The sequence below is a fragment of the Holdemanella porci genome, from assembly GCF_019052655.1.
GTDB classification, from domain to species: Bacteria; Bacillota_I; Bacilli_A; order Erysipelotrichales; family Erysipelotrichaceae; genus Holdemanella; species Holdemanella hominis.
This window is the reverse complement of record NZ_JAHQVB010000011.1, coordinates 1-45,170: the sequence shown is the minus strand read 5'-3', so window position 1 is coordinate 45,170 and position 45,170 is coordinate 1. Positions and strand designations below refer to the sequence as shown.

Annotated in this window: 51 protein-coding genes and 2 other annotated features; of the genes, 43 read left to right on the top strand and 8 right to left on the bottom strand. The window is 34.3% G+C overall.

Annotated elements, in window-relative coordinates:
- Nucleotides 1-39: 39 nt before the first annotated feature.
- Nucleotides 40-270, bottom strand: coding sequence for a hypothetical protein (locus KTQ83_RS03750; RefSeq protein ID WP_244975758.1), 231 nt, complete (start codon nucleotides 268-270; stop codon nucleotides 40-42).
- Between the two features lie 306 nt (nucleotides 271-576).
- Between KTQ83_RS03750 and KTQ83_RS03745 the strand changes: the two genes are divergently transcribed.
- The 8 genes from KTQ83_RS03745 to KTQ83_RS03710 all read left to right on the top strand — a co-directional run bounded on the left by KTQ83_RS03745 (nucleotide 577) and on the right by KTQ83_RS03710 (nucleotide 7,190).
- Complete coding sequence (locus KTQ83_RS03745; RefSeq protein WP_117925977.1) at nucleotides 577-1,755, top strand: SIS domain-containing protein; 1,179 nt, start codon at nucleotides 577-579, stop codon at nucleotides 1,753-1,755.
- Nucleotides 1,756-1,791: 36 nt separating this feature from the next.
- Nucleotides 1,792-2,223 (top strand): PTS galactosamine/N-acetylgalactosamine transporter subunit IIA, encoded by a 432-nt coding sequence (agaF, locus tag KTQ83_RS03740; RefSeq protein WP_217256054.1) that lies wholly within the window; start codon nucleotides 1,792-1,794, stop codon nucleotides 2,221-2,223.
- A gap of 121 nt (nucleotides 2,224-2,344) precedes the next feature.
- Nucleotides 2,345-3,511, top strand: a complete 1,167-nt coding sequence (locus tag KTQ83_RS03735) for a M20 family metallopeptidase (protein WP_117925981.1) — start codon at nucleotides 2,345-2,347, stop codon at nucleotides 3,509-3,511.
- Between the two features lie 239 nt (nucleotides 3,512-3,750).
- Nucleotides 3,751-4,227: a PTS galactosamine transporter subunit IIB gene (agaB, locus tag KTQ83_RS03730; protein WP_003863846.1), complete on the top strand. Its 477-nt coding sequence runs from the start codon at nucleotides 3,751-3,753 to the stop codon at nucleotides 4,225-4,227.
- 24 nt (nucleotides 4,228-4,251) lie between these two features.
- Nucleotides 4,252-5,043, top strand: a complete 792-nt coding sequence (locus KTQ83_RS03725; RefSeq protein ID WP_117925986.1) for a PTS mannose/fructose/sorbose/N-acetylgalactosamine transporter subunit IIC — start codon at nucleotides 4,252-4,254, stop codon at nucleotides 5,041-5,043.
- Entirely contained in the window at nucleotides 5,033-5,911 is an 879-nt protein-coding gene (locus KTQ83_RS03720) for a PTS system mannose/fructose/sorbose family transporter subunit IID (RefSeq protein WP_117925988.1), read from the top strand. Before KTQ83_RS03725 ends, KTQ83_RS03720 begins: the two co-directional genes overlap by 11 nt.
- A 138-nt stretch (nucleotides 5,912-6,049) precedes the next feature.
- Nucleotides 6,050-6,631 carry a hypothetical protein gene (locus tag KTQ83_RS03715; protein ID WP_217256053.1) on the top strand — a complete coding sequence of 194 codons (582 nt, stop codon included), beginning with the start codon at nucleotides 6,050-6,052 and terminating at the stop codon, nucleotides 6,629-6,631.
- Nucleotides 6,632-6,641: 10 nt separating this feature from the next.
- Complete coding sequence (locus KTQ83_RS03710) at nucleotides 6,642-7,190, top strand: hypothetical protein (RefSeq protein WP_217256052.1); 549 nt, start codon at nucleotides 6,642-6,644, stop codon at nucleotides 7,188-7,190.
- A 64-nt stretch (nucleotides 7,191-7,254) separates the two neighbouring features.
- Here KTQ83_RS03710 and KTQ83_RS03705 read toward each other — a convergent pair whose 3' ends face one another.
- Nucleotides 7,255-8,580, bottom strand: a complete 1,326-nt coding sequence (locus tag KTQ83_RS03705) for a class II D-tagatose-bisphosphate aldolase, non-catalytic subunit (protein ID WP_217256051.1) — start codon at nucleotides 8,578-8,580, stop codon at nucleotides 7,255-7,257.
- Nucleotides 8,581-8,767: 187 nt separating this feature from the next.
- On the opposite strand from KTQ83_RS03705, the gene nagB reads away from it, so the two are divergent.
- From nagB to KTQ83_RS03670, 7 genes are all read left to right on the top strand, one after another.
- Entirely contained in the window at nucleotides 8,768-9,487 is a 720-nt protein-coding gene (gene nagB / locus KTQ83_RS03700; RefSeq protein WP_117926542.1) for a glucosamine-6-phosphate deaminase, read from the top strand.
- Nucleotides 9,488-9,556: 69 nt separating this feature from the next.
- Entirely contained in the window at nucleotides 9,557-10,312 is a 756-nt protein-coding gene (gene srtB / locus KTQ83_RS03695) for a class B sortase (RefSeq protein ID WP_117926549.1), read from the top strand.
- Between the two features lie 29 nt (nucleotides 10,313-10,341).
- Nucleotides 10,342-11,424 (top strand): undecaprenyldiphospho-muramoylpentapeptide beta-N-acetylglucosaminyltransferase, encoded by a 1,083-nt coding sequence (murG, locus tag KTQ83_RS03690; protein WP_186998635.1) that lies wholly within the window; start codon nucleotides 10,342-10,344, stop codon nucleotides 11,422-11,424.
- Between the two features lies 1 nt (nucleotide 11,425).
- The gene (gene murB, locus KTQ83_RS03685) at nucleotides 11,426-12,325 is read left to right on the top strand and encodes a UDP-N-acetylmuramate dehydrogenase (RefSeq protein ID WP_186998634.1); all 900 of its coding nucleotides are present in this window, start codon (nucleotides 11,426-11,428) and stop codon (nucleotides 12,323-12,325) included.
- Entirely contained in the window at nucleotides 12,319-13,326 is a 1,008-nt protein-coding gene (locus tag KTQ83_RS03680) for an OCRE domain-containing protein (protein WP_186998633.1), read from the top strand. The genes murB and KTQ83_RS03680 overlap by 7 nt, the downstream gene beginning before the upstream one ends.
- A 55-nt stretch (nucleotides 13,327-13,381) precedes the next feature.
- Nucleotides 13,382-13,741 carry an Asp23/Gls24 family envelope stress response protein gene (locus tag KTQ83_RS03675; RefSeq protein ID WP_117570682.1) on the top strand — a complete coding sequence of 120 codons (360 nt, stop codon included), beginning with the start codon at nucleotides 13,382-13,384 and terminating at the stop codon, nucleotides 13,739-13,741.
- 10 nt (nucleotides 13,742-13,751) lie between these two features.
- Nucleotides 13,752-15,377, top strand: coding sequence for a DAK2 domain-containing protein (locus KTQ83_RS03670; protein ID WP_217256050.1), 1,626 nt, complete (start codon nucleotides 13,752-13,754; stop codon nucleotides 15,375-15,377).
- Between the two features lie 242 nt (nucleotides 15,378-15,619).
- Here KTQ83_RS03670 and KTQ83_RS03665 read toward each other — a convergent pair whose 3' ends face one another.
- Nucleotides 15,620-17,356, bottom strand: coding sequence for a carbon starvation CstA family protein (locus tag KTQ83_RS03665; RefSeq protein ID WP_217256049.1), 1,737 nt, complete (start codon nucleotides 17,354-17,356; stop codon nucleotides 15,620-15,622).
- A gap of 64 nt (nucleotides 17,357-17,420) precedes the next feature.
- Nucleotides 17,421-17,641 (bottom strand) — a binding site (T-box leader).
- Nucleotides 17,642-17,804: 163 nt separating this feature from the next.
- Here KTQ83_RS03665 and KTQ83_RS03660 point away from each other — a divergent pair.
- Nucleotides 17,805-18,551, top strand: coding sequence for a metallophosphoesterase family protein (locus KTQ83_RS03660; protein WP_117926548.1), 747 nt, complete (start codon nucleotides 17,805-17,807; stop codon nucleotides 18,549-18,551).
- Nucleotides 18,552-18,564: 13 nt separating this feature from the next.
- Here KTQ83_RS03660 and KTQ83_RS03655 read toward each other — a convergent pair whose 3' ends face one another.
- Nucleotides 18,565-19,524 (bottom strand): L-lactate dehydrogenase, encoded by a 960-nt coding sequence (locus KTQ83_RS03655; protein ID WP_117926862.1) that lies wholly within the window; start codon nucleotides 19,522-19,524, stop codon nucleotides 18,565-18,567.
- Nucleotides 19,525-19,599: 75 nt separating this feature from the next.
- The gene (locus KTQ83_RS03650) at nucleotides 19,600-20,724 is read right to left on the bottom strand and encodes a S1C family serine protease (protein ID WP_217256048.1); all 1,125 of its coding nucleotides are present in this window, start codon (nucleotides 20,722-20,724) and stop codon (nucleotides 19,600-19,602) included.
- 158 nt (nucleotides 20,725-20,882) lie between these two features.
- On the opposite strand from KTQ83_RS03650, the gene KTQ83_RS03645 reads away from it, so the two are divergent.
- Together KTQ83_RS03645 and KTQ83_RS03640 are read left to right on the top strand one after the other, a co-directional pair.
- Nucleotides 20,883-22,184, top strand: coding sequence for a neurofilament protein (locus KTQ83_RS03645; protein ID WP_217285021.1), 1,302 nt, complete (start codon nucleotides 20,883-20,885; stop codon nucleotides 22,182-22,184).
- A gap of 76 nt (nucleotides 22,185-22,260) precedes the next feature.
- Nucleotides 22,261-22,518, top strand: coding sequence for a hypothetical protein (locus KTQ83_RS03640; protein WP_117924004.1), 258 nt, complete (start codon nucleotides 22,261-22,263; stop codon nucleotides 22,516-22,518).
- A gap of 17 nt (nucleotides 22,519-22,535) precedes the next feature.
- Here KTQ83_RS03640 and KTQ83_RS03635 read toward each other — a convergent pair whose 3' ends face one another.
- The 3 genes from KTQ83_RS03635 to KTQ83_RS12250 are packed head-to-tail and all read right to left on the bottom strand — an operon-like array spanning nucleotide 22,536 to nucleotide 24,818.
- Nucleotides 22,536-23,531: an isocitrate/isopropylmalate dehydrogenase family protein gene (locus KTQ83_RS03635; RefSeq protein ID WP_217256046.1), complete on the bottom strand. Its 996-nt coding sequence runs from the start codon at nucleotides 23,529-23,531 to the stop codon at nucleotides 22,536-22,538.
- The gene (locus tag KTQ83_RS03630; RefSeq protein ID WP_244975757.1) at nucleotides 23,528-24,676 is read right to left on the bottom strand and encodes a citrate/2-methylcitrate synthase; all 1,149 of its coding nucleotides are present in this window, start codon (nucleotides 24,674-24,676) and stop codon (nucleotides 23,528-23,530) included. Before KTQ83_RS03630 ends, KTQ83_RS03635 begins: the two co-directional genes overlap by 4 nt.
- The gene (locus KTQ83_RS12250) at nucleotides 24,669-24,818 is read right to left on the bottom strand and encodes a hypothetical protein (RefSeq protein ID WP_244975756.1); all 150 of its coding nucleotides are present in this window, start codon (nucleotides 24,816-24,818) and stop codon (nucleotides 24,669-24,671) included. The genes KTQ83_RS03630 and KTQ83_RS12250 overlap by 8 nt, the downstream gene beginning before the upstream one ends.
- Nucleotides 24,819-24,911: 93 nt before the next feature.
- Here KTQ83_RS12250 and KTQ83_RS03625 point away from each other — a divergent pair, with 93 nt between their 5' ends.
- The 25 genes from KTQ83_RS03625 (at nucleotide 24,912) to KTQ83_RS03510 (ending at nucleotide 45,118) form a co-directional block, all read left to right on the top strand.
- Nucleotides 24,912-26,828 (top strand): aconitate hydratase, encoded by a 1,917-nt coding sequence (locus KTQ83_RS03625; protein WP_217256045.1) that lies wholly within the window; start codon nucleotides 24,912-24,914, stop codon nucleotides 26,826-26,828.
- Nucleotides 26,829-26,889: 61 nt separating this feature from the next.
- A complete protein-coding gene (locus KTQ83_RS03620) occupies nucleotides 26,890-27,792 on the top strand; it encodes a cation efflux transmembrane domain-containing protein (protein ID WP_186998625.1) in 903 nt (300 codons plus the stop codon).
- A 6-nt stretch (nucleotides 27,793-27,798) separates the two neighbouring features.
- The gene (locus KTQ83_RS03615) at nucleotides 27,799-28,410 is read left to right on the top strand and encodes a CpXC domain-containing protein (RefSeq protein ID WP_117924014.1); all 612 of its coding nucleotides are present in this window, start codon (nucleotides 27,799-27,801) and stop codon (nucleotides 28,408-28,410) included.
- Between the two features lie 8 nt (nucleotides 28,411-28,418).
- Nucleotides 28,419-29,147: a hypothetical protein gene (locus KTQ83_RS03610; RefSeq protein WP_117924016.1), complete on the top strand. Its 729-nt coding sequence runs from the start codon at nucleotides 28,419-28,421 to the stop codon at nucleotides 29,145-29,147.
- 53 nt (nucleotides 29,148-29,200) lie between these two features.
- Nucleotides 29,201-29,409: a binding site (T-box leader), on the top strand.
- A 36-nt stretch (nucleotides 29,410-29,445) separates the two neighbouring features.
- Nucleotides 29,446-30,555, top strand: coding sequence for an ATP phosphoribosyltransferase regulatory subunit (gene hisZ, locus KTQ83_RS03605; protein ID WP_117924017.1), 1,110 nt, complete (start codon nucleotides 29,446-29,448; stop codon nucleotides 30,553-30,555).
- A complete protein-coding gene (gene hisG / locus KTQ83_RS03600) occupies nucleotides 30,552-31,190 on the top strand; it encodes an ATP phosphoribosyltransferase (protein ID WP_117924019.1) in 639 nt (212 codons plus the stop codon). Before hisZ ends, hisG begins: the two co-directional genes overlap by 4 nt.
- Nucleotides 31,180-32,460 carry a histidinol dehydrogenase gene (hisD, locus tag KTQ83_RS03595; protein ID WP_217256044.1) on the top strand — a complete coding sequence of 427 codons (1,281 nt, stop codon included), beginning with the start codon at nucleotides 31,180-31,182 and terminating at the stop codon, nucleotides 32,458-32,460. The genes hisG and hisD overlap by 11 nt, the downstream gene beginning before the upstream one ends.
- A complete protein-coding gene (locus tag KTQ83_RS03590; protein WP_217256043.1) occupies nucleotides 32,460-33,470 on the top strand; it encodes a pyridoxal phosphate-dependent aminotransferase in 1,011 nt (336 codons plus the stop codon). The genes hisD and KTQ83_RS03590 overlap by 1 nt, the downstream gene beginning before the upstream one ends.
- On the top strand, nucleotides 33,457-34,038 hold the full coding sequence (hisB, locus tag KTQ83_RS03585) for an imidazoleglycerol-phosphate dehydratase HisB (RefSeq protein ID WP_217256042.1): 582 nt from the start codon (nucleotides 33,457-33,459) through the stop codon (nucleotides 34,036-34,038). The genes KTQ83_RS03590 and hisB overlap by 14 nt, the downstream gene beginning before the upstream one ends.
- Entirely contained in the window at nucleotides 34,035-34,634 is a 600-nt protein-coding gene (gene hisH / locus KTQ83_RS03580) for an imidazole glycerol phosphate synthase subunit HisH (protein ID WP_117924025.1), read from the top strand. The genes hisB and hisH overlap by 4 nt, the downstream gene beginning before the upstream one ends.
- Complete coding sequence (gene hisA, locus KTQ83_RS03575) at nucleotides 34,635-35,345, top strand: 1-(5-phosphoribosyl)-5-[(5-phosphoribosylamino)methylideneamino]imidazole-4-carboxamide isomerase (RefSeq protein ID WP_217256041.1); 711 nt, start codon at nucleotides 34,635-34,637, stop codon at nucleotides 35,343-35,345.
- The gene (hisF, locus tag KTQ83_RS03570; protein ID WP_186998618.1) at nucleotides 35,339-36,094 is read left to right on the top strand and encodes an imidazole glycerol phosphate synthase subunit HisF; all 756 of its coding nucleotides are present in this window, start codon (nucleotides 35,339-35,341) and stop codon (nucleotides 36,092-36,094) included. The genes hisA and hisF overlap by 7 nt, the downstream gene beginning before the upstream one ends.
- Entirely contained in the window at nucleotides 36,091-36,423 is a 333-nt protein-coding gene (gene hisI, locus KTQ83_RS03565; RefSeq protein WP_117571854.1) for a phosphoribosyl-AMP cyclohydrolase, read from the top strand. The genes hisF and hisI overlap by 4 nt, the downstream gene beginning before the upstream one ends.
- Nucleotides 36,416-36,922 (top strand): NUDIX hydrolase, encoded by a 507-nt coding sequence (locus tag KTQ83_RS03560; protein ID WP_217256040.1) that lies wholly within the window; start codon nucleotides 36,416-36,418, stop codon nucleotides 36,920-36,922. Before hisI ends, KTQ83_RS03560 begins: the two co-directional genes overlap by 8 nt.
- A gap of 364 nt (nucleotides 36,923-37,286) precedes the next feature.
- Nucleotides 37,287-37,670: a hypothetical protein gene (locus KTQ83_RS03555; protein WP_217256039.1), complete on the top strand. Its 384-nt coding sequence runs from the start codon at nucleotides 37,287-37,289 to the stop codon at nucleotides 37,668-37,670.
- 75 nt (nucleotides 37,671-37,745) lie between these two features.
- On the top strand, nucleotides 37,746-38,522 hold the full coding sequence (murI, locus tag KTQ83_RS03550; protein WP_117924044.1) for a glutamate racemase: 777 nt from the start codon (nucleotides 37,746-37,748) through the stop codon (nucleotides 38,520-38,522).
- A complete protein-coding gene (locus KTQ83_RS03545; protein ID WP_217256038.1) occupies nucleotides 38,519-39,898 on the top strand; it encodes an aminopeptidase in 1,380 nt (459 codons plus the stop codon). The genes murI and KTQ83_RS03545 overlap by 4 nt, the downstream gene beginning before the upstream one ends.
- Before the next feature lie 3 nt (nucleotides 39,899-39,901).
- Complete coding sequence (locus KTQ83_RS03540) at nucleotides 39,902-40,735, top strand: Cof-type HAD-IIB family hydrolase (protein WP_117924049.1); 834 nt, start codon at nucleotides 39,902-39,904, stop codon at nucleotides 40,733-40,735.
- Complete coding sequence (gene thyA, locus KTQ83_RS03535) at nucleotides 40,722-41,585, top strand: thymidylate synthase (protein ID WP_117924051.1); 864 nt, start codon at nucleotides 40,722-40,724, stop codon at nucleotides 41,583-41,585. The genes KTQ83_RS03540 and thyA overlap by 14 nt, the downstream gene beginning before the upstream one ends.
- A 7-nt stretch (nucleotides 41,586-41,592) precedes the next feature.
- Nucleotides 41,593-42,072, top strand: coding sequence for a dihydrofolate reductase (locus KTQ83_RS03530; protein ID WP_117924054.1), 480 nt, complete (start codon nucleotides 41,593-41,595; stop codon nucleotides 42,070-42,072).
- Nucleotides 42,073-42,178: 106 nt separating this feature from the next.
- Entirely contained in the window at nucleotides 42,179-42,388 is a 210-nt protein-coding gene (locus tag KTQ83_RS03525; RefSeq protein ID WP_117924056.1) for a hypothetical protein, read from the top strand.
- A 206-nt stretch (nucleotides 42,389-42,594) separates the two neighbouring features.
- Nucleotides 42,595-43,305 carry a BTAD domain-containing putative transcriptional regulator gene (locus KTQ83_RS03520; protein WP_342367245.1) on the top strand — a complete coding sequence of 237 codons (711 nt, stop codon included), beginning with the start codon at nucleotides 42,595-42,597 and terminating at the stop codon, nucleotides 43,303-43,305.
- 69 nt (nucleotides 43,306-43,374) lie between these two features.
- Nucleotides 43,375-43,689, top strand: coding sequence for an ATPase, T2SS/T4P/T4SS family (locus KTQ83_RS12245; RefSeq protein ID WP_244975755.1), 315 nt, complete (start codon nucleotides 43,375-43,377; stop codon nucleotides 43,687-43,689).
- A 107-nt stretch (nucleotides 43,690-43,796) separates the two neighbouring features.
- Nucleotides 43,797-43,934, top strand: coding sequence for a hypothetical protein (locus KTQ83_RS12240; protein ID WP_244975754.1), 138 nt, complete (start codon nucleotides 43,797-43,799; stop codon nucleotides 43,932-43,934).
- Nucleotides 43,935-44,536: 602 nt separating this feature from the next.
- On the top strand, nucleotides 44,537-45,118 hold the full coding sequence (locus tag KTQ83_RS03510; protein ID WP_217256036.1) for a reverse transcriptase domain-containing protein: 582 nt from the start codon (nucleotides 44,537-44,539) through the stop codon (nucleotides 45,116-45,118).
- Nucleotides 45,119-45,170: the final 52 nt, after the last annotated feature.

Sequence of the window (45,170 nt, the reverse complement as noted above, 5' to 3'; positions counted from 1 at the left end):
TACCACTGGTGTAAATTTTCTCTTTTTGACTAGTCCTATTTATATGCTAACATCAGTAGGCGTATCAAGCTTATATCCAAACAATTTGAACATTTCATCTTTTAAAGATCCAGACTCTAATAAAAGCACATTGAAAAGTGTACTTCCAAAAAGATGTTTTCTATTCCGTGTAAAATCCTTATTTGAATCAACAACAAATAGTGAAGAAGAATCATTCATGGTTTTGATGCAGAATTTTAACTGCTTTTTTAACGATTTATAATTGTTCATAAGTACCTCCAAAAACATATACCTATAAACAATTGGCCTATTATCAGAAATGATAATAGGCCACACATTTCTACCTGTATGTCAACAAAAAATTCAAATTTTCCAAAAAAAAGAGGAGCACATTTTTTGTGTTCCCCTCAAAACCGTCATTTCTTAACTTAATGACATTGGGAGAAATCCTTCTTTTTTAATAAGAATTTGTATTTTTAAAGAACAAATTTGCACTTTTTAGTTTACTTTCACCTAAAATCTTTTATTTTGGTTAAAAACGGTTATAATGAAATTAGTTCAGAAGGAGAAAGAAAAATGTTCGGAAAAGAAAAATCAACTTGGGAAGAATTAAGTGGTATTTTTACTGCACAGGAAATCTACCAACAACCTGCCACTTGGGCAAAAACAATTGCTCAAATTAAAAATGAAAAGGAAGCTTTAAAGAAATTCATGGAACCTGTATTAAGTGATCCAGATTGTGATATCGTGTTTACAGGTGCTGGAACAAGTGAATATGTAGGTAATGCATTATATTCATATGTTAACCGTTATACTGGTTACCATGCAAAATCATATGCTTCTACTGATTTAGTAGAAACTCCAGAAAACTATTTATCAAGAAATAAAAAGACTTTATTAGTGAACTTTGGTCGTTCAGGAAACTCTCCTGAAAGTGTTGGCTCAGTACAAGTTGCTGATGAAGTATGTAAGGAAAATGTGTATCATTTATTCATTACATGTAACAAAGATGGGGCTTTAGCAAAAGCGGCAGCTACTCGTGACAATGCTTATGATATTAACTTAACACCAGAAACTCATGATCAGTCTTTCGCAATGACTTCAAGTTTCTCTAACATGATGTTGGCTGCATTATTATGTTTCCGTTTAGATGATATTGATGAAGTTGCAAAAGAAATGGAGAGTGTTATCGCTCAAGGACAAAAATTTGTTGATGAAGGATACAAAGTATGTGAAAATTTAGTTGCTGACTTTGCGGAATTTAACCGTATTGTATACTTAGGTGCAAATACATTGAAGGGTATTGCTCAAGAAAGTCAATTAAAAATTTGTGAATTAACTGCTGGTACAGTTACAACTACATTTGATAGTCCAATGGGATTCCGTCACGGACCTAAATCAGTTATCAACGATGAATGTTTAACAGTTGTTTATTTATCAGATGATGAATATCAAAGACAATATGAATATGACATTATTAAAGAAATGAGTGGACAACGCAAAAAGAACCGTTTAGTTGCAGTTTCTAGTCATGCAGATGCTGAAATCGAAGGATTAGTAGATACATTCATTAACTTTGATTTAGATGCGCCAAAAGATAATATTTTCTTAGGATTTGACTATATTTTAGTTGCTCAGGTTATTGCGTTATTTAAATCATTGAGCTACAAGATTACACCAGACAATCCATGTCCAACAGGTGAAGTAAACCGTGTTGTTAAGGGTGTTACTATTTACCCATATACTGCAAAGTAAGAATTTAGAGGAGAAAATTAGAGGAGAAAAAAGAAGATGATAGGATTAATTGTTACTGGTCATGGCCACTTTGCGACAGGTTTAACTACAAGCTTAAACTTGATTGCTGGAGATGCAAAAGAATATGTTGCTGTAGATTTTGAATCCACAGATTCAACGGATGATTTAGCAAAAAAATTAACAGATGCTATGGATTCATTAAAAGACTGCGAAGGAATCATTGTATTAAGTGATTTAGCTGGTGGTTCTCCATTCAAAACGGCTGTTGAAATTGGATTCCCAAGAGGAAACGTAGAAGTTGTTGCAGGTACAAACTTAGGTATGTTAGTTGAAATCAACTTAACTCGTACTTTCTCTGAAGATGTTCATGCTTTAGCTGAATCAGCTTGCAACGTTGGAAAAGATCAAGTTATGCGTTATGTATTCCAACACATTGAGCAAAACGACGATTTTTCAGATGGTATCTAATATTTAAGCTAGGCTTTGCCTGGCTTTTTTTGAACCAGAGGCTTTGCCTGGCTTTTTTTGTAAAAACTTTTCAAATATCTGAAAATGAGGTATGATATTTTCATATACGGAGGTATTTAGAATGGATTATAAAACTAGAATTGAGGCATCTATTCAAGAGCATTTAGATGCATATATGGATATTGTAAAAACACTATACGATAATCCGGAAACAGGTTTTGAGGAGTATGAAACACAGAAGGTATTGGTGAAATATTTAGAAGATGCTGGATTCGATGTGAAATCGAGTGTTGTGATCGATACAGATTTTGTGGCTGAGTATAAATCGGGTAAAGAAGGGCCAACAATTGCTTATATGTGTGAATATGATGCACTTCCTGAAGTTGGACACGGATGTGGACATAACTTGATTGCTGGTATTGGTATTGCGGCTGGTGAAGCATTAAAGAGTGTTGTTGATGAAATTGGTGGAACAGTACGTGTTGTGGGTACGCCTGGTGAAGAAAACTTTGGTGGAAAAGTTAAGATGAGTGAAGCTGGGGTATTTGATGATGTAGATGCAGCTTTAATGGTTCATCCAAGTACAGAAAATGGTGTCGGATCTAGATCATTAGCTATTTTACCAATTAAGTATGAATTCTTTGGTAAGAATGCGCATGGATGTCGTCCTCAAGAGGGGCACAGTGCATTAGATGCAGCGATTAGTACATATACACAGATTTCAATGTTACGTCAATTTGTGACTCCAGGATCATATATTCATGGAATTATTCGCGACGGAGGTTTAGCTGCCAATGTAATTCCTGCTTATGCAAGTATGGAGTATTATTTTAGAGCAACTACGATGGCATATTGTAAAGAGATTGCAACTCGTGCAGAGGATTGTGTGAAGGGTTCTTGTATTGCAAGCCAAACAACTTACAAAACAAGTATGTATGAATGTCCTTATGAAGATACAAAAATCAACTATACACTAGCTGATATGTTGACAGAAAAATATAAAGAGCTAGGAGTCGAGCAAATTAATCCGGTTGATGAAATTCCATGTGGTTCTACAGATGTTGGAAGTGTAAGTTATGTTTGTCCAACAATTCAGGGAACTATCAAAATCGCAGATTGCTCAGTTGCTGGTCATTCTAAAGAAATGGCGGCTGCAACAATTAGTGAAGATGGAAAAGCTGGATTAGTAACAGCAGCTACAGCTATTGCGTTAATTGGTTTAGATTTGATTACTGAACCTGAAAAGTTAGAAAAAGCAAAAAAAGAGTTTAAAGAAGGGACATGCTAATTAGCATGTTCTTTTACTTTGTGAAAAGGTTTTCAAAACGGGCTTTTTAAATTGATTTTGTGATAATTATGTATTTTTTTTGCCAATTTTTATAATTGTTAGTGATAAATATTAAAAAAATACTAAAAAGTGCAAAAAATTGCTTAAAATGTGTAAAGCATTTATGCATAGAAAATGTATAATATAGTCAAGATAGTTATTCTTTAAAGAAGAAAGCGCTATCAGGAAGGAGAGAGAATATGCCAAATATCTTATTAACAAGAATCGACAATCGTTTGATTCACGGTCAAGTTGCAACTCAATGGAGTGGAGTTCTAGGAGCTAACTTATTATTAGTTGCAAATGACGCTGTCGCAAAAGATGAATTCCGTCAAGGTTTGATGAACATGGCTGCTCCAGCTTATGCTCAGACTCGTTACTTCTCAATTCAGAAGACAATCGACATTATTGGAAAAGCAAGTCCTGCTCAAAAAATCTTCATCATTTGTGAAACACCTCAGGATGTATTACGTCTAGTTGAGGGTGGTGTTCCAATTAAAAAATGTAATATTGGAAACATGCACATGTCTGAAGGTAAACGTCAAGTTGCTACTACTGTAGCTGTAAATGACGATGATGTTGCTGCATTCAAGAAATTGCAAGAATTAGGTGTTGAATTAGAAATTCAACGTGTACCTGACATCGCACCTGAAGATATTAATAAACTTTGGAGTTAATCCAAAAAAAGGAGAAAATGAAAAATGAATATTGTAGAAATTGTGTTATTGGCAATTGTAACATTCTTTTTTGCCATCGACCAATTCTCATTAACTGAAATCGTTTATCGTCCTATCATTGCTTGTCCAATTATTGGTGCAATCCTAGGTGATGTAAACACTGGCTTAGTTGTTGGTGGTACATATGAGTTAATGATGGTTGGTAACATGCCAGTTGGTGGAGCACAGCCTCCTAACGCTGTATTAGGATCAGTTGTTGCTATGATTTTCGCTGTTAAAGCAAAAATGGACATTAATGCTGCTTTAGGAGCTTGTATGATTTTCGCTACATTCGGACAATACGTTGTAACATTAACATTTACAATCATGTCTGGTTTAATGGCTAAAGCTGATAAAGCTGCTAATGAAGCTAACCCTAAAGGAATTACAGCTGTATGTAATACTTCTATGGCTATCTTAGGTACTTTATTTGCTGTAATCGCTATTTTAGCATATGTTGGTGGAACTGCTGCTTCTGGTGCTTTACAAAGCTTAAGTGAAGAAGCAAGCTGGTTCATGGGTGGTTTAAGTGCTGCCGGTGGAATGATGCGTTTCGTAGGTTTCGCTGTATTGTTAAAGATTATGCTTTCTAACGACTTGTGGGGATGGTTACTAGGTGGTTTTGCAACTGCATTGCTATTTGGTAACGTTGAAGCTACTGCTTCTGCTTGCTTGATCTTAGTTGCATTCATCGGTGTTGCAATCGCATTATTAGACTTCAAGATTACTTCTATTGAAACAAAAGCTGCGCAGGGAGGTGTAAGTGATGGAATCTAATGCAATGACTTCTTACAAGGATACTACTCCTGCTGCAAGATTAGATAAACAAACTTTAAATAAAATGGTATGGCGTTCTTGCCAATTACAGGCTGCGTTCAACTACGAACGTATGCAATCTGCTGGTTGGTTATGGGCTATGTTACCTGGTTTGGAAAAAATCCACACAAATAAAGATGACTTAGCTGCATCTATGACTCACAACATGGATTTCCTTAATACTCACCCATTCTTCGTAACATTCGTTATGGGTATCGTATTATCAATGGAACAACAAAAAACGGATATTCAGACAATTCGTTCTGTACGTATCTCAACTGCTGCTCCATTAGGTGGTATTGGTGACGCATTGTTCTGGTATACATTAATTCCTATCACTGCTGGTTTAACTGCAAACATGGCTATTGATGGAAGTATCATGGGACCAATCTTATACTTCGTTATCGCATTCGGTGTTGAAATGGTTTTACGTTATGCTTTAATGTACTGGTCATACAACTTAGGTTTAACTGCTGTTAAGATGATGACTGCTAACGCTAAAGCATTCACTCACGCTGCAAGTGTATTAGGTGTATTCGTTGTTGGTGCTTTAATTTCTAACTATGGTGGAGGAACTAAATTAGGTATCTCAATCGCTAATGGTGAAGGTGATCCAATTGTAATCCAAAACTACTTAAATATGATTTTACCTTGCTTAATCGCATTCGCATTCACTATGATGTGCTATGTATTGATTAAGAAGAAAAACTGGACTCCAGTAAAATGTATCGCATTATTCTTAGTAATCGGTATTGTTGGAGCTGCATTCGGAATCTGGGCAGGTTCATATACACCTCTAGTACCAGTTCCATGGTCAGTAGTTGCGTAGGCTAATCTAACGAAGTTAGAATATTTTCTCTCAAATATAAGGTTGTAACGGATTATATCCTTACAACCTTTAATTTTATTTTTAGCTCATTAAAAAATTTTTTGATGATTTAAAAATGAAATTAAGGAGGTACAAATTATGGCTGATAAAAAATATCCAGTTCTTTATGCAACAAGTATTAAAGGAACAATTTTTAGACATTGTGGAGTATACAATACAATTTATTTCAATATTTATAATAATAAGGAATTAGAGGATAAACCTTATTACTTAGAGTATATGGAAAAGACAAGGGAAGAAGTTTATAAGGCAATCCAGAATAAATTTACAATGTCTCAACCATTAAAAGTGACAAATGATCATAAGGTTTTCATTATTTTTAGAGGCAATGTTGATATGCGTGATGTGAAAACTTTCTGCAAAATGATGCTACAGGAATTAGAATATTTTACAGAAGGTATTCATGCAGCAGATTATGCTGAATTAGAAACGATGTTTATGGAGATTGGTCGTGCTCCAAGTTTTTTGAAAGCTTCAAAAGTTGGAGAAAAGTTGACACAAACCGATATTCTTGACAAAATAATGGTACATATGGATGGTCATGATCAACCGCAGGATAATGGTTGTCTGACACCATATACAGATTATGTTGATTTTAAAGAAGAAGAGAAACGACAAAATCTAAAAAAAGAAGAACTCGAAGAAGTAGTTGAGTGGTAAGGAGATATTTATGGCACAAGGTAGAAAGACAAGACAAAAACAACAAGCAGATTTAAAAGGAAGTGTATCTGGTTGGCATGTTTATAAAGATGAACGTGGAAGAGCGGTATATTATGATGTGTTTTCTAAAAATGGATATATTTTAGCAAATAATGAAGATCGATATAAACAATTCAGTATGCGCTTTGTGATGGGAGCTATCGGATTCATTTTGATGTTGATGTTTGATATGCCTATCTGGTTATGTGTTTTAGCTGGTGTTGGAGTATATGGATTTTTAGAATTTAGATTTAGACGATTCTTGAAAAACTTAGCTCGCGTTGAAAACTTTAAGTGTAATGAAAAAATGAAGAGTGAAGCTTCTATTAAAACTTTAGATACGAATAAAATCATTTTGAAAATGGTTCTATTATTAGCGTTAGCTGTATTGATTATTATTAATGCATATAACGAAAACTATACAGGTTGGATGTTAACTCTTAATTATGTAATTAGTGCATTAACATTTATCTTTGCGTTATATCATGCTAAAGAATTGATTTCAAGAAAGAGTAAGTAAAAGGTTCGGTTGAACCTTTTTTTTGCAAAAAAAATGCGCATCTATAAGATGCGCAATATTTGTTTTAGCGAACTAATTCTTCCTGGTGACTAGCATAAGTATATTCTTCAATTGTATACATAACACGAGCTTTAATTAAATCTTCAGGTGTGTTGTTCAATTTACCTTCACGTACCAATGTATATTGGAAAGGCATATACTGACTTAGCAATGGTAATGGTACTGGGTGTTCTTTTAAGTTTGCCAATAATTTAGCTAAAGCATTCTTAACATTTTCTTGAGGTAAATAGTAACGGCAACGGTCAGAGAATGAATATTTACGTTTGAATGCAATTTCATTTTCTGTTCCATGATAATATGGAGCCCATTTACCAGGGTTTGCTAACATGGCTTTGTCTAATTCTTCACGGAAGTGACTCGTTTCAAATCCATAAACAGCAGCCAATTCTTCTTCAATCATGCATAATGAGAAGATTCCTTCACGAGCGGCATAAGTAAGTCCAGGACCAACTTTTAAGATGCCAACACCATCTTCTACTAATTCACGTAATTTGTATTTAGTTTGATAATCAGTTGAGTGTCCTTCAAATACTAATTTGTCAAAATCTTTAATGCTTGCCATTAAATCTTTAGCACGTTCACGATCGTATTCTTCACATCCAGCATCTTTTTCTTCAACACCTGGCTGAACAACAGCAGCAATAACGTGGTTCCAAGCATCTGCGATTCCCATATCATCAAATGCTTTTTCAAATGTAGCTACAGTACTTTTGAAGTCTTCAGGTTTTGTAACTTGCATACCAGCATTTTCTTCTTGTGCTCCACCTGGAATTGGAACTTCACTACCGACGATATATACTGGGTGAATTGCTTCTGGATTTTCTTGAAGTAATTCTTGGTAAGCTTCTTCGCAAACTTTAGCTAAAGTAGCTCCACGACGAGCAATTGTTTCATCACTTAAACGAGTATTTGGATCATCATCAGCAACTTTCATGCTTGTATCAATATGAATTTTAGTGAAACCAGCACGAACATAGTCGTGTACTAATGTTTTTGCGTATTCCATAGCTTCTGCTTCCGGTTTGTTTGCGACTGTTAATGGTCCTAAGTGGTCCCCACCTAAGAAAATACGATCACTTGATAATCCAGCTTCTTTTGCTTTTTCATGACAGAAGTTGAAGAAATCTTTTGGTGTCATTCCTGAGTAACCACCATTTTGATCTACCTGGTTAGCAGTTGATTCAATTAAAACACATGAATCTTGTTTTTTTGCGGTTTCCATCGCAGCTTCAATAACGAATGCATTACTTGAACAGCATGAATAGATAGCTACGGCTTTACCTTCTTTTTGTTTTTTAACAATGTTTAATAATGGGTTTTGTTTAGGCATTGTATGTCCTCCTTAACTGTTTTTATTATACAGTATCTTTAACATTTTTTCTTCTTTTTAACATAAAGTTAATTAAAAAGTGCAAATATTACTAATTTGTTAAAAATGACAAAAGCATTACTAAAATGTACATTTTATTTTGAAAGCGCTATGCTATAATATTAGAAGAAATATGGAGGAGATAACAATGAAGGTTATTGTATGTGAAAACTATGATGAAATGTCAGCAAAGGCATTTGAAGTCATCAAGGAATTATTGGATGCTAAGAAAGATGCTGTCTTAGGTTTGGCAACAGGATCTAGTCCAGTTGGATTATATAAGGAAATGATCCAATACCACAAAGATGGATATAGCTATAAAGATATTAAATCTTATAATTTAGATGAATATGTAGGAATCGATCGTAAAGATCCTCAATCTTACTATACTTTTATGTATGAAAACTTATTTAAAGATATTGATATTGATTTAAATAATACACATGTTCCTTATGGAAATACAGAAGCTGATTGTAAAGCTTATGAAGATGCTTTAAGTGAAGTATCAATTGACTTACAGGTATTAGGAATTGGACAAAATGGACATATCGGATTCAATGAACCTGGTACACCATTTGAAACATTAACTCACATCGTTGATTTAACAGAAAACACTCGTGAAGCAAATGCTCGTTTCTTTGATAACGATATTAACAAGGTTCCAACACAAGCTATTTCAATGGGAATTGGAACAATTATGAAATCTAAAAAAGTATTATTAGTGGCTAATGGTGAAAATAAAGCAGATGCTATTAAAGCTATGATCGAAGGACCAATCGATACTGCATGTGCTGCAAGTGCATTACAAAATCACGCTGATGTAGTTGTTGTATTGGATAAAGCTGCTGCTAGTAAATTAACTAAATAATTGCGATTATCTTTATAGGATAGGGAATTTATTTCTCTATCCTTTTTTTTTGTGTTAAAATTAAGTTGTATGAAAAAATGGATATATAGAATCGTTTTTGTCGTTAGCCTTTGTGTATTTGGGTACAGTGCCTATAATTTATGGGATATATATTCACAGAAACAACAAGTTGCGACACAGACAAAACAATTAGAAAAAAAAGTAATTAAGAAAAAAAGAGAAAATAAAGTAGTAAAGAATGTTTTAGAACCTGATTGGGCAGCACTTCAAGCAGAGAATCAAGATATAGTAGGATGGATTTATGTTCCAGGTTGTGATATTTCTTTTCCTGTTATGCAATCGAAAGATAATGAATATTATTTGAATCATACAGTGAGTGGGGAATATAATAATAGAGGTTCGATTTTTTTGGATGCGAATGCGAATGCACAATTTCAAGATGATAATTCCATTATATATGGCCATTCTGTTGAAGGTGGAGGCATGTTTACCTTGTTAAAGAAGTATTGTGATGAAGATTTTTTTAAATCGCATCCAGTATTTTATTTATTAACACCAGGTGCGAATTTTAACTGTCATGTATTTACATTTGCGAAAACTACAGACGATAGTGTATTCTATACAACGTCATTTGGAGATTATAGACAAGAGACTTTAGATTCTATGAAACAGTCGTCTACATACTTCAATGATTTGGTGAATACAGATCAAAAGTTTGTTTCTTTATCCACATGTGATTTAGATTATGGATTTGATTCGAGTCATCGTTTTGTTTTAACTGGACAACTGGAAAAGACAAGTGACGATATTGTTTTAAAAGATTGATATATGATATACTTGGTGAGGTTTTTAATATGAAAATTTGTTTTGTGACAGGAGGAACAGGGGGTCATATTTATCCGGCTTTAGCTTTAGCAGATAAAATGAAAGAACTTGATTCTTCGACTGAAATATTATTTATTGGAAATGATGATCGCATGGAAAAGGATTTGATTCCGCAAAATGGCTATGCGTTTAAGGCTCTACATACTTCTGGATTAGTAGGAAATGCATTAAAAAAATGTATGGCGGTTTGTCAGATGTTTAAAGCAGAAGGTAAGGCAAAAAAATACTTAAAAGAATTCAATCCAGATGTTGTGATTGGATTTGGAGGATATGTGAGTGCGCCAGTTATTATGGCGGCTCATTCTTTAGGAATCCACACCGTAATTCATGAACAAAACTCCATTGTTGGTAAGGCCAACCAGCTTGTTATGAAGAAAGTGGATGCGATTATAACTTGTTATGAAAAATGTAATGAGGTTTTTCCAAAGGAAAAGATTCATATGTTGGGAAATCCAAGAGCAACAATTGCCAAAGAGGCAATATTTGATGAAGACTATTTTAAATCATTAGGTTTAGATTTAGATAAAAAAACAATTCTTATTGTGATGGGTTCTTTGGGCTCTAGTTCTGTAAATGAATTAATGAAGAGTGCTTTAAAGGATGTCAATGATGATTTACAATTTTTGTATGTCTGCGGAAAAGACAATTCTCAAGATTTGAATTTATTTGAAAGCCAAAAAAATATTCATGTTGTACCATATGTAGATACATTGCGTATTTATGGACATGTAGATGGAATGGTTTGTCGTGCAGGTGCTACAACGCTTGCAGAAGTAACGGCTTTAGGGATTCCTTCTATCGTGATACCAAGTCCTTATGTGGCAAATAACCATCAATTTTATAATGCGAGTATGCTGCTAAGACAACAAGCTTGTCGTATTATTGAAGAAAAGGATTTGAATGCAGAAACTTTGCAAGGTCAAATTGTATCTTTATACGCAAATCCAGTGGTATATGAACAAACACATGAACATGCATTGCAGATGGGTAAACCGAATGCGGCATATGATATTATAGATTTATTAAAAAATATATGTAAAAAGGGGAAATAATATGAGCATAAAGGATCGTTTAATGACGTATGCAGAAGTTTTAGAACATGAGCCTATGAAGAAACATACCACTTTTAAGATTGGTGGTTGCGTAGACTATTATATATATCCCAAAAATTGTACAGCACTAATGTGTGTGCTTGAAATACTTGCACAGGAAAACATTCCATATTATGTACTTGGACGTGGATCTAACGTTTTATGTTCGGATACAGATTTTCATGGTGCAATCATCAATCTAGATCGTACTTTGAATGATTTCTACTTTGAACCAGATGGAGTTCTAGTAGCGCAAGCGGGATGTTCAATTATAAATATGGCAGTAGAGGCCATGAAAAGATCACTAACAGGTTTGGAATGGGCAAGTGGAATTCCAGGCTCGATTGGTGGTGGACTTTATATGAATGCCGGAGCCTATAAGGATAATTTGGCTAATCATTTAATTGATGTCTGTGTTTTAAAAAATAATACAATTTGTTGGATGAAAAAAGATGAATTGGATTATGCATATCGCCATTCTATCTTCCAATCACACAAGGATTGGACTATTTTAGTGGGTCGTTTCCAATTAGAAAAAGGAAACCAAAATGATATTCGTGATTTGATGGATTCTAGACGTGAAAGAAGAATGAGTGCACAGCCTTTGGATAAGCCTTGTGCAGGTAGTGTGTTTAGAAATCCAGAAGAAATTCCAGCTTGGAAATTGATTGAAGAGCTGGGATTAAGGGGCCATAAAATTGGTGGTGCAATGGTTAGTGAAAAGCACTGTAATTTTATTGTGAATGATGATTTGAATGCGACAGCTCAAGATGTTCGTGATTTGATTCATGAAATTAAAACTCGAGCAAAAAAAGAATATAATATTGACATGGTTACGGAAGTTGAGCAGTTATATTGGTAAAGAAAAAAGTTAAGCTAACTATTAAACAATCGATTATTTTTAGTCTTGTTGTTATGATGGTAGCTAGTATTTTTGTGTATTATTTTTCTACAGATTCCCATGTCAAGGTTTTATCATGTAAAAACAACTATTATTTGTCAGATAGTGAAGTCTACGATTTGGCAAATGTGAGTACGAAGACACGTATCTATTTAATGCCTTCGATTATATTGGAGAAGAGAGTAGAAAAGATGCCTTTTGTACAGTCTTGTGATGTTTCAAAGAAAAATCGAAAGCTTACTTTTAATGTGCAGGAAAAATTGATGGTTGGCTATTATGTGAAGGATAATAAAAATTATGCCCTTTGCCAAGATGGCTCTTCGATTGAAATAGATGAACAGTATTTAAATATAATTGTACATTTTCCTTTGTTGTCAAATTTTAATGCAAAACAAAGAAAGCAGTTGTGTGAACAATTTCAAAAACATCGAAAAGTGTTAACTCGAGAATTAATTGAAAAGTTTGCAGAAATCGTACCTTATAAAACAAGTTATGATAAAAATATGTTTAAAATCACAATGCAAGATGGGAATATTGTTTATACCAATTTAAAAAGTATAAAAATGTTATCTAAATACCAAAGTGTTTTGACAAAACTAAAAGGACAGTCTGTTTGTCTGGTTTTGGATTCTACGCATTCAACAATTGAAAAGGTGAATTGTGATGATTTGAATTCGAAACAAAAGGTTGAAGAAAAACAGGAAGAGAAGATGGAAAAGGCCGAAAAGACTGAAGCAACAGATGAAAAAACTTTGGAAAATACCGAGGTTCAAGAAGAACAACAGCCAACAGAAGATGAATCTTGGAATCAGGTTGAATGGGTTTATGATGATAACACAGGCGTGTATTATCATGAAGACATTGGAATGTATTATGATCCAAATACAGGTGAATATTATGATGGAAATGGTACATATTATTATTGGGATGAGGAATCTCAAAGCTTTGTAGAAGCGTATTAGGATTTGTGTTTATATTTTAAGTAGAGTATAATTAATAAAAACGGGAGGTTTTATTATGCCTATTAATAAATCAACAGAATACGGAAATATCGAAATTTCATTAGATGCGATTGCCAATTTAGCTGGTGGAGCAATTACTGAATGTTATGGTATTGTAGGTATGGCTAGTCAGAAGACATTGAAAGATGGCTGGGCAGAATTATTGAAAAAAGAAAACTATGCTCGTGGTGTTGTTGTGACACAAGATGAAACGGGATTAGTTTTGAATCTTTATATTATTGCATTACAAGGAATTAAATTAAGTCAAGTTGTGTATGAAGCACAAAAACGTGTTAAATACGTATTGGAGAAAACTTTGGAAGTAAAATGTAACGCTGTAAACATCTATGTCCAAGGTGTTCGTGCGGTAAAGTAGGGGTTAAGAGATGGAAAGAATTAATGGTATTTTATTTAAACAGATGCTTGAATCCGGAATGAATAACTTATCAAATCATTCAGCGGAAATCGATGCATTGAATGTTTTCCCTGTGCCAGATGGAGATACAGGTACAAATATGCATTTAACCGTATCAAATGGTGTAAAAGAAGCACTTAAAACGAATTCAGATTCTGTAAAAGATATTGCGAAAACGTTATCTCGTGGATTATTAATGGGGGCACGTGGGAACTCTGGTGTTATTACGTCTCAGATTTTTAGAGGAATCTATCAAGCAGTTGAAGATTTAGATGATATGGATGCATCCCAATTGGCTCATGCATTGGTTAATGGAAGTCGTGTGGCTTATCGTGCTGTTATGCGTCCAGTAGAAGGAACAATTTTAACTGTTGTTCGTGAAGCTGCAGATTATACATATGCATACACTACAACTGAAGATGTTACAGATTGTATGGATGTTATGAAGAAGATGGTGGAAGAAGCCAATGCTTCTTTACAAAGAACCCCTGAATTATTACCTGTACTTGCAGAAGTAGGTGTAGTTGATAGTGGTGGAAAAGGTCTTTGTGTGATCTTAGAAGGATTCCTTGCTGCTATGGAAGGTCATCCAGTTCAACTTGAAGGTGCAAAAGCAGCTGGTGAAAGTGCACAAGCTAAAGTAGAGGGTGGAGAAGAAGAATATGGATTCTGTACAGAATTTATTTTGAAGTTATCGGAAAATGGTGTTCGTCATTTCTCTGAAATTAGCTTTAAAGATGAATTAGCAACAATTGGTAATTCAATTGTTTGTGTGCAAGATGATGATTTAGTAAAAGTTCATGTTCATACATTAGAACCATTCACAGCGATTAAAATGGGACGTCGTCAGGGTCGTTTTATTAAGTTAAAAGTTGAAAACATGCAAGAGCAGCATGACAATATTATCGAAAAAGAAGAAGAGGAAAAAATGGCAGAACACAAAAAATATGCCATTATTACCGTAGCTCCTGGTGATGGAATCAAGAAGATGTTTACAGAACTTAGAGCTGACATTGTTGTTGGTGGTGGACAAACAATGAATCCGAGTACAGAAGATTTTGTTTCAGCCGTTGAAAAGTTGAATGCAGATCATATCTTCATTTTACCAAACAACTCAAATATTGTTTTAGCTGCTAGTCAGGCTGCACAGGTATGCTCAGATCAAGATATTCATGTACTTCCAAGTAAAACAATTCCACAAGGATTAAGTGCTTGTGTTATGTTTAATCCAGATGTTGAATTAGAAGATAATTTAGCTGAAATGAATGAAGCTATTGAAAATGTTAAATCTGGTGAAGTGACTTATGCGATTAAAGATACAACATATGATGGTCTTGAAATTAAAAAAGATGAATATATGGGCATTTTTGGAAAAGATATTTGTGTATCTTGTCCAGACTGCATGGAAGCAACAAAAAAATTGTTGGATAAAATGTTAGATGACGATAGTGAACTTGTTACTTTGATTTATGGTGATACAGCTACAAAAGAACAGGCTGAAGAAATCGCTGCTTATATCGAAGATAACAGTGATGCAGAAGTTGAAATCCATGAAGGAAATCAACCGGTTTATTCATTTATTATTGGTGTTGAATAGTAACAAGCAATGAATCCATCAGACTTAGTTCTGATGGATTTTTAGTACAATAAATTTTGTAGGGGGTTGCTGAATTTGCTCTCCAGGAATTTAAGGGACGATATATACCCTAAAACGGTTTGTAGCTTAGATTAGGCTCGGACAACATGTTGTTCGAGTCCTTTTTTCAACCATTTTAACGCTTCCGTCATCCTTGTCGATTTTAGTAAAAGAAAAGACCGCTTGATGCGGTCTTGACTGTTTTATGCGTTTTGTTCTTGTTCTTGAAGCATTGCCTTTTCAACAGGTTGAACTAATTTCTTTCCAGAACCAATGAAGATCATCAATCCTAATGCCATTAATAGAATAGCAAAGAATAATTGTAGTCCGTCTGTCATAAATACGAATCCGCCAGTAACGAATAACTTTAAGCAGATGTTGTATACTGACATTCCTAAGCTTGTCATCGTTGCAACTAACATCATAACCATTGGTACATATAACATATATCCTTTACGTCCTGTAACTTTTAAGAATACAGATAACGAAACTAATACCATCGCAGCTAATAATTGGTTAGCACTACCGAATAATGGCCAGATATTTAAATATCCACCTAGGCTTAATAGGTAACCACCGGCTAATGTGATCAATGTAGCAACATATTTATTTGTTAAGAAAGCGACAACACTGTTTGTTTCAGCGTCTTCATTGACTTCAAATAATTCTTGGAATGATAAACGTCCGATTCTAGCGACAGCATCTAATGAAGTTAATGCCAAAGCAGAAACGAACATTGTCATGATGCATAGACCCCATTCTTGAGGGAATCCAAATTGGGAAATCAATCCAGTAACACCAACTGAAAATTTAATAAATGGAGTTGCAGTATCAGCAAAGGCCATAGAAGATAATGTTTCATTTAATACGCCTTTGCTAGCTAAGCTAGTTAAAGATCCAACAACAACGATTACAAGTACAGCAAGTAATGATTCAAGTAACATACTTCCGTATCCAACTTGTAACATATCACTTTCGTTGCGAATTTGTTTAGAACTTGTTTCACTAGATACAAGTGAGTGGAATCCACTAACAGCACCACAAGCAACTGTAACGAATAATGTTGGGAAGATATAGCTTCCTGTTGCAGATTTAAATCCTGTGAATGCAGGTGATGTGATTGTAGGATTTGATACAAATACACCAACAACTCCAGCAACGATCATTCCGATGAATAAGAATGTAGTTAAATAATCGCGTGGTTGTTTTAACACCCAGATTGGTGTGACACTCGCAAAGAAGATATAAACGAATACTAGATATACCCAAGTTTGTTTAGTGAAGTAAACTGGGAATGCGATTCCTAATGCTAACATAGCGACGATTAGTGCAATGCCTAAAACAGCTTGTTTCCATCCAGAAAGCCCCGTTTTCTTTAAGAAGAAACCAAATGCGATCGCAACAAACACATATAGAATTGTGATTGAACTAGCAGCTCCACTAGGTAAAGATTGTGCACCTGTAGCATTGTATCCGTTTAATGATCCTGCAACCATGTCAGCAAAAGCAGCAATAACTAATAAAGTAAATAACCAGCAGAACAAGAAGAATAATTTACGTCCTGTTTTACCAATGTATGTTTCAATGATTTGTCCCATTGATTTACCATGAGATTTAACAGATGCGTATAGAGCACCAAAGTCTTGTACGGCTCCAAAGAAGATTCCTCCGACCATTACCCATAAAAATGCAGGTAACCATCCAAATACCATCGCAAGTACTGGACCAGTTACTGGACCGGCTCCGGCAATTGAAGAGAATTGGTGTCCAAATACTTCCCATTTATTACTTGGAACATAATCAACTCCATCTTCTTTTTCATAAGCAGGTGTCTTAGCTTTTGGATCAATTCCCCATGTTTTAACTAAATAACGTCCATAAACTAAGTAAGCTGTAAGTAATAATGCAGCAGCGATAGCTAATAATAATAGACCATTCATAAATAATTTTCCTCCCTTAAAACTTTCTATTCAAATATTCAAATAATAAAAAAAGACTTCGTCTATCTAAGACGAAATCTAACACTATTCCGCGGTACCACTTAGTTTGCAACTACATTATTGCCACTTAGAACTTCTTAACGCGAAGGACGAATCATCTTACTGATAATTTCAAATGATTAGCTCACAAGTGATAGCTCTAAGGACCGTTGTTATCATTTCACCAAATTTGATACTCTCTTAAACCGGGCTTGCTTAAAGTCGTGTCTTGCTCATTGCTTTGAATATTTGTGTTTGTATAATATACCATCTTGAAAAGTATGTCAATAAAAAATGTAACAAAATGAAAATTAACATTTTCATAATTTACATTAATTACAATTGCCATTTGTTTGTTAACATGTGAACGTTTGTGCTATAATATAAAAATGTTGTTGGAGGGGAATAGATGATTTATATAACTGGAGACATTCATAGAGAACAAGATATTCATAAAATCAATCCTAGAGAATTTACAGTTGGCAATTCTTTAACAGAAAATGATTATGTTATTATATGCGGAGATTTTGGTTGCGTTTGGGATGGAAGTACAGGGGATAACTTCTGGTTAAAATGGTTAGATTCACTTCCTTGGAACACTTTATTTATTGATGGGAATCATGAAAATTTTGATGTTCTTAATACGTATCCTGTAGAAGAGTATAAAGGTGGTAAAGTACATCGTATTCGCTCGAAAGTATTTCATTTAATGCGCGGTGAGGTTTTCAATATTGATGGTTATAAATTCTTTACTATGGGTGGAGGATTTTCCCACGATGTTAATTATCGTACAGAACATAAAAATTGGTGGAAAGATGAAATTTGTACGATTGAAGAAGCGAAACATGCTTTTGCAACATTAGAAAAAAATAATTGGGAAGTTGATTATATTTTATCGCACGATACATATTCATCGCATCCATTGGCTCATAAATATGAAACGGATATGGCTTTATATGGAGATGATTATTATGATTTACACGATTGTTTAGAAACAGTTGAGAAGAAAACAGATTATAAAATGTGGTTTAGTGGACATTATCATGATGATATGATTCATTATTCGGATTCCGATAAGCCATGTTTGACTTTATTTGATAAAGTTTTATTACTAGATAATATAGATGAAGAAATTAAAAGCCTGGCTAAAATTTAGTCAGGCAATTTATTTAAAGAATGTCTTGAAGATTTTCTTCAATTGTATTTTTTAATGTATCAAATGAATGATCAAATCTTTGTTGATCATTTTCATTTAAGTGTAAACGAATCACTTGTTCTACACCATTTGAACCAACAACGCTTGGTGTTCCAATAAAGTAGCCTTCTTTACCATATTCACCATTTTGATATGCACTAACTGGTAAGATAGCACGTTCATTATTTAAGATGCAAGATACGATACGTTTTAATGCCAAACCAATTCCATAGTAAGTGGCGCGTTTTAATTCGATGATTTTATAAGCTTTATCACGAACGTCAATATAGATTTCTTGTAGTTCACTTAAAGAAATGTTATTTTCATCTAAGTATTCAAGTAAGTTTTTACATCCAATATATGAATGGATCCAAGGAACGAAACTAGAATCTCCATGTTCACCCATAATATATGCATGGATATTACTGTCTGCAAATCCTAATCTTTCGCTTAATGCGTGACGTAGACGAGCTGTATCTAATACAGTACCTGATCCAATAACGTGGTTTTTAGGTAATCCACTTTCTTTCCATGCAACATATGTCATGATGTCTACTGGGTTGTTGGCAACAACTAAGATACCGTTGAAATTATTTTCTTTTAAGGCTTTACATACACCTTTTGTGATGTTTGCGTTGATTTTAACTAAATCCAAACGAGTTTGACCTGGCTTTTGAGCAGCACCAGCTGTTAAGACAACAATGTTAGTATCAGCTGCATCTGCATATGTTCCAGCAGAGATTTTCATTTTCGTATCTGCATATACTAGCCCATCATTAAGGTCCATTTGTTCACCTTTTGCCTTGTCTTCATTGACATCGACTAAAACAAGTTCATCGATTCCTTTTTCTGAAAGCATTGAATAGGCAAAACTCATGCCGACAAACCCTGTACCAACAAGCATGATTTTTCTTTTTTTGATTTTTTCAGACATAAATTTCATTCTCCTTCTTATATGTACACAACTATTATAGGTTAGTTTCAACTAAAAAGCCAGTGTATAACTGGCTTAATTAGTTTGGGTTTGGGCTTGTAGAGTAATTTCTACTGTAATCTTCTTAGAATCTCTTTCAACGACCATTTTAATGGTATCTCCAATTTTATGCTTTTTTAGAACATTTTTTACATCACTTGTTGATTGGATTTGTTCACTATCAAAACTAAGAATACGATCATTTTGTTTTAGTCCTGCTTTATCAGCTGCTCCATTTTTAACAATTTGTACGATGTAGCAGCCATCTTCGTATTTTGAATATTGACCTTGATTGTTTGAAGTATAGTCATATAAACTAACATTTAATGCAGGTCTTGAAGTGACACTTCCATTTTGCATAAGCTCTGTGATAATGTCTTGAGCAGGTGTGATTGGAATCGCAAAGCCTAATCCTTCAATTCCAGTTGAACTTTCCTTTGCGTTAACAATTCCAATTAGATTACCGTCAGCATTGAACAATCCTCCACCAGAATTTCCTGGATTGATGGCAGCATCTGTTTGTAGAAGTGTCATAGTTTCATCGTCAATTGTGATTTGTCTATCTGTTGCAGAAATAATTCCCGTTGTAACTGTACCACCAAGTTCTCCTAATGGATTTCCGATGGCAATGGCAGGATCTCCAACTTGTAAAATATCACTATCACCAAGTGTTGCAGCCTGCAAGTTGTTCGCATCCACTTTAATAACGGCTAAATCTGTCTGTGAATCTTTACCAACAACACTCGCGTCATATTCTGTGCCATCTGTAGTTGTCACTTTTAAACTTGTTGCTCCACTTACTACATGGTTATTCGTAACAATATATCCATCTTTACTGATGATGACTCCACTGCCGGCACCTTGTGAAACGTATTGTCCAAAAATGGAATTTCCACTTGAAGCAGATTCAGTTGTGATTTCGACAACACTATCTTTACATTTTTCTACGATGTCAGAAACATCCGATACTTGAACGGTTCCAAAATTGGATTTATTAGTTTGTTGCTGAATAGTGACATTAGCATTATTAGATAGATGGCTTCCGGCATAGCCAGCACCAAATCCAACGACACCCGATAATAGGATTATACCTACAGTGGTTATAATTTTATTTCGAACAGGGACATATTTTTTGGGCCTAAATTCAGGTGGTGTTTGCATGTTGATTCCTCCTCATATAATATGCTACATTCTGTAGTATACACCAAATTAAACAAAATACATGCATCAAATACGCTATTTTGTCTATACAAATTTTGGATTATTTCTATTCAGTGATATAATAGCGTTATAGAAAGCATGTTTAAGGGAGGTTCCGTATGCCAACAAAAAAAGTTACAAATAAAAAAGTAGTTGATAAAAAAGAAGAAGTTAAAGCAGTAAATCCTGTTGAAGAAAAAAAAGTGGAAACTAAACCTGCAGAAGAAAAGAAAGCACCTGCTGAAAAAGCAACTGCAGAAAAAAAGGCTCCAGCTAAAAAAGAAGAAGCTAAACCTGCAGAGAAAAAGAAAGCAGCTGTTAAAAAAGTAGCTGCAGAAAAAAAGGCTCCAGCTAAAAAAGAAGAAGCTAAACCTGCAGAGAAAAAGAAAGCAGCTGTTAAAAAAGTAGCTGCAGAAAAAAAGGCTCCAGCTAAAAAAGAAGAAGCTAAACCTGCAGAGAAAAAGAAAGCACCTGCTAAAAAAGTAGCTGCAGAAAAGAAGGCTCCAGCTAAAAAAGCAGCTGCTAAACCAGCTACAACAAAGAAAGCTTCTACTAAAAAGACAACTACTAAGAAAACTACAACTAAAAAGGCTACAACTAAGAAAATGACTAAAGAAGAACAATATGCTAAGTTATCATTGGATACATGCCTAGATTTAGCAAAAGCTATGTCAATGGATGTAACTCGTGAGTCAATTATTCAACAATTAATCTTAAATCCGGATGTAAAATCTGTTTCAGAAAATCTAGTAAACAAATATCAATTGACTGGTAAGTTTAACTTTGAAGAAGATGGTTATGATGAAGGATTAGTAGAAGTACTTGTATCAAAAGTATTTGAGACAGCTGATATCAAACCTCAAAAACCAGAAGATTTACAAGCAGATGTTGCACATGCATTGAATTATAAATTTACAGATGTTGTTGCGGATGGAGAAGAATATAAAGATCAATTTGATACAATGCGTAAAGTATTGATGATTGCACAACACAAAGATATTCATGATTCAAAGAAATTAGAAGAAGAAGTTGGCGTTGATGTAGAAAAGTTTGTCGAAGAATTCATGGATTTAGCTTACAGTGTTTTAAAAACATGGAAATATGAAGATGTAGATTACTATGAACACTTTATTTTCGCAGTATTATCACAATTAGAAGACTTACATAACAAGTACAGTAATCGTATTATGATGGATGTAGCTGATCTATATATCTTGCATGGTGATTATGGATTAGGTGATGCAGATTATGCTTATATCTTAAGAGAAAATCAAATCAAAGATTATATCTATTATCGTTATGCTTCAATTTATGAAGGTGTTGATAAAGATAAGGCAAAACAAATCGCAAACCAAGCTTTGCAGTTTGTAGATGATCGTTTTACATATTATCCAAATATTATTGCAGTTTTAGAAGGTTAAATTGGATTCTACTTGATTTTTAAAGGTGTTTTGCATATGATATAACTTGCGAATACTTTTAATCAAGGAGGATACAATGGCAGCTTCAAAAATTCCTGTGTGGATTAAACAATGCCTTGATCAATATGGTAACTGTGCATGTGGACGTGCAATTACTAAAAAAATTGGTAAGGATAATCTTTTACAGATTCTTGAAAACGAAGGATATCCATGTGAATTGGAAATCTTGAGTGATCAAAAAGACAAAAGTGCATATCCCAAAGATGGAACATATATTTTGACATTAAAAAATCGCCAACCATTATTGGCTGACGAAGATGAAGACGATGAATAAACATCGTCTTCCTTTTTTTATAAATTTTTAATGATTTCCTCTGTGAACTGTTCAGTTGTTGCGCTGCCACCAAGATCTGACGTTAATACACTATGTTCTTCGAACACTTTATTTAAAGCTTTACGGATTTTATTAGAAATCACATCTTGATGTAAATCATCTAACATCATACAAGCTGATAATAATAAAGCGCTTGGATTGGCAATGTGTTTGCCAGCAATATCAGGAGCACTGCCATGTACAGCTTCATACATCGCATATTCATCACCTTTATTGCAGCTAGGAAGTAATCCTAAACCGCCAATTAATCCACTCGTTAAATCGGAAACGATATCTCCATAAAGATTTGGCATGACCATCACATCAAATTGTTCGGGATGAATAACCAACTGCATACAAGTGTTATCTACAATTAAAGAATTGGCTTCAATTTGAGGATAATCCTTGGCAATATCTTCAAAAATATGAAGGAATAAACCATCACTCATTTTTAAGATGTTAGCTTTATGTACACAAGTTAATTTTTTGCGATTATGTTTTACACAATATTCAAAAGCAGCCTTGATAATTCTTGTGCTCGCTTTTTTTGTGATGATTTTATATGCATATACTGTATTCTCATCAATCTGTTCTTCTTTTCCTACATATAGATCTTCAGTGTTTTCTCTAAAAGTTACGATATCTACATTTTCAAAACGAGTAGGAATACAAGGATTCGATTTAGCTGGACGAATATTTGCCCACAAGTCATATTTGTTTCTCAAAGTGACATTCAATGAACGAAAACCTTTACCAACTGGCGTTGTGATAGGAGACTTCAATAGAATTTTATTCTTTTCGTAAGATTCAAACGCTTTTTCTGGTATATATTCTTTCGCTTCTTCATATACCTTTGCACCTACGTTAAAGAATTCATATTCTAAATCTGCTCCTGCAGCATTCAATACTTTGATTACAGCATCCGTAATTTCAGGACCAATCCCGTCCCCTTTAAAAACTGTTATTGTAGTCATTCGTTTTCCTCCATTCCTCCTACATATACATTGGCAGGTCGTATTAATTTTCGGTTTGATTGACGATTCTCTAAATGATGGCTAACCCATCCGGCTGTACGACTGATCGCGAATAGTGGTGTAAATAAGTCGTTTTCAATCCCCAGCAATGAATAAACATAGCCGGAATAATAATCAACATTGGCACATACATCGATGCCTTTTCTTTCTTTCATGACTTCAACGGCAACTTTTTCAAATGCATGGATACAATTGTAGATATCTTCTTGTCCTTTTGATTTTGCGAGCATTTCACATTGTTGCTGAATCAATAATGCACGAGGATCACTCTTCGTATAAATCGCATGTCCAATTCCATAAATTAATCCACTATGATCAAAGAAGTCTTTATCTAACAAACGATTCGCAATCTTTTTTAGTGTTAATTTATCTGTTGTAAATCCAACCTCATGGAAGATAGCTTTAAACATATTGGTAACTTTACAGTTGGCACCCCCATGCTTAGGTCCTTTTAAAGAACCAATGGCAGCCGAAATACAAGAATAGATATCTGTTCCTGTACTCGATATTACGACATTGGCAAAAGTTGAGTTGTTTCCTCCACCATGATCGGCATGAATCATTAATAAAGTATCCAAGATCCTTGCCTCTTCTAAAGTATATTGATCATTCCCTCTAGCCATACATAAGATATTTTCAGCTAGGCTTTTGTCGGGATAAGGATAGGATTTAAAGACTTTGTTGCGGGCATATGAAAATGTGAAAAGTGGAATACTCGCTAGAATGTTTAATCCTTTTATCATTCGTTCTTCTAAGTCATCTGTATCAGCGCTTGGATCTTTTGCATATAACTTCAACACTTCAATTTGAAGTGCATTTAGTATGTTTGGTGTTTCATACTGTAAGTCTACAGGCCCCATTTTAAAGTTCAATAAATAATCTTTAAATTCTTGTAACTGTTCTTCTGTTGGTAATGTGCCAAAAATCAAAAGGAATGCGACTTCTTCAAATCCAAAAATACGATCTTTAGGTTGTTTATCAACTAAATAATTGATGGGATATCCCCTGTAAATTAGTTGTCCATCAATGTTGTATTTCTTTTCATGAACAAATTTATATCCAATAACATCACAAATCTTAAACATCACAAATCTTAGTCAGACCCACCTTAACTCCCGTGCCATTATCATTTCTAAGACCAGCTTTTACACGATATCTAGAGTATAAGGAAGAATCGATATAATTGAGTTCTTCATTAGCTTGATAGATTTCTTTAAGTGTCTTCATTTTCTGAAACCTCCTTTCATGTGTTTCATATTATAACATAAACTTTCATTTTGTTACATTTTTTGTTATAATTCCAAACGGAGGATATTGTCTATGCAAAATTTAACGTATAAGATTCTAGAAAAACATTTATTAAAAGGGAAATTAGAAGCGGGGCAACCTATTGAAATCAAAATGGATCAGACTCTAACACAAGATGCCACAGGAACTATGACTTATATGCAGTTTGAAGCTATGGGCGTAAAAAAAGTAAAAACAGAATTATCTGTCAGCTATGTGGATCACAATACATTACAGAATGGATTTATGAATGCAGATGACCATGCTTACCTTCAAAGTGTAGCTAGTAAATATGGGATTTATTTTTCAAAACCCGGAAATGGAATTTGTCACCAAGTTCATCTAGAACGTTTTGCCAAACCAGGAAAGACATTGATTGGTTCCGATTCACACACACCAACATCTTCCGCTATGGGATGTATCGCCATTGGTGCTGGAGGATTAGACGTTGCCAAAGCTATGGCAGGAATTGGTTACCGCTTAACATGCCCTAAAGTAGTCGAAGTAAAATTAACGGGTACTTTAGCACATGGTGTTTCAAGTAAAGATATTATTTTAAAATTGTTAGAATTATTAAGTGTAAAAGGCGGAGTTGGAAAAGTATTTGAGTATACCGGAGAAGGCGTTAAAAATTTAAGTGTCTACCAAAGATCTACCATCACAAATATGGGGGCAGAACTTGGTGCAACTACATCTATTTTTCCAAGTGATGAAGTAACTCGTGAATTTTTGAAGCACCAACAAAGAGAATCAGACTACATTGCTTTAAGTGCAGACGAAGGTTGTCATTATGACGAAACAGTTGAAATCAATCTGGATGAACTTACTCCATTAGCGGCATGTCCAAATTCACCAGATGCTATAAAAAATGTTTCTGAACTAGCCGGAATGAAAGTGGACCAAGTTGCGATTGGATCATGCACTAACTCAGGTTATGAAGATTTAATGAAAGCTGCATCCATTTTAAAAGGGAAAAAGATTGCTCACAATGTAAGTTTTGTGGTTTCACCAGGATCTAGACAAGTTTTAATGAAATTAATTGAAAACGGAACACTTGCGACATTTGTATCTTGTGGAGCAAGAATTCTAGAATGTACATGTGGACCATGTATTGGTATGGGACAAAGTCCAAAGAGTGATGCAGTAAGTTTACGTACATTTAACCGTAACTTTTATGGCCGAAGCGGAACATTAAGTGCAGGCATTTATTTAGTATCACCAGAAGTAGCTGCAGCCAGCGCAATTACAGGAGTCATCACGGATCCAACCACTTTGGAATATGTGGATGAATTTGAAAAAGAACAAAGCTATATCGATGATTCATTGATCTATGCTCCAAGTAAGGATTCAGAAAATGTAGAAATTGTTCGTGGACCCAATATTAAACCACTACCAGTAAATACGCCAATGGATTCAACAATTGATAAAAAAGTTGTAATAAAATTACCAGACAATATCACAACCGATCACATTGCTCCAGCAGGAGCTAAGGTTTTACCGTATCGTTCAAATATCGAAAAATTATCCACATTTGTATTTGAAAATAATAAACCTCATTTCGATGAAGTATGTAAAGAAAATAATGGTGGAATCATTGTAGCTGGAGAAAACTATGGACAAGGATCAAGTAGAGAACATGCAGCACTTGCACCTATGTATTTAGGCATTAAAGCTGTTTTGACAAAATCATTTGCCCGTATTCACTTGGCTAATTTAGTCAACTTTGGCTTGTTGCCACTGATATTTACAGATAAATCAGATTACGATAAAATCGATGAAATGGATGAATTAAAGATAGAAATTGTAAACTCATTATATGATTCATTAGATTTGATCGTTGAAAACGTGACAAAGAATGAAACATACAAAGTACATGCACCAATTAGTCAAGAAGATATTGATATTCTTATGGCGGGTGGCGCATTAAACTACATTCGTAATCAACAATAGGGACGTTTTATCAAGCGTTCCTTTTTCTTGTGATATAATAATGAGGAAATTAGGTGAGAAAATGAAAGAAAAACAGGAACAAATTGTGATGCGTATTTCATTTTGGTCCGGTGTTGTATTTGCGCTTGCAGAACTTATCATGGCAATCTTTTCTAAATCGCAATCTGTTTTGGCAGATACAGTCTATGATTCAACTGAACTTGTCGTGATTGGATTAACGATTTATATTATTCCTTTATTCTATAAGCCGGTTACAGAAAAACATCCCTTTGGATATGCACAACTTGAAAGTATTGTGATTCTTTTGAAAGGATTTATGTTTATTGCGGTTATGATGGCTCTAATCATGAACAATGTTCAAATTATGTTGAATGGAGGGAATGATATTGACCACATGCAGGTATCTTTGTTTGAAACGATATTAACATGCTTTTCTGCACTGATTTTATTGATTTTAATGCGAATTAATAAAAAAGTAACATCTCCAACTGTAGATGTAGAAATTTATGGATGGAAAATCGATGTGTTTTCAAGTATAGGTGTATCACTTGCGTTTTTCCTATCTTCGTTTTTAGGGCACACACCACTCTCTTGTATATCTCCCTATTTTGATCAGATTGTCGCAATCGTCCTTGCCTTAGGCATGATGAAAGAACCAATTCAAATGATAGGAGAAAGTTTTCGTAGTTTGATGTTGTTGAGTCCTGATGAAAAAGAAGTCGCAAAAATCAAAAGCATATCCTCTTCTGTGTTGGATAATTATCCATATGATCCGGTATTTTATGATATTACGACAACAGGAAGAAAAATGTGGATATCCATCTATTTCACAACACGAATTGATATGATGTCGTATACCGAATTGGAAGTAGCCAATCGAGAATTGAAAATAGCACTTCAAGAAGAATATGAAGATTGTTTTGTCGAACTTGTACCCAATGTATTAGCGAATAAAGAGGAGTAATTTGGAATGGAAAATAAAATAGAATTAGTATGTCCTGAATGTAATGAAAAGTTTAATGTTGATATTTTTACGTCGATCAACGTTCAAATGGACAAAGATATGAAAAATAGAGTGTTAAGTGGAAAACTCTTTGATATGGAATGTGCACATTGCCATTCTAAATTCCATATTCCGTATCCAGTTTTATATCACGATATGGAAAAAAAGTTGTTGATTCAATTTACAGAAGAAAAAGAACTGCAACCCATTAAAAAAATCTTAGATCATGCCAATGTAGGTGAAGATTATACAGTACGAATCGTAGATAATGAGCGAGACTGGATCGAGAAGATTTTGATTTCAGATAGTGGATATGATGATCGTATTATGGAACTTTATAAACTCCTTGTACTATCTCAATATGAAGATGCTGATAATGTAAATGCTCTTTATTATTGGAATATTCAAAATTTTGAAAATCCACATTACGTTATGGTATTGGATGAAAAAGAAAGTGATAAGATGCATTTTATGCCGTTTCATGAAGGTGTCTATAAACAAGTGGAAGAAGTCTTTTTATCAGATATTAAACAAGATTATATTGTAGATGCTTCTTGGGCTGTTTCAAATACGAAGTAGGTGATTCAATGATTGAAAGCATTCATGCATGTGTAGATTTATTACACGTGGGATATCGCGTAAAAGATGCATATGATCCGATTATATTAAATGTGTATCATTGTTTACAAATGGAAAATTTGAACGATGAACAATATATGTTGCACATTGATTCCGTGTTAAATAAAAGTATTCATGATTTGAATGAAACGGAAGTATATACCTATATTACATATGTTTTTGAAAAAGAAAATTATGTTCCTTCCTTTTTAAAAAGTGTTATTGAATCTGGGGTGTTTAAAGAATTATTGTTGAGATATTTATCTTTAAAAGAATCAGATACACTTCAATGTGTTAAGTTAAATCGTAACTTATTAAGTAAGTGGCATTATGCGCACATCTCTGAAGAGGTGGCACAGAACTTGACAATCAGTGCTAATGGAAGAGTCTATCTAACAAGGTATGTTATGTCAAAAGAAGGTGTACAGGCTTTAAAAACGCAACAAGCTACGATTTCTAAAGAAGATGCCTATGCCATTTTAGAAGCGATGGCAAGTTTGGATCTAGAGACCAAAGAAGTAGAAGAAAATGGATGGCAATTAAGGATGTATAAAAATGTCGGTGGAAAGAATCGCTTAGTGAAAACAATTGTCCACGATGAAAAGAATCCAAAAGGCTTCAATGAATGGATTCGTTCTTTATTACCTTTTGAGCATCTGTTTGTGTTTGGAGGTTCCTATTATTCATGGGAAAAATAATGTAAAAATTTACATTTTAACTTGACAATTATTTTCATTAAGACTATATTATTTTCAAAGCAATGAAAAGAAATAGTAAAATAGTACTGCTTCAAGAGACTTTCTGGTTGGTGAAAAGAAAGAGTAAGGCTATTTGAACACGTCTTTGAGCTGTAAAGATGAAACTAAGTAGTTTTTAACGTATTCCTGGCGTTATCAGGTTTGAGGCTAATTTATTAGTAAAATAAGGTGGAACCACGTAAGTTAAACTTTCGTCCTTAGGACGGAAGTTTTTTTGTTTATAAGGAGGTTTGTTTACATGCAACAAATACAATTACCACAAGGAATGAAAGATACGATTTTGAATGAGTGCGAAAAGAAAAAATATCTACAAAATACTTTGGAACAGATTTTTGAATCCTTTGGATATGAAGAAATCATTACACCAACGATTGAGTATTATGAAACATATGAAAATGCATTTAAAAACATTCAAACAACAGATATGTATAAATTCTTTGACGAAAATGGAAGAATTCTAACATTAAGAACGGATATGACTGTTCCAATTGCACGTGTTTGTGCATCGAAATTTAAAGATTCAAAACCTCCGTTTCGCTATCGCTATACTTCAAATGTATTTAAAGTACGTCAAAAATTTGCAGGCAAAAGAAGCGAAGTTACAGATTGTGGCATTGAATTGATTGGATTGGATTCAAAAAGTGATGTACAAGTCTTGTGCTGCGCTTTAGAAGTCATGAAAAACTTTAAAAACTATACGCTCGAAATTGGAAATGTGAAATTTTTTCAGGCGGCTTGCAAAGTTGTTCGTTTGAGTACAGAAGAAGTCAATACTCTAGCCAATTTAATTGATAAGAAAAGCATGGTCGATCTGAAATTTTACTTGGATTCATTGTATCTCAGCGAAAAAATTGTGGATTTCTTTATGCACCTTCCGTTCCTATGTGGAGACGTGAATATATTAGATGAAGCATATACGTATTGTTTCGATGATTCATTAAAGGATGTCTTAGATTCTATGAAAGAATGTATCCAATCTTTAAAAGAATTAGGATATTTAGAAAATGTAACCGTCGATTTAGGAAAAGTTGCCCATTTGGATTACTATACCGGAATTATTTTTGAAGGATATGTTTCAGGTGTTGGAACAAGTATCTTAAGTGGTGGTCGATACGACTGCTTATTAAAGAAGTTTGGTCGTGATCTTCCAGCTTGTGGCTTTAGTGTAAAGCTAGATCCACTCATTGATTATGTGGATGTACAATCGAAAAAGAAATATAAATTGTATTATCCACAAGACAAACAAATTGAAGCTATGAAACAAGCAAAAAATTTGAGAAAAGAAGGAATCGTCATTTTAGAACCATCAACAAATGAATCTATTTATGTAGAGGAGGTACAAGCATGAGCTTATCGATTGCGCTCACAAAGGGACGTTTAGAAAAACAAACTGTTGCTATGTTAGAAGAACTTGGTTATGGAGTAGAAGCTTTAAAAGACAAAGGCCGTGCCTTGGTGTTTAAAGATTCTGTACATGACGTTCAATATTTTTTAGTGAAATCCAACGATTGTATTACCTATGTTAATCATGGTGTTGCTGATATTGGTGTTGTTGGAAAAGATACCATTTTAGAAAATGAGAATGATAACTATGAATTGTTAGATTTGAAGATTGGCAAGTGTAAATTCATTGTGGCTAGCCTACCTCAAAATCAGTTGTTTTCAAAAGTAGGACACATTAAGATTGGAACCAAATATCCTCGTGTAGCTAAACAATATTTTTTGTCCAAAGGTATGGATGTTGAAATTATTAAGATTGATGGATCTGTAGAATTAGCACCTATTTTAGGTCTATGTGACGGAATCGTAGATATTATGGAAACAGGAACAACCTTAAAAGAAAATGGTTTAGTTGTGCTAGATACAGTATGTGACATTAGTACACGTGTTATTGTGAATAAAGCGAGCTTTAAGTTAAAACACGAAGAAGTGATGAAAGTAATCAACGATTTAAGTAAGAGGGTGAATGAAGATGTTGACTAGAATTTATAAAGAAGATAAAGATGCATTGAAAGAATATTTGATGTCACGAACACAAGATTTAAGTACAGATGTCTTGGTTACAGTGTCAAATATTATTCAAGATGTAAAAGAAAATAAAGATGAGGCTTGTCTAAAATATACACAACAATTTGATAAGGTAAGCTTAGATACAATGGAAGTATCTCAAGAAGAATGGGATGCACAAATATTAAAATGTGATGATTCGTTTGTAGAAGCAATGAAACTTGCTAAAAAAAATATCGAAGATTTTCATAAACTTCAAAAACAAAATGGATATTTGTTGCAGAAAGAAAAGGGAATCTATTTAGGCCAAAGAGTACTACCTCTTGAAGCAGTAGGAATCTATGTTCCAGGAGGACGTGCACAATATCCAAGCAGTGTTTTAATGAATGCATTACCCGCAAAAATTGCCGGTGTTCAAAATGTTGTTATGGTCACTCCACCAGATAAAAATGGAACTATTCACCCTAATATTGCGTATGCGGCTAAACTTGCCGGTGTAGATAAAATCTATAAGATTGGTGGAGCTCAAGCTATTGCTGCTTTGGCCTATGGTACACAAACCATTGATCGAGTAGATAAAATCGTAGGTCCAGGAAATATTTATGTTGCAGCAGCTAAAAAATTAGTGTATGGAACGGTCGATATTGATATGATTGCAGGGCCAAGCGAAATTTTAGTTATTGCCGATGAAAAGGCGAATGCAGAATATGTAGCAGCCGATCTATTATCCCAAGCCGAACATGATCCAATGGCGAGCGCCATTTTGTTGACTACAAACGAAGAACTTTTGGATTTGGTGAATCAAGAGCTTTTAAAACAAAGTGCTGTATTACCTAAAAAAGAAATAGTGAAACAATCCCTAAAGAACTATGGTAAAGCCATTGTCTGTGATTCGATTGAAGAATGCATTTCTATTAGTAATGAAATTGCACCAGAACACTTAGAATTGATGATTCAAAATCCAATGGAACACCTACAAGAAGTAAAAAATGCAGGTAGTGTTTTCTTGGGCTACTACACATGCGAAAGCATAGGTGATTATTTTGGGGGAACAAACCATGTTTTACCAACTAGTGGAACGGCACGCTTTTCAAGTGCTTTATCCGTAGATAGTTTTATTAAAAAATCATCCTATTTGTATTATTCAAAACACGCAATCGAAGCCTATGGAAAATATATTGAAACAATTGCCAGTGAAGAGCACTTACAAGCACATGCTAATGCAGCTAAAGTGAGGGTGAAATAATGAAGGGTTATCAAACACATACACAAACAGGAATTCTATTGAATGCCAATGAGGCAAGTCAAAACGTAGATGATAATGTCAAACAAGAAATTTTAGATGCGATTTCAAACCTTGCACTCAATCGATATCCAGATACAACTTGTCATGAATTACATGATTTATATGCCAATATTATGAATGTTCCATCCTCATGGATCTTATCGGGAAATGGATCGGATCAAATGTTGGGATTTTTGATTCAGTATTATGTACAAGGAAATAAAACACTGTATACATTAGCACCTGATTTTTCGATGTATGACTATTATGTAGAATTGAATCATGCAAAAATTGAAAAATTTGAAACAGCTTTAGATGGATCCTTTGATGTCGATGCATTTATTTCAAATGGGAAAGATAAAAAAGTGGATATAATCTTATTCTCAAATCCAAATAATCCGACGGGACATGCGATTTCGAAATTAGAAATGATTCAAATTTGCGAAGCCTTTTCGAATATCCCAGTCATTTTTGATGAAGCCTATATGGAGTTTGGTAATGAAAGTGCCATTGATTTATTAAAAACATATCCAATGGTTTTTGTTTGTCGAACTCTATCCAAGGCGTATGGACTTGCAGGAATTCGTTGTGGGTTTATGATTTCTTCACAAGTTGAAAAATTAGCTCCACTTTTTATTCCTTATGCACTAAGTAGTGTCACTCAAACGATAGCAAGTGTTGTATTAAGACATGCCGATGAATATAAAGCGAATATTGCGGCTATTATTTCAGAAAGAGAAAGAATATACCGAGAAGTGAAGAATTATAAAACAATTAGTTTCTATCCTTCAAATGCGAATTTCTTGTATGGAAGAACAGATAAAAAAGATATTTTAATGGATATGTTTAAAGAAAAGAACATCACAATTCGAAATTATGCGGATACTAGTTTTCGTATAACGATTGGGACAAACGAAGAAAATGAAATGGTATTAGATGTTCTAAGGAGATTTGAGTATGAGAATAGCTGAAAAAAACAGGGATACAAAAGAAACAAAAATATATGAAAAGATCAACTTAGATGGAAATGGAAATAGCGACATTGGTACAGGAATTGGTTTTTTTGATCATATGTTGACATTGTTTGCGTTTCACTCGAATTTTGATTTAGTTGTAAAAGCGGATGGCGATCTTGAAGTGTGTGATCATCATACAATAGAAGATTGTGGAATTTTATTAGGAAAATTATTTTTAGAAGCTTTAGAGGATAAAAAAGGAATTGCCCGCTATGGAAGTGTGAATCTTCCTATGGATGAAGTTTTATGTAATGTCACATTAGATATTAGTGGACGTCCTTATTTGGTTTTTAATTGCGAATTGATACGAGAAAACATTGGAACGATGTCTTGTGAAATGGTTGAAGAATTTTTTAGAGCCTTTTGTGTGGCAGCTGGGGTAACGTTACATGTCAATGTGTACTATGGAAAGAATGATCATCATAAAGTAGAGGCTATATTTAAAGCATTTGGCCGTGCCTTGAAACAAGCTGTAAAAATAGAATCGGATCGTATTCCTAGTTCTAAAGGAGTAATCGAATGATTGGAATTATTGATTATGGCATGTCCAATTTATACAGCGTAAAAAATGCTTGTGACTATTTAGGCTTAGATAGTGTTGTTTCAAAAGATGTTTCTATTTTATCTAAATGCGATAAATTGATTTTACCAGGAGTTGGAGCTTTTCAAGACTGCATGCACACACTCCATTCTATGGGGCTCTATGATTTTATTGTTCAACAAGTAAATAAAGATGTTGCGCTATTGGGGATTTGTCTTGGTATGCAGGCTTTGTTTGAAACGAGTGAAGAAAATGGCTTATGCGATGGTTTTGGCTTTTTAAAAGGTCATGTTTGTCATATGGAAGATCCAAGTGTAAAAATTCCCCAAATCGGTTGGAACGTATTGGAAAGTAATCATCCTCAGGCAATATTTAAAGAAAATACGTATGTGTATTATGTCCATTCATATTATGCCAAAGATATGGATGATCAAGACTTAATTGGATATTCCATGTATGGAAGTATGAAAATACCAGGTCTTGTGATGCATGATCATATTATGGGATGTCAGTTTCATCCTGAAAAAAGTGGAGAAGATGGATTAAAAATATTGGAATATTTTGGAAAGGAGTTCTAAATGATTGTATTACCTGCAATAGATATATTAGATGGAAAACCTGTTCGTTTGTACCAAGGTGATTATGGCCAATCCAAATGTGTGGCGGATGATGTACTTGTTTGTGCTAAAAATTTTGAAGCGGCAAATGTTCGCTATTTACATGTTGTGGATTTAAACGGGGCAAAAGAAGGAAGTCGAGTTAATGAAGATTTGATTTGTGAAATTGTGAAGACATGTGATATACCCATTGAAGTGGGTGGAGGCATTCGTACGATGTCTGCTATAGATTTTTATATAGAAAATGGTGTTTCAAGAGTTATTTTAGGAACTTCAGCAATTCAAGATATAGGTTTATTAAAAGATGCGGTTTCAAAATATGGTTCTAAGATTGCGGTTGGACTTGATTGTAAAGACGGATATGTATGTACGTCAGGCTGGTTGGAAACGAGCAAAGAATATTATTTGGATTTTGCGAAAAGAATGGAAGAGATTGGGGTAAAGACATTGATTTGTACAGACATTTCAAAGGATGGAACTTTACAAGGACCTAACTTTGAGATGTTAAAAGCACTTAAAAATCATATATCATGTAACTTAATCGCATCTGGCGGTGTTCGTGATTTATCACATATCCAAATATGTAAAGAATTAGGGTTGTATGGTGTAATTACGGGTAAGGCCATTTATGAAAAGACGTTAGATTTGAAAGAGGCGTTAAGCATATGTTGACAAAAAGAATTATACCTTGTCTAGATGTAAAAGATGGGAATGTTGTGAAGGGAATCCATTTTTTGGGTTTAAAAGAAGTGGGAGATCCTGTATCTCTGGCAAAGAAATATTATTTAGGTGGTGCTGACGAATTGGTTTTTTTGGATATTAGTGCCACAGTAGAAAAAAGAAAAACTATGGTTGATATTGTAAAGAAGGTTGCAAAAGAAATCTATATTCCTTTTACGGTTGGAGGAGGCATTTCAACGATTGAAGATGTTCGTGCCATGTTGATGGCAGGAGCCGATAAAGTAAGCTTAAATAGTGCTGCAATTCGTAATCCGGACTTAATTAAAGAGGCAAGTAAACGTTTTGGAAACCAATGTATTGTGCTTGCGGTGGATGCTAAGCGAAGAAAAGATGGTTCGGGTTGGAACGTATACATTGAAGGTGGCAGAAAAGATACGGGTATAGATTGTATTGAATGGATTTTAAAAGGTGTATCTTTAGGAGCTGGAGAAATCTTGTTAACGAGCATGGATGCGGATGGCACTAAGGATGGTTTTGATTTAGCCTTGTATGAAGCTGTATCTAAAGTGGTTCAAGTGCCAGTGATTGCGTCTGGTGGATGTGGAAAGATGGATGACTTTGTGGATGCGTTAAAAGTCAGCGATGCGGCTTTAGCAGCTAGTATTTTTCATTATGAAGAATCGAATGTTCAAAATGTGAAAAAGTATTTAAAAGAAAAAGGAGTGGCAGTTCGTATATGATGCGATTGGATTTTGAGAAACAAAATGGCTTGATTCCTTGTATTGTGCAGGATGTAGATACAAAAAAAGTATTGATGTTGGCATATATGAATGAAGAATCTTACAAAAAAACAATAGAGACAAAATTGGCAACGTATTATTCTCGTTCAAGACAAAGCTTGTGGGTCAAAGGTGAAACAAGTGGACATTATCAACATGTACAGGCAATTCGCATCGATTGCGATCAAGATACAATTTTATTAGAAGTCAAACAAGTTGGTGCGGCTTGTCATACGGGACATTATTCTTGTTTTTATAGAGATGAAAATGGAGATTGTGTAGATGAGTGAATTCGTTGATTTATATGATAGAAATCGAAAGCTTTTAAATCGTGTTGTAGATCGTAATACATATTTATTTCAACCTGGAGAATTCATGATGTATGTTTTGGCTATCTTAGAAAATGAAGAAGGAAAATTTTTGGTTACACAAAGGGCGTTGGATAAAAAATGGGCTGCTGGAGGCTGGGAAATGCCTGGTGGTGGTGCTAAGAGTAAAGAGTCAAGTTTAGATGCAATCAAGCGTGAAGTAAAAGAAGAAACAGGGCTTGATGTTATAAATGGTCATGTTGTATATTCATACTTTAATGAAGATAAAAAAAGACATGATAATTATTTTGTAGATATTTATCATTTTAAGTTTGATTTCCAATTAAGTGATGTAACCTTAAACACTCGTGAAAGTATTGATTATAGGTGTGTGAGTCTAGATGAATTGGTTGCGATGAATAACGAAGATGAATTTTTACATTTTGAAAGAATTATGAAGGCTTTACAACAGAAAAAATAGGACTAAAATATATATGTAAGTTCTATGACTGAAACACTACCGACTACTTCCTTTATAGGTCATAGACTGACAAATGGGTAAGCTTGCTTACCCTTTTTATATATGCTATTATTTAAGTGGCAGTGTGATGAGCTGCCAAAGGGACATGCAGAGCGTGGTAAACTCTGCGAAGGAAAAGTGGATTAGAGGGTATAGATAAAATGTGGTGGTTTTATCTATACAGAATTTTGTTTGTTCAGAAGAGCATAATAATATAGTGGATACAAACAAAATTCATTGTAATATTTATATGAGGATATAAATATTGCGAAAAGCGGTTTAAGGAAGTGATGAAAGCCTTAAACCTCTTTTTTTTGGAGGGTATATGAAGATTTCAAATTATTTTGCGAAAGAAAAAATGGATGATGCTTCGTTTATTCAAACATACATCGAAAAATTAAGCGATTTAACAGACGAAGATATTTGTTGGGCTAATTCAGATTTAGAAGAAGATCATGAGAAGGTGCAGTCATTATTGATGGAAATGGTGCTTTCTTTTTATGCAACAGATTTAGTAGATATGAAAGATTATGAGGCGTATCTGGTAGATAAAGAATATCAATCTATGTCATTTAAAGAGCTTCAAGCATCATTGATTCAATTATTTCATAATGATAGAGTGCATCCGGACAGTCTGATACATAATGGGATTGGAAAAAAAGAATTGTTAGAAATATTAGGCGAAATGAAAAAGCGTATGAGTCATTAATGCATCCAAGTTTGAGGACTTGGATGTTTTCTTTATACGTTGTATAATTATAAAGATGGAAAAGGAGCGTTTTGTATGAATTCAAAAAGTCCAATAGGTGTTTTTGATTCGGGATTAGGTGGAATTAGTGTTTTACATACGATGCATAGTTTACTTCCTAATGAAAATCTGATCTATTTGGGAGATAGTAAATATAATCCTTATGGGACAAAGACAAAAGAAGAAATCACAAAGCGTTGCGTTGCGATATGTGATGAATTGATATGTCATGATGTTAAGGCAATCGTCATTGCGTGCAATACGGCAACGAGTGCTTGTGTTAAGCTTCTAAGAGAAAAGTATGATGTGGATATTATTGGTATGGAACCGGCATTAAAGGTGGCATGCGATCGAGGTGAACATCAACGTATTGCGGTATGGGCAACCCAACTTACTTTGTCAGAAAAGAAGTTTGCGAATTTGATGAATCGATTTAAAGGTGAGCATCATATTATAAAGGTGCCTTGTCCAGAACTTGTAAGAATGGTTGAAGACAATAAACTTGATGATGCATATCTTGTAGAGTCTTGTTTGAAAGAGTATTTAGCAGCTAGTGACTATAAAAATCTAGATAGCATTGTATTAGGGTGTACGCATTTTCCTTTTTACACGAAATATTTGGAAAAGCTTTGTCCAAATGTTCATATTATTGAAGGAAGCGTGGGTACGACTTTACATACAAAAGATTTGTTGGAACAAAAAGGTTTGTTGAATACAAGTTGTGAAGAAGGACAAATTACATGGATGAATACAATGGATTCAAAAATTGAATTGTCAAAATGCTTATTTAAAAAATTGGAGGTAGAGTTATGAGTGAAGTAGTTTGGAATAAATATTCAAAAGAAGAATTTAATGATGTAATGAAATTTAGTGATGGATATATTGATTTCTTATCTGATTCTAAAACGGAAAGAGCTTGTGTAAAAAATGCGATCGCATTAGCGAAATCTTATGGATATCGTGATATCAAAGAGGTTATCGAAAATAAAGAGATTTTAAAAGCACAGGACAAAGTGTATGTAAATATGATGAACAAGTCGATTGCATTAATGCACATTGGTTCAAATCCATTGGAAAAAGGTATGAACATTTTAGGTGCTCATATTGACAGTCCTCGTTTGGATCTTAAACAAAATCCATTGTATGAAGATGGAAACATTGCTTATTTGGATACACACTATTATGGTGGTGTTAAAAAGTATCAATGGGTGACTTTGCCTTTGGCAATTCATGGTGTTGTTTGTTTGAAAGATGGAACAACTGTAGATGTAGCGATTGGAGATAAAGAAAGTGATCCAGTATTTGTGATTAGTGATTTATTGATTCACTTAAGTGCAGATCAATTACAGAAAAAGGCAAATGAAGTGATTGCTGGTGAAGATTTAAATGTAACTGTTGGATCTATTCCGTTAGAAAATGAAGAGAAAGATGCAGTAAAGGCCAATGTTGCTAAAATTTTAAAATCAACTTATGGCTTTGAAGAAGAAGACTTCGTTTCTGCTGAGTTAGAGGTTGTTCCTGCAGGACGTGCTAGAAGCTGTGGATTCGATTTAAGTATGGTATTAGGTTATGGACATGATGATCGTATTTGTGCGTATACAAGTTTGATGGCTCAATTAGAAGCAGAAAATGTAAAACGTACAGCTGTTTGTTTGTTAGTTGATAAAGAAGAAGTCGGATCTCAAGGTGCTACAGGTATGCACTCTATGTTCTTTGAAAACTTTGTTGCAGAAGTTATGGATTGTATGGGTGATTATTCTGCATTAAGCGTGAAACGTGCAATGATGAATTCAATTATGTTGTCAAGTGATGTAAGTGCTGCACATGATCCAATTTACGCTTCGGCATCAAGTCCAAGAAATCAAGCCGAATTTGGTAAAGGTATCGTATTCAATAAATATACAGGAGCTCGTGGAAAGAGTGGATGTAACGATGCGAATGCAGAATATATCGCATTGATTCGTCGTATTATGGATGATCACAATGTAGCTTGGCAAACAAGTGAACTTGGAAAAGTAGACCAAGGCGGTGGAGGAACAATCGCTTATATTTTGGCTAATTATGGAATGCAGGTAATTGACTGTGGTGTAGCTTTACATAATATGCATGCACCTTTTGAATTGGCAAGTAAAGCTGATATCTATGAAGCAAAAAAAGGATATGCAGCATTCTTAACATACGAAGGATAATTTATGGAACCAGTAACTTTGATTGCGACGGATTTAGATGGTACATTTTTGAATTCAAAAAAGCAAGTATCAGATTTAAATCGTGAAGCAGTATCAAAATTGAAAAATCATGGAATTTTATTTGGCATCGCATCTGGACGTCCAGTAGAGACGGTTCGTGCTATGTTGAAAAAATGGAGAATTGAAGATAGTGTTAGTTTTATCATGGGAATGAATGGTGGCGTTGTATATGATTTAAGACAACGTACTAAAGAAGAGTATCATGTTCTTGATGGTGAAGTCGTTTTAGATGTGATTCATTTTTTTGAAGATTTAGACGTTGATTTTTGGATCTTGGAAGGTGCCACACGTTATACAAATCGTACAAGTATTGAAACGCAGGAACATGCACGAATTTTTGGTGAAACAGAAATCGAAATTGATCTTGAACCATATCTAGAAAATAATACATGCAACAAACTGATTATACATTGTGATAAAGATTATATGCCGATTGTCTTAGAACGTGCTAAACAATATAAGAATGAGGCTTGTGTCGGTTTCTTAACAGCAGATAACTTATTCGAATATGTAGATCCTAGAATCAATAAAGGATATGGGATTGAAAAGGTAGCTAAGCATTTTGGGGTCAAACTTGAAAACTGTGTGGCTTTTGGGGATGAACAAAATGATAGGGAAATGCTTGAAAAAGTCGGTATGGGTGTATGTATGAAAAATGGCTCACAGGATGTTAAAGAATGCAGTGCATTTGTAAGTCCTTATACAAATGATGAAAGTGCAGTGGGTCGTTTTATTGAGGAGAATGTTTTTAAGGAGGAAATGGATGTCATACTTTGATGATGTATATTGTGGATTATGTAAAGATATTTTGGAAAATGGAGTTCAAGTACATAATCGCACTGGTATTGACACGATTAAAGTTCCAAGTGCACATTTTCATTTAGATCTATCTAAAGAATTTCCTATTTTGACGACAAAACAGTTATTTATTCGTCAAGCTGTTACAGAAATGCTTTGGATCTATCAGGCTCAAAGTAATGATGTTAGATGGCTTCAAGAAAGAAATGTTCACATTTGGGATAAATGGGAAATTAATGAAGATGGCGACTGGATTGATGAGAATACGGGAAAAGTATTAAAACATTTTGATCCTAGTTTTGCGCATACCATTGGTACGGCTTATGGATTTATTGTAAAAAAATATGATTTGATGAATAAATTGTTGAATTCATTAAAAAACGATAAGGAAGATCGTAGACGTGTTATCTCATTATGGCAGGATAGCGAATTAGATACAGCTGTACTTCCTAGTTGTGTATGGAGTTCAGAATGGGATGTGACGGATGGAAAGTTGAATATTTGGGTACACCAAAGAAGTTGTGATGTTCCATTAGGTTTGCCATTTAATGTAACGCAATATGCAGTTTTATTGATGATGGTTGCCAAGGTTACTGGACTTGAGCCAGGTACGATTGATTGGTCAATCAAAGATGCACATATTTACGTGAATCAAATTGATGGAATTAAAGAACAATTAAATCGTTATGAAACAAAAGGCTCTTTACCAGCACCTAAGTTGTGGTTGAATCCGGATATTCAAGATTTCTATGCATTTGATCCAAAGAATGACGTGAAGTTGATTGGCTATGAGCATATGGGAAAAATTAGTTTCCCTTTAGCACAATAGGAGAATTATGAAATTAACATTGATTGCGGCGATTGGTAAAAATCGTGAATTAGGAAAAAACAATGATATGATTTGGCATTTGCCTCAGGATTTGAAGTTTTTTCGTAAGCAGACTTCGGGACATACAATTGTGATGGGAAGAAAAACATTTGAAAGTCTTCCAGGTATGTTACCTAAACGTCATCATGTCGTGATTTCGCGTTCGTGTTCAGATTTGGGTGAATGTGTCGAAATGTGTTCGAGTGTTGAAGAATTTTTGAAGCGATATAAAGATGTAGATGAGGAAATCTATTGTATTGGTGGAGGCATGATTTATAGTGAGATGTTAGCTTATGCAGATAAGCTAGTGTTAACTGAGATTGATGAGCAAGCGGATGCTGAGGTTTATTTTCCTGAATTTGACAAGTCTTTGTATACAAAAACAATATTATCTGATATCGAAGAGAATGGAATTCACTATCAACATGTTGCATATACTTTAAAATAACCATTTGCAGAGAATTTTTGTGATTCTCTGCTTTTTTGTTTGGCAGATTTATTGTCAAATAAAACTAGGTTAGATACTATACAATCTTTTTGAAAGGAGAATCAACATGAGTGATACTTATTATGTTAAAACATTAGGAGGGTTGGAAATCACAAACGATAATGTAACCGTTAATATTGTCGAATTATTTGGAAAGCAGCTAGTGAATTTATTACAGGTCTTATTGTTTCACAGTGAAAAACCAGTTCAAAAAGATGAACTGATTGATATTCCTCGGCCAGAAAGTAAAAATCCATCTAGTGCATTAAAGTTCTAGATTATTAGATTGCGTGCTGAATTGAATGAAATTGAATTCTTTAAAGACAAATAGGTTTTTATAACGACATGAAAAGGGTATATTTTAAATCAGAATTTAGATTGTAATATTGATTTTGTTGAATTGGAAAAGGCGTATAACCAAATCAACGATGGTTCGGAACTTTTAGACGAAAAAGAGTTCAAGACGGCTAGAAAGATTTTCAGATCCAAGGTCGTTTCTATGCTTCACCAAGCCAATTGCACTGGATTTTACAGAAACAAGAGATCTTTAGACAAATGTATGTGAAAACGATGATGCGCATATCTTGTTACTTATATACGAAAAAACGCTATGATGAGATGATGCTTATGAATTATCAGGCGATTTTATTTAAATCATTTAATGAAGGTTTACATTACTATTATATGAAAGGCTTAGTGGCTACACGTAATTATCGTGAAGCGTTGAAGTATTATGATGAATTGAATGATATTTTCTTATCTGAACTAGGTACGGGTTTATCGAAACGTTTTAAACAATTGTACGATATCATTATTGCTGATCATGCCAAAGAAGAAAGTAAAGATATGGAAACAATCATGCGTGAGCTTTCAAGCCATGATCAACAAAACCAAGGCTTCTTCTGTTCGTATGAAATTTTCAAGTATTTCTGTGAATTGTTGTTAAAAATATCTATTCGTAATGAACAAAATTATTATTTGATTATGTTACAGTTTTCAGATGGTACTTTGGATTATGAAAAGATTGGTTTAGATTTTGATCGTGTGAAGCGATTGGTAGGTTCTTGTTTAAGAAGCAATGACTTGTTTACTCGTACAAGTGAAACGCAACTGCTGCTTCTAGTGGATTGTCAAACCGAAGAGAATGCGCACTTGATTATTCAGCGTATTTCAAATAAGTTCTATAGTGTTTGATGTCAGCTTGTTTAATAGATCGTATGAATAAGACAAGAAGTTGTCATATTATTACGATTGAGGATCTAATTGAATTCTTGCATTCGCAAAAAGTCAATTGGATCCCAACGAGAGGTATATCATGATACAACAAGTGATTTAAATGCATTAAAATCGGCATTGCGTGAGGCACATGAAGTTATTTTATTGGGCGAAATACGCAATGAAGAAACAGTTTCTACAGCGCTTTCCGCGGCTGAAACCGGACATTTAATTCTATCTGCGTTACATACTGTAGGAGCTGTAAATACAATTGATTGTATTATTGATATGTTTCAAGATCATCAAGATCAAGTGCGTTCGCAATTATCAATGATTTTAGAGGCTACATTAGTGAGCAATTAATCCAAGGAAAAGATGGAGAATTGATTCCTGTGTTTTAAATTATGCTGGTCAATCCTGCGATTCGTTCTCAGATTCGTGAGAATAAGATTCATCAGATTTAGAATACAATGATTTCGAATCGACAGAACGGTATGGTTATGATGGATGATACGATCTATGACTTGTATCAACAAGGTAAAATAACAAAAGATATTGCGATTCAGTATAGTCTGCATCCGGATCGTATGAAAACGAGAGTGCAATAAAGAATGAAAAGTTACATTTCGCTCTTTTTTCTTTCAATAATATTACATAAGGTATATAATTTGACTATTGTTGTAAACGGGGAGGATTTGTATGGTGCGCCAGTTCGGTGCAGTTGATTTAGTTAGGTGAAACTCCTAACCTGGTAACTTTTGGAGCAAAGAGGCTAGTATCTAGTCCTTGGGCATTGTATCGTGAGGTACAGTGTTAAGCGTAGGAAGGAAAGACTTAGAGCTCTAAAGCGAAAGCCTGAAGCAATCTAGCGTCGTTAGACTCAACATAGTGGTGGGTGATGCTCTCATATAAGCCGCAACCAATATAGGTTGAATCGTTATGCCAGATTCAATCGGACACCACCGGCGTTTTAAAGCAGGGCGAGAAGTCAAGGTATCAACTGCATACCTGGGAGGTCTTGCAGTTTCCGATAAACACGGTACCGTTGTAACAAGTGCCAATACCACAAGAACAACGGGAAGAACTGCAAGAAGTCCGATGAGGTCATATTGTAGCTATGAAGTGTATGAAAGTACATGGAGCGAAGGACCGAAACACAGTTACGTTTCTTGAAGGGAAACATGTTGAAAACACTGGAGGTTGAAAAGACATGGGAACAAAACGACAAGATATAAGAACATTGTCAAAAAGACATCCTAAACTGGAAACGTTGATGAATCGAGTAGACAAGGAATCTTTAATAAGACAACATCGTCTACAAAAGAAAGACAAAGCTCCAGGAATAGACATGGTAACCAAGGGAGTGTATCAGGAAAATCTGAATGAAAATATAGATGACCTGATGCATAGACTAAAGAGCTTTAGCTATAAGCCACAACCCGTAAGACGAGTTGAAATCGACAAGGGAAATGGTAAGAAAAGACCTTTAGGAATACCAGTCTATGAAGATAGGCTCGTTCAAGGAGCCATGGCAGACATACTTAGTGATGTATATGAACCTAGATTTCTAGACTGTTCATATGGATTCAGACCAAAACGAAGCACTCATGATGCGATTAAAGTAATCAATGATACTATTATGCACAAGAAAATAAACTATATATTGGACTGTGATATTAAAGGTTTCTTTGACAATGTAAATCATGAGTGGCTCATGAAATTTCTTCGAAATGATATCGCAGACCCGAACTACCTGAGATATATAGCGAGAATGCTCAAATCAGGAGTCTGATGTTAGCATATAAATAGGACTAGTCAAAAAGAGAAAATTTACACCAGTGGTA

Excerpts from the sequence above, each read along its gene's own strand:
- KTQ83_RS03750 (WP_244975758.1), bottom strand. The coding sequence starts at position 270 with ATGAACAATTATAAATCGTTAAAAAAGCAGTTAAAATTCTGCATCAAA.
- KTQ83_RS03745 (WP_117925977.1), top strand. The coding sequence starts at position 577 with ATGTTCGGAAAAGAAAAATCAACTTGGGAAGAATTAAGTGGTATTTTT.
- agaF (WP_217256054.1), top strand. The coding sequence starts at position 1,792 with ATGATAGGATTAATTGTTACTGGTCATGGCCACTTTGCGACAGGTTTA.
- KTQ83_RS03735 (WP_117925981.1), top strand. The coding sequence starts at position 2,345 with ATGGATTATAAAACTAGAATTGAGGCATCTATTCAAGAGCATTTAGAT.
- agaB (WP_003863846.1), top strand. The coding sequence starts at position 3,751 with ATGCCAAATATCTTATTAACAAGAATCGACAATCGTTTGATTCACGGT.
- KTQ83_RS03725 (WP_117925986.1), top strand. The coding sequence starts at position 4,252 with ATGAATATTGTAGAAATTGTGTTATTGGCAATTGTAACATTCTTTTTT.
- KTQ83_RS03720 (WP_117925988.1), top strand. The coding sequence starts at position 5,033 with ATGGAATCTAATGCAATGACTTCTTACAAGGATACTACTCCTGCTGCA.
- KTQ83_RS03715 (WP_217256053.1), top strand. The coding sequence starts at position 6,050 with ATGGCTGATAAAAAATATCCAGTTCTTTATGCAACAAGTATTAAAGGA.
- KTQ83_RS03710 (WP_217256052.1), top strand. The coding sequence starts at position 6,642 with ATGGCACAAGGTAGAAAGACAAGACAAAAACAACAAGCAGATTTAAAA.
- KTQ83_RS03705 (WP_217256051.1), bottom strand. The coding sequence starts at position 8,580 with ATGCCTAAACAAAACCCATTATTAAACATTGTTAAAAAACAAAAAGAA.
- nagB (WP_117926542.1), top strand. The coding sequence starts at position 8,768 with ATGAAGGTTATTGTATGTGAAAACTATGATGAAATGTCAGCAAAGGCA.
- srtB (WP_117926549.1), top strand. The coding sequence starts at position 9,557 with ATGAAAAAATGGATATATAGAATCGTTTTTGTCGTTAGCCTTTGTGTA.
- murG (WP_186998635.1), top strand. The coding sequence starts at position 10,342 with ATGAAAATTTGTTTTGTGACAGGAGGAACAGGGGGTCATATTTATCCG.
- murB (WP_186998634.1), top strand. The coding sequence starts at position 11,426 with ATGAGCATAAAGGATCGTTTAATGACGTATGCAGAAGTTTTAGAACAT.
- KTQ83_RS03675 (WP_117570682.1), top strand. The coding sequence starts at position 13,382 with ATGCCTATTAATAAATCAACAGAATACGGAAATATCGAAATTTCATTA.
- KTQ83_RS03670 (WP_217256050.1), top strand. The coding sequence starts at position 13,752 with ATGGAAAGAATTAATGGTATTTTATTTAAACAGATGCTTGAATCCGGA.
- KTQ83_RS03665 (WP_217256049.1), bottom strand. The coding sequence starts at position 17,356 with ATGAATGGTCTATTATTATTAGCTATCGCTGCTGCATTATTACTTACA.
- KTQ83_RS03660 (WP_117926548.1), top strand. The coding sequence starts at position 17,805 with ATGATTTATATAACTGGAGACATTCATAGAGAACAAGATATTCATAAA.
- KTQ83_RS03655 (WP_117926862.1), bottom strand. The coding sequence starts at position 19,524 with ATGTCTGAAAAAATCAAAAAAAGAAAAATCATGCTTGTTGGTACAGGG.
- KTQ83_RS03650 (WP_217256048.1), bottom strand. The coding sequence starts at position 20,724 with ATGCAAACACCACCTGAATTTAGGCCCAAAAAATATGTCCCTGTTCGA.
- KTQ83_RS03645 (WP_217285021.1), top strand. The coding sequence starts at position 20,883 with ATGCCAACAAAAAAAGTTACAAATAAAAAAGTAGTTGATAAAAAAGAA.
- KTQ83_RS03640 (WP_117924004.1), top strand. The coding sequence starts at position 22,261 with ATGGCAGCTTCAAAAATTCCTGTGTGGATTAAACAATGCCTTGATCAA.
- KTQ83_RS03635 (WP_217256046.1), bottom strand. The coding sequence starts at position 23,531 with ATGACTACAATAACAGTTTTTAAAGGGGACGGGATTGGTCCTGAAATT.
- KTQ83_RS03630 (WP_244975757.1), bottom strand. The coding sequence starts at position 24,676 with ATGTTTAAGATTTGTGATGTTATTGGATATAAATTTGTTCATGAAAAG.
- KTQ83_RS12250 (WP_244975756.1), bottom strand. The coding sequence starts at position 24,818 with ATGAAGACACTTAAAGAAATCTATCAAGCTAATGAAGAACTCAATTAT.
- KTQ83_RS03625 (WP_217256045.1), top strand. The coding sequence starts at position 24,912 with ATGCAAAATTTAACGTATAAGATTCTAGAAAAACATTTATTAAAAGGG.
- KTQ83_RS03620 (WP_186998625.1), top strand. The coding sequence starts at position 26,890 with ATGAAAGAAAAACAGGAACAAATTGTGATGCGTATTTCATTTTGGTCC.
- KTQ83_RS03615 (WP_117924014.1), top strand. The coding sequence starts at position 27,799 with ATGGAAAATAAAATAGAATTAGTATGTCCTGAATGTAATGAAAAGTTT.
- KTQ83_RS03610 (WP_117924016.1), top strand. The coding sequence starts at position 28,419 with ATGATTGAAAGCATTCATGCATGTGTAGATTTATTACACGTGGGATAT.
- hisZ (WP_117924017.1), top strand. The coding sequence starts at position 29,446 with ATGCAACAAATACAATTACCACAAGGAATGAAAGATACGATTTTGAAT.
- hisG (WP_117924019.1), top strand. The coding sequence starts at position 30,552 with ATGAGCTTATCGATTGCGCTCACAAAGGGACGTTTAGAAAAACAAACT.
- hisD (WP_217256044.1), top strand. The coding sequence starts at position 31,180 with ATGTTGACTAGAATTTATAAAGAAGATAAAGATGCATTGAAAGAATAT.
- KTQ83_RS03590 (WP_217256043.1), top strand. The coding sequence starts at position 32,460 with ATGAAGGGTTATCAAACACATACACAAACAGGAATTCTATTGAATGCC.
- hisB (WP_217256042.1), top strand. The coding sequence starts at position 33,457 with ATGAGAATAGCTGAAAAAAACAGGGATACAAAAGAAACAAAAATATAT.
- hisH (WP_117924025.1), top strand. The coding sequence starts at position 34,035 with ATGATTGGAATTATTGATTATGGCATGTCCAATTTATACAGCGTAAAA.
- hisA (WP_217256041.1), top strand. The coding sequence starts at position 34,635 with ATGATTGTATTACCTGCAATAGATATATTAGATGGAAAACCTGTTCGT.
- hisF (WP_186998618.1), top strand. The coding sequence starts at position 35,339 with ATGTTGACAAAAAGAATTATACCTTGTCTAGATGTAAAAGATGGGAAT.
- hisI (WP_117571854.1), top strand. The coding sequence starts at position 36,091 with ATGATGCGATTGGATTTTGAGAAACAAAATGGCTTGATTCCTTGTATT.
- KTQ83_RS03560 (WP_217256040.1), top strand. The coding sequence starts at position 36,416 with ATGAGTGAATTCGTTGATTTATATGATAGAAATCGAAAGCTTTTAAAT.
- KTQ83_RS03555 (WP_217256039.1), top strand. The coding sequence starts at position 37,287 with ATGAAGATTTCAAATTATTTTGCGAAAGAAAAAATGGATGATGCTTCG.
- murI (WP_117924044.1), top strand. The coding sequence starts at position 37,746 with ATGAATTCAAAAAGTCCAATAGGTGTTTTTGATTCGGGATTAGGTGGA.
- KTQ83_RS03545 (WP_217256038.1), top strand. The coding sequence starts at position 38,519 with ATGAGTGAAGTAGTTTGGAATAAATATTCAAAAGAAGAATTTAATGAT.
- KTQ83_RS03540 (WP_117924049.1), top strand. The coding sequence starts at position 39,902 with ATGGAACCAGTAACTTTGATTGCGACGGATTTAGATGGTACATTTTTG.
- thyA (WP_117924051.1), top strand. The coding sequence starts at position 40,722 with ATGTCATACTTTGATGATGTATATTGTGGATTATGTAAAGATATTTTG.
- KTQ83_RS03530 (WP_117924054.1), top strand. The coding sequence starts at position 41,593 with ATGAAATTAACATTGATTGCGGCGATTGGTAAAAATCGTGAATTAGGA.
- KTQ83_RS03525 (WP_117924056.1), top strand. The coding sequence starts at position 42,179 with ATGAGTGATACTTATTATGTTAAAACATTAGGAGGGTTGGAAATCACA.
- KTQ83_RS12240 (WP_244975754.1), top strand. The coding sequence starts at position 43,797 with ATGATTTCGAATCGACAGAACGGTATGGTTATGATGGATGATACGATC.
- KTQ83_RS03510 (WP_217256036.1), top strand. The coding sequence starts at position 44,537 with ATGGGAACAAAACGACAAGATATAAGAACATTGTCAAAAAGACATCCT.